We start from the raw sequence: 57671 nt of genomic DNA, 5'->3' as shown, positions 1-57671 counted from the left end.
GGTCAAATTGCTTTTGTACAAGGGCCTTTAATGGGACTTCTTCCCATGAAGGGATGTTCTGTACATCATACACAACACCTGAATCCGGGTCTACCACGGCAGGAACCCCAATACCAATAGCTTCAACCTCGTCGGTCAGGACCGCATCAATGGCATGAAATAATTTCGAGAGGGTGGTATCTGCTGCATCTCCCCGATTTACTTTGGAAAGACGGCTTTGTACCACCTCCTTGCCCAATACCCTTCCCGCTTTGATCTTGGTTCCTCCTACATCAACCCCTAAAACTACCCTATTTGCTTTTTCCACTAGTCCTTTTTTAAGCTTATGGTCTTGTTGTTCACCAAAGGCTTGGCCCAAAATCCTATCGATAGGATAAACATCAATGGGACAATCAAAAAGAACATGCCGGACTTTAAGGACATAAGTTCCCCCAAGCCCCCGACAATAAATGGAATTACGGCTCCCCCGGCAATGCCGGTACAAAGAATACCGGACAATGACCCGTGGTGTTCTTTAACGGAATTGAGGGCCAAAGAAAATATGATGGAGTACATCACCGAAATGGAGCACCCTACCATCGGGAAACCTATCAATGCCATTTGTGCCGAGCCTGTAAGTGCCACAACGAGACCAATAATTGTTATGGATGTGGCATAAATCAATAATCTTCGACTATCCATAAATTTTAAGAGCAACAATCCCAATAGGCAACCTAGGGTCAACATGGCCCAAAAATAGGATACGGTATCCGCTCCGACGGTTTGTGGGTCAAGCCCGTGATATTGGCTCAAAAACTGCGAAATCCAGTTTCCCACACCCTGCTCCGTACCTACATAGCAAAAGATTCCCAAAAAATATAGAACGGTCCATTTGTTCTTCAATAAATCCCAGTACGAACTGGTATCACCGGCTTTTTCTTTATCGGTTTTCTCAAACTTGGGATAGGTGGTAAAAAGGACATAGATAAACAAAACCAAACAAATTAATGCGAACACAAGGTATAGGGATGCCCAAGGCAAATCCGGTGGCACCCATCCGCGTAATAGTTCGGCAAAGGTATCCCCTCGGTTATCCTTGCTAACCAAATATTTGTACAGGTAAGGGCTTAAGAAGGAGGCGGATCCAAAAACCAGTTGCGCCAGTACGGAGTTGAAAGCGAAATGCTCTTCCCCACCGGCTACCCGCAACATGGGATTTATAATGACCTGAAGTACGGCCATGCAGCAACCCAATACGAAGAGGGTGATGCTAAAAACACCATATTGCGGAAATAAGGCAAAACCCAGGGAAGCAAGCGCCATGACCAAAAATGAAACAGATAGCAATATCCTTTCACTATACTTTTCGGACAGGAAGCCTGCCGGTATGGACATAATGCCATATGCAATAAAGAACGTGAAGGGCAAAAAGCCCGTTAAGGTAAGGCTCAGGTCAAAGCTCTCCTTGACATCCACTATAATGGAATTAAGGATATTGGTAATGAAGGATATCACAAAAAATACGATCATTACCAAGGCAATAATGTGGATGTATTTTTTGGTCGTGGGCTTGCTGGTCTCCATAGTTAATGGGTTGGTTGTTTGATTTTGGATACTCCCTGGGGGTTATTTTCCTATTTGGCTCCCAACATGGGGAACATTTCCTTAATTTCCTCTTCGGTGGGTTGCTTGCCATATTCACATATCTCAAAGTATTCCACATGCTTTACCTTTGAAACATCGAGGTTTGGATACCATCTTTTGACAGCTTCCAAGGTATGGGCATCGGCAGTTCGGTTCATCCACTTATCCTTGAGCCAAGCCAATCGTTCCCGTTCCCCCTTGGGTATGGTCGAAACATCCACGCCATTGGTCCATGGCAACCATTCGAACATCTGTGATTCGTGGGCGGCCAATCCCTTTACCTTGGTATCGATTACATCATCGATCACAACGGCGATATCCTTTTGGAACGGATATGGTTTTTTAAAGTGATCGCTCATATAGAGAAAGACAGGATTCTTTTTTAAAGGTGGGGTATCGGGAGCTACATTGGGTACAATGTTCATGTAGGCCGCATCCTGTACTACGGACCCGGCATTCCTATGGTCCGGGTGATAGTCATTTGGACGAAGGCCCAAAACAATATCGGCGTCCCAGTCCCTGATCCTACGGATCACTTCCAACCTAACGTTCAAGGTGGGGAAGAGCTCTCCGTCATGGTTGTCCAACACCTCATATTCGGCGATTCCCAAAGCTTTGGCGGCATCTTTGGCCTCTTGTCTGCGTTTTTTGGCCAAAACGCCCCCTCCCATGGCATAATGACCGGCATCACCATTGGTAAGGGCCAAAAATTTTACCTTGTGCCCCATTTGGGCAAATAGCGCAGCAGTGCCACCAAATTTCGAATCGCAATCATCGGGATGTGCCCCAATGGCCAAAATGTTCAAGACTTTTTTTTGTTGGGCCTGAAGGCTTGTAAATGCAACGCATAAACAAAGGGCCATAATTAATTTTTTCATTATTTTATTGGGTATTTGATTTGTTAAAATTTTACAATTGTAGTGCCTATCATCACAAGGACAAGCTTTTGGTCCATTGTTTCAAACAAGCATCAGATCGATTGGCGCATAGTACTAAGTAGGTAATCCATGGTAGGGGGCTCGATCAAACTAACTTAATGAATGAAAACATGCACTTTCTTTCTGGTTTAACGCTTTTAGTTTTGCACAAAATTTGGATTGATATCCATTTCCCTTTGTGGAATAAAGAAATACGGCCGGGTACTTGTAATGAAGGCTTCGGCATCGGGGACCAGGCCTGTTGCACCAAAGCGTTTTAGGTCGGGCCACCTATGGTTTTCAAAGGCCAGTTCCACTCTTCGTTCATGCAAGAGTTTTTGTTCAAACGTGCCCGGTGTCGATGCATCGATATCCGCAAGACCGGCCCTGTTCCTGACCGTATTGATCAGATCATAACTTTCAGGTGTTTCCCCGAGGGCCTCTGCCAACATCAACAATACATCGGCATAGCGAAAGACCACAAAATTGGTATCGGAATCGTTCTCCACGGCCAAATCGGATTGGTACTTTCTGATATGCCTGGCCTCCACGGTTTCCCCGTCCAAATTCACATAGGTAGCTCCCATGGAAACCTCGTACCTCAAATCTCCTTCTTCATAAGCTTCCTGCATGGAAACAGTTGGTCGGTTTCGGCCAAATCCAGAACCAGTTTGCAAATCGGTACTAGGGGAAAAGTCATTGGTAAAAAGGCTGCCCTGTCCGATGCCCCCGCTGATATACTGTACCTCGAAAATCGATTCCGGGTTGTTTTCATTGGGAACTCCCCATAAATCGGCGTAATCGGGCAATAACTCGTACCCATAATCAGCTATGATCCGTCGCAGGACCGTTTCCGCTGCCGCATTGTTCCCCAGGGTCAAGTGAACCTTGGCCAACAAGGTGGCCGCCGCTCCTTTGGTCGCCTTGCCCACCTCGCTACCTGAGTAGGAAACGGGCAGGTTTTCCTCGGCCGTGGCCAAATCGGTCACCAACTGTTCCAAAACGGTAATTTCATCGACCTGCACCAGTTGATCCCCACTGATATATGGGGTAAGTTGCAATGGGATATTTCCAAAGCCGATGGCCAAATGGTAATAGATCAAGGAACGGATGAACAAAGCTTCCCCTGTAATCCTGTTTTGGAGCGGTGCATCCATTGCTATGGAGGGGATACGGTCCAAAATAACATTGCAATTCGCGATTACCCTATAGGACTCGCTCCAGGCAGAGGTAATCTGTTCATTGAGCGCATCCTCGGTAAAGGAATTGATCTCGGTATATTGCCGGGCAAGCCCAGTGGCATCAGGGCCCTGGTCGGTATTGTCGCTGCGCATCTCGAACATGGTCCAATAACCGCGACCATAAACCCCTGTGCTCTGCAGTCCGGCATAGCTGGCATTGATAGCTACCTCGAAGTCTTCGGGGGCATTGTAAAAATCAGCCTCGTTTCTATTGGATATGGGGGCGAGATCGGTAAAGTCTTCACTACATCCGGCAAAAAGGGCCGTACATAGCATGATATATAGAATTCGTTTCATTTTTTCCGTGTTTAGATTAAAACTTTAGGTTTACACCCATGGTAAAGGACTTGGTCAAAGGGAATGCTCCGTAGTCTTCTCCCGGTGTCAAACTATTCGTCGTAATACTACTGACCTCAGGGTTATAGCCCAGATAATCGGTCATGGTAAAGAGGTTGGTAGCGGTAACATAAAACCTAAGTCTTTGAATCTTGCTCCCGAAAAACTTTTCGGTCGGCAATGTATAGCCCAAGGTCACATTTCTCAGGCGGACATAGGAACCATCCTCTACCTGGAATGAAGAAGGGCGGTTATTGTTCCCGTGGTTACCGGACACCCTGTCCGCCCGCGGAATCGATCCATTGCCGGGGTCGGATGCAGACCTCCAACGTTCATTGAATATGGCATAGGAGTTAAAATTGGCCTCTCCATTCTTCATGTGCCTAGAGGTTAGGTTCAAGATTTCATTTCCTTCAACCCCTTGGATCAAAAAGCTGAAATCGATATTTTTAAAGGTCAACCGGTTATTGATGCCCCAAGTGAAATCCGGAAAATAACTTCCGGTCACCGTTCTATCGTCCGGGGTTATCTCCCCATCACCATCAATGTCCTTGAACTTAAAGTCGCCCGGTGCCGGGTCTGGTGCCTGGGTATCAAAAGGTGCACTATCGATATCCCCTTGGGATTGGTAAATGCCGTCCACCACATAACCATAGTAGCTGCCAATGGGATCGCCGACACGGGTAACGTGCCTCACACCGGCACTTCCGGAGGAATAGATGGGTTCATTGCCCTCGTTCAAAGCCAGTACCTCATTGGCATTGGCAGCAAAATTAACATCGGTGTTCCATGTAAAGTCACCTACAAAGTTTTTAGTACTCAAGGCAACTTCAAAACCCCTGTTCTGCACTTCTCCAAGATTTCTCAAAGTGGTCTCAAAGCCTGAAACCGAGGATATGGCCACATTCAATAGAAGGTCCCTTGTCTTGGTATCATAATAATCCGCCAATAGAAAGACCCTATTATTGAACAAACCCAATTCAATACCTACATCAAACTGTTCGGATTTCTCCCAGGTAAGGTTCGGGTTGGGAATGGTGCTTTGCACCAATCCGTTGATCTCATTTCCCCCTAGGTTGTAGTTTTGGGGCGACAATAGACCAACGGCCCCATAGTTGGGAATCTCAAAGTTTCCCGTTTGACCCCAGCTTGCCCTTAGTTTTAGTTCGGAAATGGTCTCGGAGTCCTTCAGAAACGATTCCTCGTTCAACCTCCACCCCATTGAAAAGGAAGGGAAATAGCCCGTTTGGTTGTTTTTGCCAAACCTTGAGGATTTATCGGAACGGAATGTTCCGGTAAATAGGTATTTGTCCTTGTAACTATAATTTACCCTAAAGAGGGAGGACAACAAAGACCACTGTTCCTTTACCGATGTCCCTCCAAAAACCTGTCCTCCGCTTACCGTCGGCACCAAGTCATCGGGATAGTTATTGGCCAGTACTTGTTTCAAGGTCAAATTATCTTTCTGGGCGGTATATCCCAAAACCGCATCAAAATAATGGTCTCCAAATTCCTTTTTCCAATTAAGGGTGTTCTCCCACAACCAATTGGTTTCGGTAGAGGAAGATGCCTGCCCGTAAGGATTGCCGTCCGCCGAATTTCGATATAATAGGGTGTTGGCACGATAAAAGTCCTGGTTGAACAGGTTGATATACACCCCTCCAAAGGTCTTAAAACTTAGTTCAGGGAGAATATCATAGGTAAGCCCAAGGGTTCCCCGGGTCTGGAATTGGAAAATTTGATCGTCCACTGCCTCGATTATGGCCAAAGGATTACTTGCAGTGGTGGTCCCACTGCCCAAATAAGATTGGTTGTTCAACTGGTTGATGGTACCATCGGGGTTATAGGGACTCACCGTGGGCGAGTGCACGATTCCCGAATAAACAATACCCGGAGGTGTGGCAAAATAGGGGGATGAAGCGGGAACCCTTTGGTTTTCGGTCACCGTTGGCGCCAACCTGAGATCCAAATTCAACTTTTCCGATAGTTGGGAATTCAAATTAAGCAAGACGGAATAACGCTCAAATTTTGCCTTTTCAATAATACCGGTCTGGGAAAAGTATCCCGTGGAGGCATAAAAGCTGGTCTTGTTTTTAACTGGTGAGGCATATGAAAAATTATAGCTTTGAACTACCCCTGTTTTAAATAAAAGATCTTGCCAATCCGTATCGGTCCCATCCCAGTTCAAAAAGGATTCGGGCATCTCATAATTTCCATTGCCCCGTTCCCCCGGACCTATCGGGTCGTCGATGGAGGCTCCCTCAACCGATTGCAGATATGCATTGTTTCTTGCATCCCTGGTAAAATCTATCAATTCCTCCGCATTCATCAAATCCAGCTTGTTGGCAACGGACTGCATGCTTAGATAGGAATCGAACGAATAGACTCCCTCATCCCCGTTCGATCCTTTTTTCGTTGTTATGAGCAACACTCCATTACCGCCACGTGAGCCATAGATGGCCGCGGCACTGGCATCCTTCAATACTTGGATCGATTCAATGTCGTTGGGATTCAAGGTAGCCAAGGGATTGATGGTGGGAGGCTGAAAAGTGGACCGTCTATTGGCCACGCCCCCTAGTTGGCTTGAAGAGGTCAGGTTGCGCGAAATAGGTATTCCATCAACAACGAACAAGGGGTCATTTCCGGCCGAAATGGACCCTGAGCCCCTTACCCTAATATTGGGGGCCGCCCCAGGCTCACCGGAAACCTCTTGAACCTGCACTCCCGATACTTGGCCGATAAGCGCTGCTTCCGGTGTAAGTGCAGGTACTTCCGTAATGGTTTCCGAGGATACGGACACCACGGAACCTGTCACCTTCTTTTTGGCCAAGGTACCGTAGCCGACCACGACCACCTCTTCCAAAGCAGCCGCATCCTCTTCCATGGTCACTGTTACGGAAGTTTGTCCCGATACGTTCACTTCCTTTGATCTGTACCCTATATAGGATACTTGGATGATTGTGGTCCCCATGGGCATGGCTATCTCAAAGTTACCGTCAAAATCCGTGGTAGTCCCTACACTGGTCCCCTTTGCCACAACACTGGCGCCGGCAAGGGGAATCCCGGATTCGTCCAACACAAGACCTGTAAGATTGGTTTGAGGTTTTTCATTTCCAGTCCTTTGTTGGGGAACCAAATTCTTAAGGGCGGCACTGTTCCTTTTCTTAATGACAATTTGCCTTGCAATAATTTCGAAGGTCAGATCGGTATCCTTAAAGACTTCCTTAAAAAAGTCTTCCACACATAGGTTCTCGCCAACGATGGAAATTTTTCTGTCAAGATCGACTTCGGAAGCTTCGAAAAAGAACTTGTACCCGGTGGTTTTGGTAATGGTTTCGAAAACATCACCCAGTTTGGTGTCATCAAAACTTTTGGCAACCTTATCGTACTGTGCGCAGGAAGCTGCACTGACCTGTCCAAACATGAACAGCAAAAAAAGGCAGTACATCATGTTTTTGCCCAAATTGGGCACCAACGCACGCATTGTTTTGGTTTTTTTCATAATTAAATTTGTAGTTAGTTAGTAATTGTTTTTTGGACTATTGGTTTTTACTTCATGGGCACTATAGTTTATCAGGGTTTTTCAATTATTATTAAATCATCTTTTTTCGTGTAACTAAAATGGGTGTGGGCCTGAATTGTCCTTAGTACATGGTCGATGGTTTCCTCATCGAACATACCGGTAAACCGTCTTTCATCCAGCTCGCTATAGGTATTGTCGATTTTGACATTGTACTGGCGTTCCAATCTTTTGATGATATTGTTCATGGCTTCGTTTTGAAAGGTCAAAACCCCTTTGGTCCAGGAGATATAGGGGGATACGTCGACATCCTCAACCGTAAACTGCCCTGTTTCCTCCAAACTTGAGGCTTTTTGTGAAGGTTCGAGCATCTGAAGTGCCCCACCCCCTTTTTGGAGAGGCTTTCCAACCCCCACGGAACCTTCTACCAGGACCACTTCATTGCGTTCATCACCTTCATAAGCGGAAACATTGAACACCGTCCCATAGACCCGGGCAACCATTTTTTTGGTATTTACTATAAAGGGGCGGTCCGGGTTCTTGGCAATTTCAAAAAATGCCTCGCCACTAAGGGCAACCTCTCTGTTCTGCAATCCCTCAAAACTGGAAGGATATATCAAACTTGAACCCGAGTTGAGCATTACCCTCGACCCATCCTCAAGGGTCATGGTCAGCGTTTTGCCAAAGGGTACCCTTATGGTGTTCTTCGTGCTCTTCCCTATGGATTTTTCATCTTCTTGGGTCAGTCCACCTTTCACGAGGGACTTCAAGCTAGATCCACTATGGCTTTGTAGGCTTTTATCGGTTCCCGGGTCTATGGTAAATACTTTCCCGTTGTCCAATTGCAAGGTAATCTGATCGGTATCCAGTTGTATGCCATCGGAAAGAGGATCTGGTGAGGTCTGGGTCAATAGAAAAAACAGGGAAGAACCTAACATTATGGTAATGATGGCGGCATACTTCCAAAGCTCTTCTGGTAAATTCAAGGTCCTTGCCCCCTTAGGCGCTTTCTTTTGTATAGCATCGAGGAAATGCTCAAAAGCATCCTCGGTCTGCCACGGTCTATCCTCATAATTGACCAGAAAATCGGCTTGCACCAATTTTTTAAAGACCTCCCTATTGTTTCCTTTTTGGACCCATTCGTACAAAATGGCCAATTCTTCCGAAGAAGCTTCTTGGTTGATATATCTTGTAATTATTCTTCTAATATCAAGTTTGGTCATCTGAAATATTTTGTCACTTTATTAAGAGACGGGATATTTTCAAAAAACCCTTACAAAAATTTATTTTTTTAACATTTTTATTGAGAAGTAAACAGCTATTTAGCTTGGATGTTATATGGAAGAATTGTGAAAAGGATATTGAACAATGTTAAAGAAAGCTGGTAAGTTCCGCTCTAAGACGTTTCATGGCCCTGGCCATGTGCACTTCGACAGTCTTGATGGATATGTGCAGCTGTTCGGAAATTTCCTTGTATTTCAATCCTTCTTTTTTACTCAGGATAAAAACCTTTTTACATTGTTCGGGGAGATTGTCTATTTCCTTTTCCACCCGTTTGAGCCGTTCCTCAAAAAGGGAACTGTCCACTTCAGCAATTTCCAAATAGGCTTGCTGCCTTAAGCTTTCCAATAATTGGAACTCCTTCTTCTTTCTACGTTGGGTATCTATGAACACATTATAGGCTATCTTAAAAACATAGCGCTTCAATTTGCCTTTGCCTACTTGGAGTTTGGAGCGATTTTCCCAAATTTTTATAAAAGTTTGCTGGGCTATTTCCTCGGACGCCCCGGAATCTCCTGAAATCGCAGTAAGATAATTACAGAGTTCCTTGTGGTATGAGAGGAAGAGGTGGCCATAAGCTTCTTTGCGGCCTTTTTTTAACTGCTCAACAAGGTACGGTTCATGGTTAAAGCTATTTCGATCCATTTTTTCGCCATTATTTTACAGGATTTGATATTCGTAAAAGCAATAAACCGTGGTTTTGTTCAATACCTTTTAAGACCAAATCCTTTCATCCCTAATACAAAGCCGCTCCAATGGTACATAAGAGCGAAATCTGTATAAACGAAAAAGTGCCCTAAACGGGAAAAATTGAACCAAGGAGTTGGACAATTTCCCAAAAAGAAAAGTAATCATTGATCCTTTTACCTTAAAAAACCAATAGTAATAATTCCCAAAAAACGTTAACAAATTATAAAAAAATCTTTAAACCTCTACATTTTTTTATTTTTTCTCCACTTATTTCCTATAAAGTAGAATATTTCCATTAATTCTCTTGGAGATACGAGGAAGGTTTGGTGGCCCTATCCAATGATAAGCAACTTTAAACCTTATTTTGAAAAACGTTTGGAGCCCAAATACCATTCAATTGGGGCATAGCGATCCAGACCGACCCTCATACTATTTTGTACACTTGATAAAGATGTCCCATTGCTCGTGATTATTGGCAAGTGCATTACATTTTCAACAAGGGTAAAATATCCTCTGGGAAGGAATTTCAAGTATTTCCGCTACCAAATATTTCTACAGCTTCCTTAATATCCTTCTTGATAAACTCCCAATACTTTCTCTTGAGGCAAATGGGATCAAAGTCCTCATCCGCCCTTTTAAAATTGGTTAGGTTATGTAATATCAAATTCCTATCATGGCCATAGGGGTATCGCTGTTAGTGCAATTGCAGCATAGTTCCTATCCCAGAGTCGGTAAGCAGTTCATGGAGGTCCCAAAAATCTTTTTTAAGTCCCTCTCGTTGAACCACTTCCAATTTCATGGCAATGATTTCTTCAACAGTGGCCATATGGATTCCGTCCTCGATCTTAATGGGCATGATAAAAGCATCGGTATGGAATACATCCAAACTTTATGGCGCTGTTCTTATCCTTGCCTATGAGATAGGATTTTCCCATTTCTGGGAACAATTCCCGAATATCGTCCACGTAAGCAAATTCATTGTTCAAATGCAACAAAAAGAATACTCTTTTCATGAAAGAACTTTTAACACGCCAAAGCTACTCCATAAACAAAAGCTTGTAAATACTTCATTTTAGGTATTCTTAACATCATTTTTTATTTTGCCAGACCAAAGCAACCACTGGATGAAAAATAACATTACTGCCGTTGAACAAGTATGGAAAGTATGGGAAAAAGGGTGGTTAGACCAAGTACAAATCCCCTCACGTTATGAAATGCCCGGGCACCTGGCCCGGTTAGCCGCATTGTTTTCACCAGGTCAATTCTATTTTTATGTCGTGGATATGTACAATCTCAGAATACAACATATGCCCCCCAGTGTAAAAGAGCTGATAGGCATAATACCTGAAGAAAGCGATATGAAAAAGCTTTTGGCAGTGGTTGTCCCGGAGGTCTTACCGCAGATTGCCACAAAAGAAGCTATGGGGGTTGATTTTTTGAACCGCTTCCTGCCGGAAGAAGACCGCTTACACTACAAATATGTTTACACATACCCTTATGTCAACCACCGTGGGGAACGGCGTGATATGATGATACAGGTTTCGGTACTGAGCCTTTCCAACAAGGGCAAAGCACAACAAATTTTAGGGATACATACCGATATTACCCATCTTAATGTAAAGCATAACGATACCGTGTCGTTCATTAGCCTTAACGGAAAGGAAAATTATATGCATGTACCGATGGGGGAAGGTATTTTCGACCCCAGACATACAGATAGGGAACAAGAAACCATAGCACAAAAATTGACCGAAAGGGAAAAAGACATAGTAGGGCTTTTAGCCAAAGGCCTGGGGGATGCGCAAATAGCCAATATTTATGATATTTCCGTTTATACCGTGCGCACTCACAGAAGGAACATGCTCAAAAAAACAGGCTGCAAAAACAGTATTGAGTTGGTGACAGAATGTTTGATGTGCGGGCTAATATAAAAGTATAATTTAAAAACTACTGCCGACATCATTCCAGACAAAGGAGAACCTGTGTTGATTATTGACGATGTGCAGATTGACCACAGAGAATGTTATGAGAGGTTTAATGAAATAAAACTTAAACAAATAATCGGAATCCAATATATTTAAAGACCTGTGAATTCAGAGATTTATGGAGCAAATGCAATTAATGGATTAATAAAGATTAAGACAAAATGATTAAGAACAAGTGGCGTTTGGCATTTTGGATTTCCATCCTGACTCTTTTGATTGTCATAATAATCGGATTATATTCGATTTTTGACCAAGGAGTGACAATTACCTACATGAGAGATGGATATACTAATACGGAGAATGATTTAAATTCTCTGGTTGAAATAATTAACGAAACTAATTTGACCAAATCCGAGATTGAAACCAAATTGAAAACTCATAGATTCTTTGAGTTTATGGACTTTGGACAAGATACTATTCCACTTGAGCGCGTAAGTTTAATTTTTGAAAGGGATACTTTAAGAAAGATAGAAAAGCAATGGTAAAAAATGTCAGTTGCCAACACGCAATATACGTAAGCCGGGGATGTGGGGAATTTAAACTTTTGTACATTGACCCAAATTCGCAAGGGTTTGACAAGTTGGAGCTTCGAAATCCCAGAACTATCTCATAAAGTGTGCAATTGGAAAAAGACGAAAATCAATGATAAAAACAATTAGAATTACGACCTTACTGCTTTCATTTTCTTTAATTGGGTTTGGACAAGAATTACCAAAAGAAAAGTCAGTAAACCATATTCAAATTAAAGGAACAAATATCTTTATGGTTCCACCGGCTTCATTTGAATCTTCCAGCAACTTTAAGGGTTTCCAAAATCCCAATGACCAAACTTCCATGATCGTGGCGATGGAAATTCCCGGACCTTATTTTGAAGTTTCAAAAGGGTTTGATTCCGAAGTGCTGCAAAAACAAGGAATGGAATTAAACACAAAAAAGGAAATCAATGTAGCTGGGTTTGATGGATTGCTTATTGAATTGGACCAATCTGCAAACGGAATGATTTTTTCAAAACAAATACTTATCTACGGAAATGAAAAATCGAGTACTTTAATAAATGGGGTTTACTTAAAGGATTCGCTGCAATTGGGCGAAAAAATAAAGCAAAGCGTGTTAACGACATTTGTTGATTCGGAAGTGGAAAGCAATCCAAGAGAAGCCCTAAATTATTCACTTAATGAAAATGTCGGCTCTCTAAAATTCAAAACGGTCATTGGAAATGGAATGCTGTTCAACAGAGATTTGAAAACACCGACAGAAAGTGTCGATAAAGCAACCTTGTTGACTGACAAATCATTTGCAAAAGTTGAGATTAAAAACGAAAAATCGTTTTGTATCGCAAGATTAAAGAAATATCCAGCCGATTATGCTATAATTCAGGATAAAGGGGTTAACGAGGTAAAGATTGACAATCTGAAAGGATTTGAACTTTTCGCCAAAAACAATGATGACGAAAGTGAGGAAATGTATCAAGTTATCTTGTTTGACAAAAAGGGAGGTTATTATCTTTTTGTTGGCACTTACGTCACTGGAAGCGATAAAGCAATTTCAGATATCAAGAATGTAATACAAACATTTAAAAGGAAAAAATAACTGCACACGGCGGGATACGTCCCTCCTTCGGCAGAAAGCTGCACAAGCCCTTGACCTGCGGAAACCATGCTTTGCTTTTTAGTGTAAAAATGGGCGTATTCGACTCAATTGGAGGTACTTGCCCAACAAAGTTCAGTATTTATACAGGTGTAAATTAGAATTCAATGTGACATCATTGTAAAACAATCGTCCTTAGGGTAAAAATTATAAAAATGAAAGCGTTTATACTTTTTATCCTTATTTCATTACAGGCGGCATCTTTGTTGGCACAGGACACGAATTATTCAGAGTGGTACCTACAAAGGGAAGATGTTGAAATTTATGTAAAAGAAATTGGAGCAGAAAAGGACACTGTAATTGTCATCCACGGCGGGTTTGGCGCAAATCATGATTATATGATGGACGCTATAAAGGGTTTGGAAAGCAGGTTCCATTTTGTTCTGTATGACCAAAGGGGCTCTTTATTGTCACCTACTGATAAGGAAAATCTTAGCTTTCAAAAAAATGTGGATGACTTATACGAATTGACCAAGGCATTGGAATTGAAAAAGGTCAAACTTTTTTGCCACTCCATGGGGACTTTGGTCGGAATGGAGTTTACAAAACAACATCCTGATTTAGTGACAAATTTAGTTCTTGCGGGAGCACTTATTCCAAAATCCGATAGTATCCAAAGTGTTTTTTCCGAACGGCACAAAAGCCAAGTAAATTTTCTATTGAATAGAAGGGAAGTTGAGGAACTCGCCCAGCCCTATAAGGAGAAAGGGTTGGATAGTCTAAAATCCGTTCAGGACATTGGAAAATCAAGGTTGTCCCACAAAGACCTGACCGAGCATTGGAGATTAAGATTTGCTGCTGTCAATATCTTTGACTTAAAGAAATACAATCTGGTAAAAGGTGGCAGAGCCTATTATAAGAAAGACGCTTCCGTTATGACGCAGACGGTAAACTGGGATTATGACTATAGAAAAGTTATGAACGACAAGGCCAAAACAACCGTTGTCAACGGAGCGTACGATTTCTTTGATTTTGATGGCAAAACATTTAAAACGCTGCTAAAACAATATCCAAAAGTTCAACTGAATATTATACCGGAAGCAGGTCACAATGCTTGGATAGACAAACCAAAGTTATTTGAAAGATATTTGCTAGAAGGGTTGGAATGAGGAAGGCCAACAAGTAACGTTGGCAGCCATTCCTACTTTGGCTAGCAGGTGTGCAAGTCCCTAATTTACTGCCTGGCAGTTTTTCCTTCGAAAAACTACGCAGGCGTGAGCGGTTTGTTTATTTATTAACTTTAATCATTAGCCAACGCAGCAAACCAAAGCCAAGGAACGTTGACCACAATATAAAACAACGACTATGAAACATAAGACCAAATATTTAGGACTAATAATTCTTTTGACATTTTTCGGTTGTGCGCAAAACACTGACAATGCAAAAATGAAAATGGCCGACGAGGAAATGGTCGCACCGACAACTGAACAAAAAACCAATGAAACGGTAGAACGGAAATTGATCAAAGAAGGACACGTAGAGTTTGAAACAAACAACGTAAGCTCTACAAGAAAAAACATTTTTGAAGCAGTAGAGAAATATAACGGTTACGTTTCTTCAGATCAGGAATTTAAATCACCGGGACGAAAAAGTAACACAGTTGTAATCCGTATTCCAGCCGACAATTTCGACAACTTGCTGAAAGACGCCACTCAAGGAGTTGAAAAGTTTGAGAGTAAAGAAATTAATGTAAAAGACGTGACAGAAGAGTTTCTCGACATTCAAGCGAGATTGAAAACTAAAAAAGAACTCGAAAATAGATTTTTAGACCTTTTAAAACAAGCTAAGAATGTGACCGAAATTTTGGAGATTGAAAAACACATTGGACAACTTAGATCTGAAATCGAATCAGTTGAGGGTCGTTTAAAATACTTACAGGACAGGGTTTCATTTTCGACTTTAACAATGACTTTCTATGAAAGTATCCCAAACTGGACTGAGTTCGGACAGAAGTTCAAAAATGGTTTTAGAAACGGGTGGGACAACTTGATTTGGTTTTTTGTCGTGCTGACCAATATTTGGCCATTTATCCTAATCGGACTAGGACTAATAATTGGAATAAGGCTTTATAGAAGAAAAAAGTAACAATACTGTGGCCGACAGCGGTAGCCGCTCCTCCTTCGGCGGATATGTATGCAAGCCCTTGACCTGCGGAAACAATGCTTTGCATAAAAAGGCAAGGCTAGGGCATAATCAACCTATTTGGTGGTATATGCACAAGCAAGTGGTAATTTAAATTTCTTCATGGGACTTTGGTTTTATTTTTTTAATCTTTAGGTAGTCCGAAATTACATGGAATACCAGATACTAACTTACGTTTTTCCGTAATAGCCCTTTGTCCATTTATTCCTATTTTCCAAATCCAAAATCCAATCAGCCCCATGTTAAAAAAGATATCTTTCCTTGTATTGATATGCTTCCAATGTGTCCTTTTCGCTCAAACTGAAGAAATTCAACTAATATCCTGGAACATCAAGGATTTTGGGCGGACAAAAAACACCGACGAACTAAATCAAATCGCTGAGATCGTTAGGGATTTGGATATCCTTGCCGTCCAAGAAGTGGTCTCGGGAAATGGTGGGGCACAGGCCGTTGCCAAATTAACCGATCTGCTCAATAGAAAAGGGGCCAAATGGGACTATGTTATCAACGACCCCTACTAACAGCCCAAAATATGTTACCGAGCGTTATGCCATTGTTTGGAAGACCAAAAACATAAAGATAAAAAATAGAAGTTGGGTGAGCACCCCATTATTTGTAACTTTCATCCCTATTGGTATAGTGTACTTATCATGCCCTTGATTCCCTTTTCATGAATTATTCCTTGCTTATCCATTGTAAATCAAGATATTTAAATTACATTTGCTGCTGCTCTATGCTTTAGAGCTCTCAAAATAGTAATATCAGCTGCCGATGGCAGTCCTTCGTTAAGCAATTCTAATACGGTCTTACTTCACGTTTTTTACCCATTTTGAAGTAAGTCATTGTTTAACAAAATCTACATTGTATTAAAAATCCATCCTTTCAATCATCGGTAGGCTCCGATTTTTCCAGAACATTGAAAAAACGTGTTTCGGAATATTTCAAAACCACAAAGAAAACCCGGCACGGCAACCGTCAAATGCTTTTTAAGAGCATATGTATGTTACTGTTGTTTTTCGGTCCCTTGGCCATCATCATTTTTTCAACCCTTACAAGTGTCCCATTGTTGTTTGGATTGTACATTTTGAGTGGATTTGGTATGGCAGGTATTGGTATGGGCGTAATGCACGACGCCATTCATGGTTCTTTTTCAAGGAACAAAATGGTCAACAAACTCATGGGGTACACGATCAATCTGATCGGTGCCAATGACAAGGTATGGAGGCTGCAACACAATGTCTTGCACCATAGCTATACCAATATAGAAGACCATGACGATGATATAAACGCGCCCTTTTTCTTGAGGTTCTCACCACACGCCAAAAAGAACAAGCTCCATAAATACCAGCATTACTATGCTTGGTTCTTTTATGGTCTGTCCACGGTTTCATGGGTTACGTCCAAAGATTTTGTCCGCTACGCCAGGTATTACAAAATGGGCCTAGTGAAAAATAGAAGGACCTACATCGAAGGAAACTTTAAGATGGTCGCCTGGAAGATATTATATTTTTCCTATGCGCTGGTCTTGCCGATCCTGTTGACCGCTATTTCACCATGGCTGGTGATCCTTGCCTTTTTGGCCATGCACTTTGTGACCGGATTGAGCATCACCTTGGTCTTCCAAACGGCCCACATTACCCCCAATGCCTCATTCCCCTTACCGGACACCCATGGGAATTTGGAGTCCGAACGTTTGGCGCATCAACTGGAGACCACATGTAACTTTGCGCCGAAGAGTGCATGTTTATCGTGGATGGTAGGAGGCCTGACCCATCAGATAGAACATCATCTTTTCCCAAATATATCGCACATACATTACCGTAACATAGCACCGATAGTAAAACGTACGGCGGAGGAATTTGGCTTGCCCTATCACTCCAACGGATCTTTCGCATCGGCGATTTTCAAACACTTTAAAATGCTCCGCGATCTGGGGCAAATGGAATTGCAGACAATTCCAACACATCAAAACTAAAATACTATGCATTATCATAAAAAGCACCGGACAGGTACGTCCGGCAAACGGCCCGTGTCCAGATTAAATCCTGAGCTACTGGTCAAAAAATCAACATCGACAAATACCGAACCCTATGTTTCAGATAGAAATTTTGAACAATTCCATTTACATGGGGAACTTCGTAAAAACATTGCCCATAAGGGCTATCGATCGCCCTCTGAAATTCAGGACAGGTGTTTCGACCACCTGCTGAAAGGAAAAAACCTAGTGGGCATTGCGGCCACAGGTACAGGTAAAACCGGAGCATTCCTTATCCCCATGGTACAGCAGATGCTAACCGTAAACCATGTTTCCGGTCTAGTGGTAGTGCCCACCCGGGAATTGGCACAACAGGTACAATCCGAATTCAGGTCATTGACCAAAGGCACCCGGCTCACCTCTGCGTGCTTTATCGGAGGAACAAATGTGGGCAGGGACATATCCTCGGCAAGGGGGAAATTGAATCTTATTGTGGGTACTCCGGGGAGGCTGAACGATTTGATTGACCGAGGGGCATTGAGAATTGATACGAGATCGACCTTGGTTTTGGATGAGTTTGACAGAATGCTGGACATGGGGTTCATTAAGGATATACAGAAGCTTGTTTCAGGCATGCGAAACCGAAATCAGACCATGTTGTTCTCGGCGACCTTGGACCCAAACCAGGAAAAACTGATCCAGCAGATCACTGGGGTGGCAACACGTGTAAATGTGTCAAGCGGAACCAGATCGAGCGATAACGTCGATCAACATATCATCCGTGTGAAGAACAGTGAAAACAAATTTGATGTATTGTTCAAGCTGGTAAACGAATCTTCCTTTGAAAAAGTACTGTTGTTCGCAGAAACGAAAAGAGGGGTGGATAAATTAAGCAAGCAATTGAAGAATTCCGGGATCAGATCGGATGTCATTCATGGGAACAAGTCACAGAACTATCGCTCAAGGGCAATAGAGCTGTTCAAGTCGGGAAGCACAAAAATATTGGTGGCAACGGATGTTGCTGCCAGGGGAATTGATATCAAGGGGGTCACCCATGTGATCAACTATCAGTTGCCCCAAACAATGGATAGCTATATCCATAGGATAGGTAGGACCGGCCGTGCATCTGCCACCGGAGTGGCCTACACGTTCGTCAATTAAATAACAAAACGTTTAACAAATACAATTATGCAAGAAGGAACAGTAAAGTTTTTCAACACCGAAAAAGGGTATGGTTTTATTACCCCAGCAAATTCAAAAGCTGACATCTTTGTCCACAACAGTGGACTCATCCATGAGATTATGGAAAACGATGGGGTCTCATTTGAGACCCAGCAAGGCCAGAAAGGACTCAATGCGGTCAACGTAAGGCGAATCGATTAATTATTGAACAAAACATTTAACAAATAGAATTATGCAAGAAGGAACAGTAAAGTTTTTCAACAACGATAAGGGATATGGGTTTATCACCCCCACCAATTCCAATGAGGATATTTTTGTGCACTCATCGGGATTGATCGATGATGTAAGGGAAAATGATGAAGTGCGTTATGAAACAGAGCAGGGTCAGAAAGGACTCAATGCAGTCAAAGTTGAAGTAATCGATTAACAATAATGCTATTACCTCTCTTTTTGAGAGGTTTTTTTTTACCGGACCATAAAAGACCGTTTGTGCAAACGGTCTTTTTTTTTGGCCATCAAGTTGGATGGGGCCGATAACCAGGTCCTTTGTCATATTCGGGGAAGCATTAACCGCTTTGGGATAAAATCACCTTTTTACGCAATAGGTTAAAGCAAGCTCTACCATACATTTGTCTTTTTATGCTCTAAATCTGGTTTACGTGGCCTTTTACAGCGCCATTGGAAAGCATAAAATTAATCTGGAAGACCAGTAAAACAATCTTAAGCTAGTCATGAAAGACGGAAAAATAGTCAAAACACACTGGATAAATAAAATCCGTCCCAGCAATATTGACATATCTTGCCTCTGCCTGTACAATTCCCAATAAGTCGATAATATTGTCGACTGTTTTTGAGGGAAAAAGCCAGTACTACCATACCGACCCATTACAATCGAATTGAATAATTTTCCGACCTTCCGTTGCAGGTTTTGAAAAAGCGACCCACCATTTCAATGGAACCGATCTTGTATTCTTCGACCGGGCCTTTTGGATGCCCTTTGCTACGCCGCCCTAAAAGACACGTCCATTGACCTGGAAATAAAGACATTATCGGAAACCAACAGGTACAACGGCAAGGTTTTCATTTTGCCCCCATGGCAGGATATCTACCAAACCGATGCACAACGAAAACGGGATTGGAACCAAGTGGTGTTCACCTGTGACAAAATGGTACAGGCCTATCACGGATACCAATATGACCTGATCGAGCTTCCCAAGGCAGCTGTGGAGAAAAGAGCGGATTTCATTCTTGACCATATCAAGAGCAACTGACAGGTCAAGCACTACTTTTCCCTTTGTTGATCAAATATGACCTGACTTCCCGATGGACCTTTAAATAATGCCGCTCCAAATCCCCTCCTTGATTTCAAGGGGTTTGGCAATTACTGGCCTTGGAAACCGTACTTTTCGGTCCCTCCCATCGGCAAAGACCACACCCCCCTGTTTTAACCGAAAGAAGACCTCTGCCCTGCGTTTGGACACCTCCTTATTGGAGGGTTGTTTTTCAAATAACCATTGGTATGTCAAGATGCTGGATTTTCTCTGGCCAAGATGGTATTTACCTCCCTCGTTTCGCCAGTATCACACAAACCCATCCCAAAGAAAATCGCCGGTATATTCAGGTATCCCGTGAAAATAGAATGTATGGGATATTACTAACCTTTGTGTCCCAGTATGAGCATCATATCATCAATTTCCAACGGCTTGGTAAAATATCCCTTGATAATGATCGGCCATTGCCCAGCTTTTTCTTTGTCCATGGGATCTATAGAGGAGGAAATGATATTTATCCCAATGTTTTTTTCCTTGCTGTTGCGAAAAAAACCTGCTCGATTCAGGCCCTCGACAAACTCCCACCCATTCAAGACAGGCATATTGATATCGAGTAATAATGTATACCCGCCCTTCGGGGAGTAACCCTCCTGCAAAAAAAGGAACGCGTCATGGCCATTGGCGAAGGTTTTTATAGTCCGCCGATCATCCAACTTTTTGATCATTTTATAGGTTAGCCAATTAAATATGGGGTCGTCATCGATCAATAGTATCAAATCAGTGTTTTTCTCCATGCTTTCCATCTATTTGAGCAGTCCTTTCAACTATATCCTGGATAACCATATCCATTTCCTTACCTGACTTCTTTAGCTGTTCGAGTAAATATTTGAGATCTTGCGAGTAGCCTTCCTCTATTTCCAATAAATTGATGATGCCCAAGATCCGGGACAGGGGCGCCCGTACGATATGGGATTGGGTCCAAGCAATCTCCCTTAAACGCGCGTTCTGTGCTTCAATGGTCTGGATATGGTTATATTTTTCCGTAACATCGTTTGCGAGCACCAAACGGGCATCACTACCTTGAAACATGATGTCATTACTGTAAATTTCCACCTGTATCAAGTCTCCCGATTTCAGGGTGTGGACGAATATGCCCGCAAAGGGCGTATCCCTGTTTTCTTTCCTTTCAGTTATACTATCATTGAGCGCCCTGTAATGTTCCTTTGGCCTTATGTCCCTTATGGTCATGGCCATAAACTCTTCCTTATCATAACCATAAGTTGCCATGGCCGACTTGTTGACGTTCAAAAACGCCAGGCTGACGGGGTCAAACACCCACATGGGCTGTGGACTGAAATCGAAAAGTTCCTGATACATCTTGGTACTGCGCTGCAATAAGCTGACATAGCTATTCCTCTCCTTGGCATATATCAAGGCCCGGTATAGGATTTCAGGGTTCAAATCATCCTTGATCAAATAATCGGAAACGCCCAATTTCAAACTTTCTTGTGCTGTCCTTAAATCCGCATAGCCCGATAATATGATAATAGGGACGTTATTGGACATTCCCAATATGTCCTTGACCAATTCCATGCCGCGTGCATCCGGCAGATGTAGATCCAACAATATAACAGCAATATCAGGGTTCTCTCCGTTCAAATAATCGACGGTGTCCCCAAAATTACCACACCTTACAATGGCTGCGCCCCTGAGCTTCTCCAACAAAAAATCTTCCACCAAGAAAAAATCGCCATCATTATCCTCAACGACCAGTATCGTGCCTTCCCCTATATGTCCATTATAGATTGGCCCCATTCCCTTATCTGGAGAGTGTTGTCAATTGAAGCCAAAATTCCTCAATCTTTAAAATAGCCCTTAAGAAATCCTCCATTTCAATGGGTTTGGTCACGTAACTGTTGGCGTGGTTGACATAGGCTGTATCCACATCTCTTTGTAGGGAAGATGTGGTGAGCATCACAACTGGAATCTTTTTCAAAGTATCGTCCGCTTTGATTTTTTTCAAAACCTCTATCCCACTATAAATCGGGATATTGATATCCAAGAGAATGAGGTCTGGACGGGCCACTCCCTCAAACTGCCCTTGCTTGTAGAGGAAGTCTATGGCTTCCTCGCCATTTCTTGCCACGCTTATTTTTGTTTTGATCTTGCTTTCCTCGAAGGCGTCCAAGGTAAGGACAATATCCCCCTCGTTATCCTCAATCAATAGAATGTGTGCTGGTTTCATATCCATTTTTTCAATGCTTGGGCAGTTCCACAAAAAAAGTTGTTCCCTTTTCCGGTTCGGAGATTAAGCGGATTGTACCGTTGTGCAATTCTGCAATTTTTTTGCAAACTGATAGGCCGATACCATTACTATCACTGTTTGGGGATACCACTTTGAAGATTTTAAAAATATCATCAAAATATTTCTCGGCTATGCCTACCCCGTTATCCGATACTTCAAATATAATCATTTCATCTGTTGGCCTTGCTTTAACGGCGACCTTCAAGGGTTTGTCGCCTCGATACTTAACGGCGTTGCCGATTAAATTGGTCATCAATCGATTGAAAAGGGTAGGATACACCTCAATATGATCAACTTCAGTTTCCAGATGCAGCTCCCCGCCGATTTTTTGTAGCTCTAATTCAAAGGTACGCTTGATCCCCTGCAAAGTTTCCATAATATCGATTCTCTTCTTATCCTCCTTTACCGTTCCCGACCTGGAATACTCCAACAGACTATCGATAAGGCGATTGATCTCATTGGACGAATCCTTGATGATTTCAAAATATCGATGACGGCGCTCTTCTTGCAAATTTTTGCCCTTGCGCTCTATGAGTTCCAGCATCCCCTTGATGTTCCTTACAGGGGCCTTAAGGTCATGGGAGGCAATATAGGCAAACTCTTCAAGGGAACGGTTGATTTCCTTCAGCTTGATATTCTGGTTTTGGATAATCTCATTGAGCCTGTGTACTTGACGTAGATGCTCCTGTTGCCCCGTAATGTCGTTCTGGATGGAAAAGAAACCCAGAAAATTGTTTTCCCTATCGTACAGTGGTTCGGCCTTTATATTTACATCATATTTGTTGCCGGTTTTGTCATAATTGATCAGATTGACATCAAACCCCTTTTTAAGCTTGATCGCCTCGGACATCTCCTTGATTGTCTTGGGGTCACTGTCCTCCCCCTGCAGCAAACTTCCCGGGGTTTTGCCCAGGGCCTCTCTTTCGGTAAAGCCCGTCATTTTCTCAAAAGCCCTATTGGCGTAGGTAATTTCGCCCCTTGTATCGGTAATGATCACAGCACTGTTGGTCTGCTCTGCGATAAGTGACATTTTTTGCAGGGAAATCTCGTCCAATTTTTTAAAATGGACATCTCGAACGGTCATCAAATACTTCATCGCACCAGAAGACCCGCAGGTTATTCCCTTAATAGTCGCTTCCATCCAACGTGGTCCAAAACCCTTCTTTTTGATTCGAAATGAGTATAGGCCCGATTTATTATCATTTGTGGAACGAGCGATAATATTTTGAATCTGGTCCCTTGTTTTCTTGTCTATAATCTTGTCAAAAAAATTGATTTGATTGACTTCATCAAAAGATAGCCCCATAATTTCGGTAACTGTCGAGTTACAATATTCAATGGTACCTTCTTTATCGATAATGCACACCATATCCCTGAGGTTGTCCAATATCGGTTCGAGCACCTGATTTGTGTCTTTATCCCTCGACCTTAATGATTCAAGGGATAGCTTGGATAATTCCAATGCCTTTCTTTTCCCCAATGCCTTGGTCAACTCCAGGAATATCAATACTACCCCTTTAATCTCATTGGACTTGGTTCGAAATGGGGATATCTTCAATAAATACTTTTTGTTTTTGATATCCTCGATGCGCGACTCGAACACCTCTGAGGTCAATAGTACAGCTTCTATATGGCCCATAAGGTTCTCAAGTCTGATTTTGCCCCTGAAATGGGTGATATTTCGACCTATATCATGTGGCAAGAGCTCCAAAATCTCTTTGATTGCTGGAGTGAACCTCCTGATGTTCAGCTCATGGTCCAAGAAAAGCATGGCCACATTTGTACTCTCAATAAGGTTTTCAAGATCCTCTTTGGCACTTGACAATTCCAAGTTTCTCTCCTGATATTCTGCATTGACCGTATAAAGCTCCTCATTGACCGATTCCAACTCTTCATTGGAACTCTGAAGTTCCTCATTGGCGGATTGCAACTCTTCATTACTGGACTCCAGTTCCTCGATGGTCGTTTGCAAGGTTTCTTGGTTGACACGCAATTCTCGCTCCAAAATATTGATTTTTTCCTGGGTCGCAGTGGCCAAATCAATGGAATCATAGTGTACTTCGGTATCATCAAGTTTATCCTGTTCGAAGGCAATTAGCAAAATAGGTTCCCCATCGAGAAGCATTTTTTGCCTGACACGAATGGCTATCGATTTTTGTCCCTCGACAAAAGGGCGAATTTGTTTCGGTACACGAATCGAAGAAATCTCCATGGGTTTGCCTTTCTGCAGCACTTGACGCCCTACAACCTCCAAAGAAAGCCTTAATTCTTCGGGCAGCATTTTTATCAGATTGGAGCTGATTTCACCTACGGGGACCGTTAACCAACGATGTGCATTTCCCGAACTGTGCAATAAATTGAATTGGTCGTCCACGATCAGGGTATCCGGTGCATACTCTTGGATGATGGCTTGTTGTATTTCATTAATTCGTTTTCCCGTTCCCCACAAACCATTCTTGGCAGTCTCTTCCGTAAAAGCTCCAAAAGTAGCGGCTTTTTTGCTCCCTCTAATGTTCATGGAAATAGGGTGTTTGGGAACAAATCGCTTACTCTCCTTGTTCATGTAAATTTTATATCGTTTGTTCAACTCCAAAAAATTATCTTGCGCCCTTCCCAAGGATTCACTAGTGCCCAAAAACAAAATGCCCTGGTCCCTTAAGGCATACTGGAAAACTGAAAAAACCTGCTGTTGCAATGAGTCATTGATATAGATCAAAAAGTTTCTGCAGCTGACAAGATCAATTTTATTGAAGGGGGGGTCTTGTATCAAATTGTGTACGGAGAACACTACCATATCACGGATTTCCTTGGTTACCGTGAATCCGGATGGCATTGAATAAAAATAGGTTTCCAAATATTCCGTTGGAACATCACTGACTATACTCTCCGGGAATATTGTGTTGCCGGCAAATTTAATGGCCTCACCATTAAGATCGGTTGCAAAAATACTTACATCATAACGTAACTTGTGCTTCCACAAATAATCCTTGATAAGGATGGCAATGGAATATGCTTCTTCCCCCGTTGAGCAGGCCGGAACCCAAACACGGATTTTCTTCGTATCCCTGTTTTGCTCCACTATTCTGGGTATTGCCTTTTCCTTAAGTGCCATAAAGGCTTCCTCGTCCCTGAAAAAACGGGTCACCCCAATGAGCAGCTCTCGGGCCAGCTTGTTGGCCTCGGTAGGGGTATCTTTCATAAATTCACGGTATTCTTCAATATTGGTATACCCTAAAAGGCTGGTTCTCCTGTGTATTCTCCTATGGACCGTTGATGGCTTATAGGCGCTAAAGTCCATGCCTGTTCGTTCAAAAAGCAAGCGTAATACAGCCTGTGTATTTGGTTCATCCTCACTTTTGGGCGGCCCCATTGGGTCTATTTTGATCAGGTTGTCGAAGAATGCGGTGATTTCAACACCCATTTCCTCTACGCGACAGACCTTATCGACCATTCCGCTTGCAATCGCGCTGTTGGGCATACCATTGAACTTGGCCTGTGCCGGGTCCTGTGCCAAAATAAGTCCCCCGTATTCCTTTACATCCTTTATACCATTGGTCCCATCGCTTCCCGTGCCCGAGAGGACAATGGCACAACATTTGCCCTCGCTGTATTCCGCCAAGGAGCTAAAAAATGAGCTTATGGGAAAACTGAGTTTTTTGTTCGGCTTTTCCACGAGTACAAAGACCCCTTTATCCAAAAGCACTGTTTTCCTTGGTGGATTCAAATATATGCAACCGGATTTTGGCACCATGGCATCTTCGATGATTTCAATCGGCAAGTTGGTATGTCTGGCCAAAAGCTCATCCATGAGACTTTTATGGTCCGGGGCAAGATGCTGTATCACTACAAAGCAGAGGTTTGTACTGGAGGGCACCAACTCAAAAAAGTCTTCCAATGGCTCCAGCCCGCCTGCAGATGCCCCTATACCTATAATACAAAGCCTGTCATTCATGTTTTTCCTTTTTTAAGGCAATCTTCTATAAAAGGCTCGAAGCCACCCTATCGATGGAATGCACCAATAAGCTACCGACGCCCAATGATTTTTCAACTGTGGGCATACCAAATCTAGCATACCCCATTACCCTGCAATCTACTGAAAGTTTTGAAGATTTTATCAACGTGACCATTTGATATTCCTATGCCTTTATCAATGGCCTTTATCCAGTGGTGCCTTGGGTATGGAACAAGGGGCGTGTGTAACGTTAATAATCGGGTCTTCCCCATAATAGCGATACTCAAGGGCGTTGTCGGTCAAGTCTTGAAGAAGTGCCCATATCGCCGTATGTTGGCACAAACCTTTAAAAATTGACTTTTTATTATGGCCAATACATTTTTTCCAGAACCCCAATGTCCCACAAACTTTCCACCTCCTTGCACATCTTGTTTTTATCCACCCAGTGAACATGGAAGGGGCCTGATTCCGATCTGGCAAATTCAATCAAATCAGGGGCGGCCCTATTATTCGGGAATACACATCCCTATACCTGAAATACCCATCTCACGGTGAATATCCTGAAATTCATCATTTGCTTATTTTCCATAAATGAGTCCGTTCAGTATAAAAAATATGCTCAAAGCACGAATATTTTATAAAACAAGTTGCATCTAAATCCAGAAATGGTATTCATTCTACCCGGGACAACAACGATCCATCGCACTATTTGGGAACGGTAAAATAGAATGTGGAACCTTTTCCCGGTTCCGACTCCAACCAAATCTCGCCCCCTAAATGCTCCACTTGTTTTTTCACGATCGACAACCCCATACCAGTTCCCTCGTAGGCTTCATCGTTGTGGAGCCTTTGGAAAATCAAAAATATTTTATTGAAGAACTGGGGCTTGATCCCTATGCCGTTATCGTCAACACAAAATTCCCAATGTTCTGTCCGATCTCGGACCGTTAGGGAGATTTCGGGACGACGGCCCTCCTCAACATACTTGATCGCATTATCCAAAAGGTTATATAGAATCTGGGTAAGGCTGGATGGGTTCGCCATAACGATTGGCAGTTGTTCAAAGGTAATTACCGCGGAAGTCTCGTTAAGTGTCTTTCGGCGTAAATGTCCATAATCCTCCATAAGCAGGTTCAAATCCACAGCCTCCTTTTCTGAGGATGGGGAGTTGGCCCTCGAATACTCCAAAAGATCCAAAATGATCCTTTTCATACGCTTTGCACCGTCAATGGCATAATGAATATATTGATGCGCCTTCTCATCCAACTGATCGCCATATTTTCGTTTTAGCTGATCCATAAAACTGGAAACCATGCGCAGGGGTTCCTGCAGGTCATGCGAAGTCACAAAGGCAAATTGTTCAAGTTCTTCGTTGGAACGTTCCAATTCCTTGGTATAATTTTCCAAAGATCGGTTTAGTTCAAATAGTTGCTGCTCGTTTTCTTTACGTTCGGTAATATCTGTTATGGCACCTACCATTCGGATAGGATCGCCATTTACATTTCGGATGACAATGCCACGGTCGACCACAAAGGCAAAATCACCGTTGCTTTTTTGATATCGGTACTCCCCTGTCCAAGTCGACCGCTGGCTTTTTAAGGCATCGTCAAGGCTTTCCAGAACCCGCTCCTTGTCATCAGGATGGATGTGGTCCGTCCAGGATTTCAAGCTGGGCGTGATTTTTTCCACTTCATAGCCAAACAGTTTTTCAAAACCGTCGCCCCAAAAAAGGGTGTTTTCCTTGATATCGAAATCCCAAATGGCATCATTGGTTGCTTGGGCCACTTTTTCAAATCGTTCATTTGCACGTTTCAATCGAATATCCGCCTTTTTGCGAAGTGTGACATCCTTAAAATAAACGGATATTCCATCCTCCGATGGATAGGCCGATACCTCAAACCAACTGTCCAATGCTGGGTAATACTCTTCAAAACTTACCGATTTGCCGGTATCTTTGGCTTTATGGTATTGACTGTAAAAGTCCGAATCAATGGCGTCATCATATTCTTCCCATAGATTTTTCCCAATGATTTCCTCGCGTTTTTTACCCAGCACCTTCTCGGCTTCCCTGTTCCAATATTTTACAACCCAGTCCGTATCTACCGAGAAAAAGGCATCTCCGATACTTTCCAAGATCGTTTCTTTCTCCAAGTAGGCCTTTTCAAGTTCCCTCTTGGCCTTTCGGCGATCATCAATATTTTTAAAGTAGGCGGAAATCCCATTGTTGCCTGAATAGACGTTGATCTCATACCAGCAGTTATCTCCGGGATATAGGTATTCAAAACTCTCCGGTTTACCGGACCGTGACACCCTTTTAAAGACTGTTTCCAATTCGGTGTTTTTGGCCGGTGAAAATACCTTCCAAATATTCTTTCCGAGCACTTCCCGACTCGACTTTTCCAGTAGAAGTTCAGCTTGTTTGTTGAAGTATCGAAAATTCCAATGTTCATCAAGGGCATAGAAAGCGTCAGAAATACTTTCCAGCACTTCCACACGTTCTGCTTGTTCGCGAAGATAATTTTGTTCAAATATTTTTTGATCGGTAATGTCCAAAATCAGGGAATTCCAAAGGATGGCTCCATCCGGCAATTCCTGGGGCGTACCAATGCCTTGATAATAGCGTCTATCGCCTTGAGGGGATTGGTTCCACCAACTAGCGTTCCAGGTGGAAAGGTTTTTTGCGGATTCATCGATGGACTCAACTACTTTATCCATGTCTCCACCCGCCGCAATCTGAGACCATATTTTCTCAGGATGTTCGCGACATTCATCTGGAGTCATCCCCCATATCCGGCGACTTCCCTCACTTATGTACAAAATACGGTCCATACCTTCGCCCAAACGTAAATATTGAAATACAACGCCAGGCATATTATCGGTCATGGTCTTCAACTGTATCTCCGCGGTCTTTCTTTCATCGATGTCCTGATAGCTTCCAAATATACGCTCGCACCGGCCATTGACAAACTCGGCTTTTCCTATACAGCGCACCCATTTTACATGGTTTTGGGCGGTCTTGACCTGCAGTTCTAAATCAAAGACTTCCCCTGTCTCGATCAAATTGGACACTGCCTCTTGGATTTGCATTTTGCTATTTTCTTCATAGAACTCAAAACCACCGGTCAAACTGGGGTTGTAATCCTCATCGACCTCTAGGATCTCCCTAAGCATGGGGGACCAAAACATTTCATCGGTGCCCCCTTGATCAAGGACCAATTCCCAACTGCCGATCTTGGCCAAGTTGGAGGCCTCATTGTATAGGTTGACGGCCTTTCGCTTTTCGGTCACATCGAAAACCATGGAATTGAACACAACTGTCCCATCGGGCAAAAAACTCGGGGTCCCATATCCTTCGTGCCATCGTTGCTCCCCATTGGGCAAAATATTGCGCCATACACTGTGCCACTTGGATTTTCCTGCAATGGATTCATTGATGTCCTTGACCACAGTATCAAAATCCCCGCCATTCCTTATCTGATCCCATACAAGGTCGATATTCTGTTCACAGTGCTCAGGGGAAATATGCCAAATATCATTGGCGCTCTCCGAAACCGATAGCAATCGATCACTGCCGTCCGGATACAAGTGGTATTGGAAGACAACCCCCGGCAGGTCATTGGTAATGGATTGCAGGCGAAGCTCCGTCAATTTGCGCTTGTGAATATCTTGGATACTGCCAAATATCCTGATGGGGACACCTTCGACTTTTTCCACTTGACCTATCGCCTTTATCCATCGCTCGTTCCCTTTAAGGGTAATTATGGGCGCCTCGATTTCCCAAGGATTATCGGATGCTATTCCCCTTGCTATCTCATTTTTGACAAAGTCGCGATGATCTTGATGGTAGAAATCGACCGCCTGATCCAATTCGAGCTGAACCGCCTTGTCCATTTCATGTATTTCCCTGGTAATCTTTGAAAAGAACACTTTTTTATCGGAAAGATTTACTTCCCAACTGCCCATACGCGCCAGCTGGGCAGTTTCCTCATAGAGTAAGGTCGCCCTTTTCTCTTCGGTGATATCAAAAATCAAACTGTTAAAGACCACTGAACCGTCCGCCATGGCATTGGGGGTACCAAAACCTTCATGCCAACGTAGCTCCCCGGATGGAAGTACATTTCTCCATCTGAAGTTCCACTTTTCACCGGTTTCAATGGACTGGGCAATCGAATTATTCACCTCTTCCCAATCACCTCCCTTTTTGATCTGTTCCCAAACCAGTTCATTGTCGGCCTCGCACTCGGATGGCTTGAGTTTCCAGATGCGACTTGATGCCCTGCTTACACTCTGCATGGAGTCCGTGCCGTCAGGTCGGATGACGTACTGAAATGCAACTCCCGGCAAATCATCGGTTATGGACTGCAAACGCTGCTCCGCAATCTTGCGTTCATGGATATCTTGAAAGCTACCATACATTAAGACGGCCCTGCCATTGCCCATATTTACATTTCCGATGACCCTTACCCATCGTTCCTTTTGCTTGGTCGTGATCAATATGGCCTCAAAATCAAATCCCTCACCGGTGCGTATAGATCGATCTACATAATCCTTGACCATGCCCCTATATTCGGGATGATAAAAATCGATTGCTGTTTCCAAATCCGGCCGAAAGCTTTCGGGATCGGTTTCATGCAATCGATGTACAATCTCCGACCAATATACCTCCCCATTTATCAGGTCCACCTCCCATCCCCCAATTTTGGCCAATTTACCAGCCATTTGGTTGAGCTCACGGAGTTTCTTCTGTTCGGTAATGTTCTTGGCCGTTGCATAAACAATCTGTTCCCTTACCGAAGCCCTGCTGGTCCAACTCAGCCATAAAACATCACCTGATTTGGTAATGTAGCGATTCTCAAACCCTAAGGTACGATGACCTTTGGTAAGACTTTCCAAATCGGCGTTGGAAGCCGCAACATCGTCAGGGTGGACAAATCTATGGTAGGAAACATTGAGTATCTCTTCCTCTTCATACCCTGTAAGTTCACAAAACGCTTTGTTGATTTTGAGAAATCTACCTTCCAAATCGGTAATACAGACAATATCCGGCAAGGTATCCAGCATTTGGCCCAGATCGCTCTCCAGTTGCTTTCGGTAAAGCTCAGAACCCAATTGGGCCTTTAGATGGTCAAGTATCTCCACATACCTCCTTAAACTCGTCCGTTCCAGTTGACTCCCGATGACCAGAACACCTACAACTGTATTGCCATGCATCAAAGGAAGGCCCAATATCGATTTTAACCCTATGGTCTTGGCAGCGGCTTGTCGGACAAAATGCCGATCCACTTCCCGCCCGGACCAAAGAATTCGCTTCTCGCCCGCCCAGACCATACCGGGCAATCCCTCCCCCTTATTAAGGGTATCCCTGGTTGGGGTCCCGTTGTAGAACCCTTCCACGGAATCGTCCTTGGTTTGATGTCCAAGCTGTCTTAAAAGACTGTTTTCAAGGTTCAGTGCCCATAGTTCGACAAAGAGGAAATCACCAAATTGTTTGATTGAGCTACATAGCCTATTTACGGTAGCTGGGATATCGGGCGTTGTATTGAAGCTTCTGGAAACCTCCGCAATGAGTTCTTGCTCCAACGCTTTGTTTTTTTGGGTCGTGACATCACGTTCAATGGCTATCCAATGGGTATACCACCCTTTCTCATTGGCCACCGGGGTAATGGATAGGTGTATCCAAAACTCCTCCCCATTCTTTTTGTAGTTGATCATGGTGGCTTCACAAGATTCCCAATTTCTCAGTGATCTGCCCAACTTCCCAAGTTCTTCCCTATCTGTTTTGGGGCCTTGCAGGATTCGAGGTGTTTTCCCAATAACCTCTTCTGCCCCGTACCCGGTCAACTTGGTAAAAGCTTCATTGACATATAGGATTCTAGGGCCAGGCTCATCAAAAGGTTCCGCTTCGGTAATCAAAACTGCATCATTGGTATTGGTCACTACACTTTCAAGTAGTTTATGCTGCTGCTCATGTTCTTTGATAGCCGTAATATCCTGTACCGTTCCCTCAAAAACAATCGGATTACCCTTCTCATCCTTTATCAACCTACCCAATTCATGTACCCAACGAACACTTTTGTCCGGACAAATGATACGATGGACAAAATCATGGGGCCTTTCTCCTGAAGATGAAATACGTTGCTCTTCCTCAAAAACTTCCTGATCGTCCGGGTGTATGCTATTGAAAAAGTTCTGGTACGTTAGTTCGAATGTTTCCTTGTTCACGCCCCATATGACATATACCTCATCCGACCAAGAAAGTGTCCCATCCTCCATATCCAGACTCCAGTAGCCCAATTTGGCTATGGAAGATGCCGTTTTGAGCCTGGCTTCGGACTCCTGCAACCTTATTAACTGATTTTCTTTCTCTGTAATATCATGACAAACCACCAAAATACAGGGCTTATCATCAAAGTCGAGGATATGTCCATTGATTTCCATTCGCACCAATTCCCCGGATTTTTTTTGGTGGGTGAAGATCCCGAAATAGAAATTTCCTTCAGATTGGCCAATACGCTCATTTGCTTCAAGCAGATGGGGAATTTCTTGTTTGGGCTGGAGTTCCTTTAGGGTAAGCCCCATAAACTCCTTTTGAGTGTACCCATAATGATCCATAGCGGCTTGGTTGACCTCCAAAATCTGAAATGTTTTGCGATCATAAATCCAACTTGGCAGGGGATTTAAATAAAATAGATTACTGAGGTTTTTCTCTGAGCCCATGATTTTTTATTAATTGACCATTACATACTATAAACAAACGTGCCCGAGCACAAATGTGAACAGTACCGGGTCTTGTTTTTTTCCGGCCCAATGGTCCGATGGCCGTTGACCCGAGCAACAAACCTGTTGCTCTGGAACATGTTTGCATATCCCTCATCGACCAAAATAATTCAGTGCCAAGGTTAAAGGTTTTTAACCAGTGGCATTGTAAGCCATCCTATGCTTCCACCTCGACCGAGCATTAATCTTAAGTCGGGTAGGTCAACAAAAGATTTCCTATTATCATTACCGTTAGCAATAGTTCCAAAAGTGAACGACTTTCTTGATCGTTTCCAAAAAATCGTCTATTTCCGAAGGCTTGGTCACAAATGCATTCACCTGATGCCGGTAGGCAAAGTCAATATCCCTTTCATCGTTACTCGTGGTCAATATGACTACTGGAATGGAAGCATGGATACTGTCCCCCTTAAGCTGCTTAAGGATTTCACGGCCATTTGGGGCAGGAATATTAATATCCAGCAAAATCAGTTCATACCGCTTCGAAGTCTTAGTTCCCACAGAATCTTTGACCCTATCCAATACACTGCTACCTTCCTTTACAAAATCCAATTGATAACCACTTCCCAATTCCTCAAATGCTTCTTGGACAATAATAATGTCCGCGATATTGTCCTCTACGAGCAGAACCCTCATTCTTAACTTTTTTTTAAGGGAAATTTAAGGAATGAAAATAGATTACAAAAAGAAAGTACCTGAAAATCCATTCAACAATGCAAAAAAAAGAATCCGCTTCTCCCCAACCGGATATTCCACGCTCCCGGCTCCCCTGATGGCAGTTGTGTGGCCACCGTGAAGATCGACACCGGAGAGATCGAACATCTCCCTCTACCTTTTTAAAATGGTGGTCCGACAATCCAGAAATGTGCCGAACGGCAGCATTTGCGATAATGGTAGCAGACCCATGGCCAGCTCTGTACCTTTTGGCCTTGGTCAGGTACTTCCATTGTAGGGCCATCTCCAACTTGTATCATATCGCATTGACAATCTTGCACAAGGGTGCCGTTGGGGCAAAACCTCTTTTTTTGGTCAAAGGCAGGGGGGTAATAATTTCCCCTTTGATTTCCTTGATACTTGCTTCCTAAATTTTAAGGGGGCTGTTTGGTTCTTTTATTGGGGACCCATAAAATTTGATGGGCGCCCGAACGGATCTAAGGTCTTCCAGAGCAAGGCCCCAAGAAGGGATTGCAAAGGAAGGACGCCCCAAAAATACGTTTGGACGAACCTAGAGTTTGGCACAGCTTTTGAAACCTCTAATATGAACCCAAAATGAAAGCTTATGAAAACGTATATATTGTTTATAGTGTCCCTGCTTTTCATTTCTGGAGATGCCTTGGCACAGCATCGGGGCAAAGAAGATTGGAAAGCCCATAAAAAAATGCAGAAGCAAGAAAGGAAATGGCAAAAGGAACAGGACAAAAGAAAGGCCGAGTACCTTAGGGAAATGCGAAAGAACGAGCAGGAATACCATCGTGAACTTGCCAAGGATCAAAGGGAATATTACAGGGAACTGAGGAAGCGTGAACTGGAGCACCTTAACGAGTGTCATCACTGTGACCATGGTTTTTACCACAATGACGGCCATTATTACCGGGACGGGGTCTATTATTCCACAAGGACCCGTGCCCCGTTGACCGTGGATGCCGAGCTTGTGCTCCCCAACGGTTCCATACGGGTAAGGCTATAGTGGGCCACCGGCCATGATCCACATAAAATTACAGTGCACAACCCCGATCAGGCAAGCTTGGCCGGGGTTTTCCCCTCTTGTCTCGGGTCGGGTTTCAAGGGTTGTTTGAGGGTCATGACCACCTCCAGACTGTAATGCCCGAACTCTTCGGTCACCGTACCATGGCACAGATAGATACCCTTACCATGGATGGGAGTGGCCGCCATGGTTTGCGGAAAATGCACACAGTCAAAGAAGTGCCCCTTCAGGTCGAGCATGGTGGTAAAACGCATGGTATCCCCTTTGGAGGTGGTATTCAAGCGGGTATGCACCATCGAGCCGTAGATCCATATCTTTTGGTCGGCATGGGCCCCAAAATCATTGGCGTTCAACCGACTCTTTATTTTTGTATCCATCAATTCATAATATCCAAATAGCGGAAAGCCCAAGAGTTCCAATTGGTCATAGGCATCCTCAATGGGATGGGATGGAAGTTGCGGTAATGTAAAATGCCTGTGGTTGGGTTTAAACAGCAGTTTCTGGACAGTATCCTTTCGATGCGACTTGGTCTTGAACAAGACCTGCCAGAGCAGCTGCTTCTTGGGCACCCCAAAGCCCCGAAAGGCATCGATGCGAACCAAGATCGTCAACTGTTCGATGGCAATAGGGACACGGTCTATAAAATCATCAAAATCCCTGAACTTCCCATAGAGCTGCCTTTCGTTCAAAATGCGTTGGATGACCAAACGTTCCAAACTCCGGAGTTGTCCCAGTCCCAAATAGATGTGCTTGCCATAGATGGTATTGACATGGTTACTTCGGTTGATGCAGGGCGGATGGATGACCCCGCCCCACATCTTGGCTTCATGGACATAGAGTTCCGTATCGTAAAACCCTCCCCCATTGTTGAGCACGGCCACCATAAACTCCAAGGGGAAGTAGCATTTCAGGTAAAGGCTCTGGTAGCTTTCCACTGCATAGGAAGCGGAATGCCCTTTGGCAAAGGCATAGCCCGCAAAGCTCTCGATCTGTTCCCAGACCATCTGGGTCAGGGTGGCATCATGTCCCCTTTGTTTGCAGTTATCAAAAAACTTCAACTTTACTACCTGGAATTCCTCCCGGGAACGGAACTTTCCGCTCATCCCCCGTCTCAGCACATCGGCCTCCCCAAGGTCCAGTCCCGCAAAGAGGTGGGCCACTTTCAGTACATCCTCTTGATAGACCATGATCCCATGGGTCTCGGGCATAATCTCCAGTAAAGCGGGATTGGCCTCTTTACGGCGTTCCGGTTCCCGTTCCCTACGGATGTATTCATCCTTCATTCCCGAAGAGGATACCCCGGGACGGATCACGGAGCTGGCCGCCACCAGTCCGAGATAGTCATCGGTCCGCAGTTTCTTCATCAGCCCCCGCATGGCAGGGGATTCCACATAGTAGGCCCCAATAGTCCTCCCCTCGCTCAACAGTCGGTTGATGTTGGCATCCTGCTTCATGACCTCCACGCTCTTGATGTCCAAAAGGGGGGCATCCGGTTGATTTTTCTTAATGACCTCCACCGCCTCTTTGATCTTCGCTAATCCCCGTTGTCCCAAAATGTCGAACTTGAACAGCCCCACATCCTCGGCAATGATCATATCGAACTGCACCGTCGGGAACCCTTTGGGCGGCAGGTTCGTGGCCGAGTAATAGTGTTGTGACCGGTCCAAGATCAATATCCCCGAGGAATGCACACTGATATAATTGGGCATCCCATGGATATAGGTGGCGTATTTCAACACCAAACGGGCCAGCTCGTCCAAGCTTCCCTGCTCGTACCGACCTGCACTGAGCTTATCGATTTCCTCGGTGGGCAGACCGAACACCTTGCCCAGTTCCCGTACAGCGGCCCGGTACTTAAAGGTGTTGTAGGTCCCCAAGAGGGCCACATGCTCGAAACGTTCAAAAATATAGGCCGTGACATCATCCCGGTCCCATGTGGAGAAATCAATGTCAAAATCGGGGGGCGAGGCCCTAAAGGGATTGATGAACCGCTCAAAGTACAGATCCAGTTCCATGGGATCCACATCGGTGATCCCAATCAGGTAGGCCACCAGACTGTTGGCCCCGCTGCCCCTGCCCACATAGGGATAGCCCTTGAATCTTGCATAGGAGACGATATCATGATTGATCAAAAAGTAGGACACAAAATCCAACTCTTCGATAATCCCCAATTCCCGTAACATACGCTCTTTGACCTGCTCCGTGGGATGGGCATAGCGCCGGGGCAACCCTTCCAGGGCCAGTTCCCGCAACCGTTCCACATCGGTCTGCTTAGATTCCAAAAAACGGGACTGGTTCTGGGAGACCCTTTCCGTTCCAAACCCAAAGGCAATGGTACAGGAATCCATCAACCGCCGTGTATTCTCCCAGATATGTGGAACATCGGCCAAAGTCTTTTTCAAGGTATCCATATAACGCATGGTATCGGTGGCCCTCCCCTCCTCGGACTGGGGCAGCTTGCTCAGCAGGGTATTGAGTCCAATGGCCCTAAGCAACCGGTGCGTATTGAAATCTTTTTTGTTACGGAAGGTAACGGGCTGCAAAAGCACCAGCTTGTCGGTATAATCCCGATACCTAGAGAAGCGCAGTTTTCGGAGCTCCTCCACCGATACCCCGATATATTCATAAGCCCGGAAGTCCGTCCGTTCCTCTTCCTGTACCTTCTCGAAGGGATAGATGACATGGACATTCTCAAATACTGGGGCCATGGAGGGAATCAGCGTTCCCTTGTGCAGATGCTGGGAAAGAAAGGCGTTGAGCTCCCGAAACCCCTCATTGTTCTGGGCCAGGCCCACAAATTCCTGCACGTTCCCATTGCGAAAATCGATCCCCAAGATGGAGCGTATCCCCTGTTCCTTGGCCAGGCGCACAAAGTTCATCCCCGCCGAGCTGTTGTTGATGTCGGTCAGGGCCAAAGCATCCACACCGCACTTGACGGCCAGTTCCAAGAGTTCCATTTCGGAGAGTACCCCGTAGTTCAGGGAGTAATATGTATGGCTGTTCAGGTACATTATTGCTGTCTATGGGCCAATAAAATGGGCGGTTGTCCATCAAAAGGGTTTCCACCCCTTCCTATGCTGTGGGCACCCATGGCCGAGGCCCGCATCAGACTGGATTCCCCAAAGCGGCTGCGCACGCGGTCCATGGCCTGATAGAGGTTCAGCAGTTTTTCATCATCGGCGAAGAGGTCGATCTGATAATGTCCCCCCACGATATGACTGTAGTTGATCCCAACGAGTCGGATGAGCATCCTTCGGTCATAGAGGGAGGCAAAGAGTTCCTTTACCAAGGGTACCAACACATGGTCCGCGGAAGTATAGGGAATCCGTTTCTGCTTCGTATAGGTCTTAAAGTCGCTGTACCGGATCTTGACACTGACACAGCCCGTCATCTTGTTGGCCCGTCTGAGTTGATAGGCCAAGTTTTCCGCCATGGCGAACAGGGTGGTCTCCAGTTTGACCATGTCCGTGGTATCCTTTCCATAGGTCCGTTCCGAGGAGATGGACTTCCGCTCATGAAAAGGCACCAAAGGGGTATTGTCCAGTCCTTGTGCACGCATCCAAATGGTCCGTCCATGTCGGCCAAAGCAACTTTCCAGCATTTCCAAGGGCAGTTCCTGTACCGTCCGGATGGTGGTCACCCCCATATTGGACAGCAGCCCGTAGGTCTTCTCCCCCACCGAAGGCAGTTTACGGATGTGCAAAGGGGCCAGAAATTCCCTTTCAAGGCCAAGGTCTATCTTCATCTGGTTGTTGGGCTTGGCCTCCCCCGTGGCCACCTTGGAGACCACCTTGTTCTGGGACAGTCCAAAGGAAATGGGCAATCCGGTCTCTTTCAAGATCCGTTGCCGCATTTCCGAGGCGTACTTATAGCAGCCAAAAAAGCGGTCCATCCCCGATAGGTCGGCATAGAACTCATCCACACTGGCCTTTTCAAAGACCGGGACACTCTCCTTGATGACCTCGGTCACAGTATCGGAAAACTTCATATAGGTCCCCGCATTGCCCTTGATGACCGTGGCCTCCGGACACAATCTTCGGGCCACCTTCATGGACATCCCCGAGTGCACCCCAAAGCGCCGGGTCTCATAGCTACATGCCGCCACCACCCCACGGTCCCCCAACCCACCGACCAAGAGGGGCCGCTTCATCAGACGACTGTCCAGCAGCCGCTCACAAGAGACAAAAAAAGTGTCAAGATCGAGATGGAGAATGGTGGGCTTCATAATTACATTATGGATTTATTCCAATTTATGGGAAAAAATCCAAATGTATAAAAAGGGATGGTCCATTTCAAAACTTTAACAATTATGACTATCTTATAGCTATAAAAATCCAACCTCAAGATGTGCTACTCGCCACTGAAGCTGTTTCCTCATTGACAATAATCCCCAATGGCACATTCATTAATTTGTGTCCCTTTACCTCTCCACGGGTAGTATAATCAAAACCTTTTTCGATAGATGTCACATAAAGGCCATCATAGACGGTCTTGTTCTCAACGAAACAACCCAAACGGAAAGTTCAAGATAACCTATGTTGCCCTCCAGAACATCTACTTTAAGAATTGATGATTTACTCCAAGGTAATTTCTTTGAAGGTGAATTGGTCATCACATGCAAATGCCTGTCATTCACTATTGAACGAATACCCTTATTCACCCTTGCGACAAATATATTATTATCCAACCCTTCATTTTTTTTGGAATTTTTATTTTCCTTCAACATCAGGGATAGTTAACTTGCAATTCCCTTGTCCACATAATTTTCTTCAAAGACATTCGTGATTGAGCTAATAACACCTTGTTTCTCTATATTTACTTTCTGATCAGTTGTGGTAAGGCATGACAAAAAAAAGTATACCAAGACCACCGGCATATGAAACAAATAGGGCCGATTTAATTGATTATGAACTTTTGATTATAATGACGGGTTTATTTTGATTGATATTGAATTAATAAATGATACGAGGATAATTATTAAATCTCAACTCATACAACAGAATGCTATCAACGACCCTATTTAGATTTGAATGACTCTAATTTTGATGCGGGTGCATTCGATCAATTAATTTCTTTACCAGAAATGTTAAAACCCAATCGAATCATTGAAGAATTAAAAGATTTACTGGCGAGGACAAAATCAAGTAAAACAATAAACATTTTATGGTAAGCTATTCGGTGAGCATACGCCACCGAAAAGTTGAAAATCCTCATTTTATAGAACTTTCCAGAAGCAGGTTCCAGTGCCTCCCTCAATTGCATGTGTAGGAAAACACTGCGTAGGTAAACATATCAGTACGACTTTAAGATATTTCGAAATGGATCATTGAAACATTTTCAACCGATGTTCCAGTATTTTGGAATACTTTTCTTTCATGTCATTGGAAAGAAAAGAAACCGATATTAAATCCTTCCATTTCTGTTTTGCCCGGAACATGTCCTGAAGTATGGTTTCTATAGTTTTTTCGTTCAATTGCAATCGCTCCTTCGCATAGTAATCCGTAAAGTCTGAGGCTTTCAAATTACTTTTTTTCCTTTCAGGGTCAATGCGATTTCTTCTTCAGGATTTTTGATCGCAATGGAGGAGTTCAACAAATCGTAAGCAGGTGCCAACGTCGTTTTGCCATTCTTTGTAATTAGGGAAAATTTTTTAAGGTGCATATCCTCGTTTCCAGTCACAAAACAATAAACTATCCTTTTGAAAAATTCTAGTTTCTCAACCACTGGAAACGTACAAAATTCTTCGATAACGGGCACCAATTTCTCCATACAGAAACGATACTTGGTATCTCTGGAATTTCCTGTCAATTGGGCAAAATCTTCCGTTGCATATTTTTTTCCCTTACCATATCTGTCAAAACGCTTGATAAAATAGGACAGACTACCGTCTTTGCCATAAACCATACCATGAAAGGGCACATTGATACCAATGACCTTGGCCATTCGCATGGTGAGGTCCTCATTCTCGGGCAATTGGGGGATAATATCATTTTGGGGTTTTATGATATAAGTCCCAAATTGGTCCACAACTTTAAATTCCTGGTCGACTACGGAAATACTCGCACTCAATTTAGGCTGCACGCCCTGTATGGATAATTTCTTAGCCCTGTTTACCGCCTCTCTCCTCAGTTCCGAAGCTGTATAAGGCAAATCATGTAAGCCGGTCAACTTGGCGGTAATCATTTTGAGCCCTTTCCCACTATATTTTGCCGTACCGCACTGTTCATATGTTATAGGGCACCTATTCATCTTCCATAGGTTCTACAGTTACTGCACCTACCAAATCAGCACCAGTGGCCATCAATTGGGAGAAATAATCCTTGTGGTCAATTTTGGAAATCCTAAGTAGACCTTCCAACATGATACCTTCGGGCAACAAACCTTCAAAAAAGGGAGGGAACCCATCAAAACTGAACTTCTTTTGACCAACGGGCATGGTCAATGAAATTGCCTGACCATTGTAATCATCATCATAAGTAAACCTATACTCCCTTGGAGAGACTTCTGTTAAAACTCCTGCCCTTTTCCCATGGGTATATACCACTGCCTTTCTCATACATTTTCAGTCAATGGGCTTTTAAATTCCACTTCTATATTCAATACCTGAAGCACGGCAAGAATGTTGCTCCAACGAACAGTTTCCTTATTTTTTTCAATATCAAAAACGGTTGTCTTGCCTATACCGGCCAAATTAGCCAGTTCAAGCTGTGTCAGCCCGGCTTTCTTGCGATGTTTTTTTACCATCAAACCTAAATCAATCATATATTACCGTTTTAGCAGTAAATGCACGTGTTTAATTGGTTAAATAGTTTTAGAAGCAAAGATTTATGTATTTTTTACCGTTATAACAGTAAATTTAACGATACTTTACTATTTCTACATCTATACAAAAACAATATTCAAGTATTACCGCTAAAACGGTAATATAATTGGATACTTATCTTTCCAAATATCCATTTGTAAACATTGACCAGAGGCAATACACTGTATAATCGTACTTCCCGCTAAAGATCACTGTTGAACCATTTGTCTATACCTGTTGAACTTGACTAAACTTAGAGGCACTTATGTTTTATACAATATAAATGAAGCCAAAAAATAATATTTCTAATTGATATTCCAATATTTAAGAATGAGGTGGCCTATTCGGTGAGCATAAATTTATGGAAGGCTGGAAAGTTCTTATTTACTGGGATTTCCAGAGGAAGGCTCTAGTGCCTCCAGATTTGCTGATGTCGGGCACGAGTCGCAATCCCTCTTTCAAGGCCTTCTTCAGTAGTTGCATAAAGGTCTTTGTCTTTTTGTTCTCAAAACAGGCGGTCCAGGTACAGCCCATCTAACCATTTCCAAACAGATTGCCCTGATTGGCGGCGTTAAAAGCACATACATCACAGGCACCTGCCTTGGGTACCAAGGTCTTGTCAGCCAAATTAAATGGCCCCCTATTTAGATCAAATACCCTACTGTCTATCATTAGCTCTTAATTGTTCTCTATATCGATCCTTTTCAGGATCCACGTCAAGATAGAAGTAAAAAACCCAATACTTACCTTAATGAACTTTAAACAGCTCATGGAAAAATTGCCCGACAATCAATTTCTCCGGGGGCACCCGTCCTTTGTCGTGAAACTTGTATGCATAACGGCCGTCCAGCGGAATAAGATTCATCATCGGCGACATCCGAATATCCATTGGGAAGCGTTATAAAGAAACCTGCCTTAAAAGATTGGGGATCGACTAAGCAAGTATTCGTCTCCAAAATATTTCAACAACTTATTTTTCAATGCATTGTAAAATATTTGATAACTATTTTTTTTAATATTAACCATTTGGTTAAATTTGATGGTTAATTCAATTGAAATGATACATACCGAAACTGAAAAATCAATTTTAAAGGCTGCAAAGCTGGTATTTTATAAGAAGGGACTGGCTGCAGCACGTATGCAAGAGATTGCGGACGAGGCCAACATCAACAAGGCCATGCTCCATTATTATTTCAGGAGCAAGCAGAAATTGTTCGAAGCGGTTTTTCTACAAGCGTTCGGGGAACTGGCCCCCCACTTGAATACCATTTTCAATTCAGATAAACCGGTGTTTGAAAAAATCAGGGATTTTGTGGATGGATATATCACATTTGTGGCCGACAACCCTTATTTACCAACGTTTATCATTCAAGAGATGAACATCAACCCCCAATTTGGAGAGACATTCTTTGCCAATCATATCACGCCAGACCCCTCAGTATTTGAAAAACAAATAGGCAAAGAGATCAAACAAGGCATTATCAGGCCCATAGACCCTAAGCAACTGGTACTAAACTTGATCTCATTGACCGCATTTCCCTTCATTGGGAAAGAATTGGTGACAGGTATTTTAGGACTTGACGAAGTTGCTTTCAAAACCTATATGGAAGAACGAAAAAAATTGATTCCCGAAATGATCATAAATACTATCAAAGCATCATGAACAGTTTAAGTAACACCCTTTATGTATTACCATCAATGGATGCAAAACCAATCCAAAGAAAGCGGCTCTTTTTTTTATTGATTTTCCTGATAATCCCACTTTTATCGCAAGCCCAACTGACCATTTCATTGGATGAATGTCTACGACTGGTCAAAGTCAATTATCCTCTGGCAAAGCAGTCCACCATGTTGGCCGACCAAGCAAGACTTGATATTGAAGCCATCAAGAAAGATCGGCTGCCCACATTGGATCTCAATGGGCAGGCCACTTATCAATCTGAAGTGACAAGTCTTGGAGGTCAATTGCCCAATAGTACCATTGTCCCGCCCAACAAGGACCAATACCGTACGACTTTGGATATCAATCAACTGATTTACCACGGAGGTATGATTGATGCTTCGGTCAAGGCCAAGGAGACCAAGTCGGCCATTGAACAACAGGAGCTTGAGATTATTTTATATGGTTTAAAAAAACGTGTAAACCAGCTGTATTTTTCCCTATTGTTACTTCAAGAAAACCAAGATTTGTTGCAGGCAAAGGAATCCCAGTTGACCGTAAGACTTGAAGAGGTCAAGGCCGGGGTCAAATATGGCACCCTACTTTCATCATCGGCGGACGCGCTTGAAGTTGAACTCCTCAAAATCCAGCAGAACAATACTGAACTTGCCCTATCTAAAACAGAATTGCTCCAACAACTTTCCCTATTGATAGGTACCGACCTGCAGCAACAGGTTGTGTTACAGCGACCAGAGATTTATTCAGAGGTTCCCGAACAGCTTTCCAGAAGACCGGAACTTTTACTTTTTGAGCTACAAAAATCCCAAGTCGATCTGTCGTCGGACCTTTTGGAAAGGTCCAAACTTCCCAAAATCAGTGCTTTTGCACAGGGCGGATATGGGAATCCGGGGCTCAATATGCTGGACAATACCTTCAACTCCTTTTTCATGACCGGTGTAAAACTCAACTGGAATGTTTTTGATTGGAACAAAAACCGAAAGGAACGACAGTCTTTACAAATCAACCGGGACCTTGTCGGTTCGCAAAAGGAAACCTTTGAACTCAACAATAATTTGGAGTTAGTCAAGCTACAATCCGAAATAGACAAAATGGAGGGGCTGATCCAATATGATGAACAGATCATTCCCAGGTTTGAAAAAATGGTCAAGACAGCAGAATCCCAACTGAAGAACGGGGTGATCACCTCCTCGGCCTATATCACCGAGTTTACAAATTTATATGAGGCCAAGAGCAATCTTGCCTTGCACAAAACACAAAAACTAATGAACCAGATTCAATATCAAATTACACAAGGCACCTATGAAAAGAGCAGTAACTAGGGTCCAAAAGACCAAAAAAGCCCTGACAATATTGTCCATTTCCGCTCTGGTCGTTTCCCTTACATCCTGTAATGGTGGAGGGGACCTCGCCGATGGCTATGGAAATTTTGAAGCAACAGAAACTACGGTTTCCGCTGAGGCCAATGGCAAAATTCTATCTCTAAATATTGAAGAAGGAAGCTTACTTCAAAACAATGATGTTGTCGGGGTCATCGACACCACCCAATTATCGTTGAAACGCGACCAATTGAAAGCCGCAAAACAAACCATTTACTCAAAATCAACAAACGTGCTTTCCCAGCGAGAGATACTTCAGGAGGAATTGAAGGTGGCCCAAAATGACAAAGAACGTATCGAAAGCTTGATCAAGGAAAATGCGGCCACCCAAAAGCAATTGGACGACATCCAAGGTAAGGTCCGTATCCTTCAACAACAGATCAAGAGTGTAGAGACCCAGAACGCCCCCATCATCAACGAAGTCAAGGGCATTGAGGTCCAGATCGAGCAGATTGAGGACCAAATTGCAAAAAGTATCGTGAAAAGCCCGTTGGACGGTACGGTATTGGTCAAATATGCCGAACCTGGTGAAGTTGCTGTCTTCGGAAGGCCCTTGTTCAAAATGGCCAACCTTGATGAAATGGAACTCCGGGTATATATCAGTGAAACACAACTTCCCAACATCAAGATTGGTCAACAGGTCACGGTCAAGATTGATGATGCGGATTCAATGAGATCGTATGAAGGCACAGTATCCTGGATATCCACATCTGCGGAGTTCACACCCAAAATCATACAGACCAAGGAGGAGCGCGTGAACTTGGTATACGCCGTGAAGGTAAAGGTCAAAAATGATGGAAGCCTCAAAATAGGCATGCCCGCCGAAATGTGGATTTCGAACTAATGCATTTAAACCTTATAAGACATCCTATGACAACCTACATGTATGGTTTTATACATTGATAAAAAAATAAAGCCCTGCAAAACGTGGCGCATGAAAAATCACGCAGGCAATTGACCCAAAATATAGCACAGCACCTCAAAACGTATGATGACTTTTTTAAACTAATAATATGGAACAAGCATTTTCCAAAAATTATAAGCCACGCCTATGTCCATTGTAATCGAACACATAAGCAAATCTTACGGAAAGGTCAACGCCTTGGATGACATCTCCATTCAGGTCGGCCAAGGGGAGCTATATGGTCTTATCGGACCTGATGGTGCAGGAAAGACGACCCTATTCCGAATCCTGACTACCCTGCTCCTTCCCGACCAAGGGTCTGCATCCGTTGCAGGGTACGATATCATTGCCGATTTTAAGGCCATCAGAAAACAGGTGGGGTATATGCCGGGACGCTTTTCCCTGTACCATGACCTAACGGTTGAAGAAAACCTCAATTTTTTTGCCACCATTTTTGGCACGACCATTACCGAGAATTATGACCTAATCAAGGATATTTATGTCCAAATAGAGCCTTTCAAAGACCGTAGAGCCGGTAAATTATCCGGTGGGATGAAACAAAAATTGGCGCTTTCCTGTGCTTTGATCCATAAGCCCAAAGTGCTGTTCCTTGATGAACCCACCACGGGTGTTGACCCCGTTTCAAGAAAGGAATTCTGGGAAATGCTCAAAAGATTACAGGACAAGGGAATTACCATTCTCGTGTCGACCCCCTATATGGACGAGGCCGCCCTATGTGATCGAATCGCACTCATCCAAGATGGAAGGATCCTTGAAATCGACACTCCAAAGGCCATTGTGGAACACTATTCCAAGCCCATTTTCGACGTTGGGGCCCACAACACGTACCTATTGATCGAAAAATTGAATGCCTACACCCATAAACACAGTGTATTTCCCTTTGGTGAATACATTCACTATACGGACCAACGGGATGGGTTCGACCCTATGGAGCTCAGGGCGTATTTAAAAAAAGAAGGCCTGCAAAACATACATATCGAAAGGACCAAGGCAACGATTGAGGATACATTTATGGAATTGGCAAAACAATGAAGGAAGAAACAGTAATAAAAGTAGAGGGGCTCACCAAGGTTTTTGGTGCTTTCACCGCGGTGAACAAGATTAGTTTCCATGTCAGGAAAGGGGAAATCTTTGGTTTTTTGGGGGCCAATGGCGCCGGGAAAACCACTGCCATGAAAATGCTGATAGGCATTTCCACACCCAGTTCCGGTTCGGCCCATGTGGCAGGGTTCGATGTATACTCCCAAACGGAAAACATCAAGAAGAGCATCGGGTACATGAGTCAAAAATTTGCCCTGTACGATGATCTTACCGTCAAGGAGAATATCCGCTTTTTTGGCGGTATCTATGGGTTGTCCAAGGATAGGATCTCCCAAAAATCAAACCACCTCATTGAAGAACTGGGCTTGGAGAAAGTAGCCAAAAGTCTCGTCGGCTCATTGCCGTTGGGCTGGAAACAGAAAATTGCATTTTCGGTATCCCTATTGCACGACCCAAAAATTGTTTTCTTGGACGAACCCACAGGGGGGGTAGATCCCATTACCCGAAGGCAGTTTTGGGAAATGATCTATAAGGCGGCACACAACGGCACCACCATTTTTGTGACAACACACTATATGGATGAAGCTGAGTACTGCGACAGGGTATCCATCATGGTAGATGGTACCATAGAGGCCCTCGACACTCCAAAAAACCTAAAGTCCCATTTTGGTGCGGATTCCATGAACGATGTGTTCTTAAAATTGGCAAGAAGTTAAAGAGCTTACCTTATGAAACGTTTTATCGGGTTTGTACAAAAAGAGTTTTACCATATTTTCAGGGACAGAAGATCCCTGTTCATCCTATTTGGCATGCCCGTGGCACAGATCATGCTTTTCGGCTTTGCCATTACCAATGAGATCAACAATGTCGATATTGCCATTTTAGATCGGTCCCAGGATGCCTCTACCAAGGAGATCATCTCAAAAATCTCCGCATCGGAGTATTTCAGTATCCTCCAATACATAAAGGAGGAAGCGGAGATTGAGGATGCCTTTAAAAAGGGGAAGGTTAAGGCCGTGCTCTATTTTGAAAAAGATTTTAGTAAAAAATTGATCAAAGAAAACACCGCAAAGGTTCAAATTGTGACGGATGCGACCGATCCCAATGTGGCCAACACCATCAGCAATTATATCAATTCCATCCTTTCCCATTACCAAGAGGAACAGAACAGGGCCATAACACAGGACTATCAGATCATACCCCAATCCCGTATGGTCTACAATGCGGAACTGAAAAGTGTTTATATGTTCGTACCGGGCGTTATGACCGTCATCCTCATGTTGGTATCGGCCATGATGACCTCTATTTCGATCACCAGGGAAAAGGAATTGGGCACCATGGAAATTTTATTGGTATCCCCTTTGAACCCTGTTCAGGTAATCATTGGAAAGGTGTTTCCCTATATCTTTCTATCCTTAATCAATGCTGCCGCCATTGTCATACTGAGTATTTTTGTCTTCCATGTCCCCGTCAAAGGGAGTCTGTTCCTGTTGGGCCTGGAAAGTGTGCTGTTCATTGTCACCTCCTTGGCACTGGGGATATTGATTTCCACTATTTCGGCCACCCAACAAACAGCCATGATGATCTCCTTGATGGGACTGATGTTACCGGTGATCCTTTTGTCGGGCTTTATTTTTCCGATTTCCAGCATGCCAGTTCCCCTTCAGGTCATCAGTAATATCGTCCCTGCAAAATGGTTCATCATCATCGTCAAGGGAATCATGCTCAAAGGTGTGGGTATCCACATTGTTTGGAAAGAGACCATGGTCCTCTTGGGGATGACCCTTCTTTTCATTGGACTTAGCGTAAAAAAATATAAAATAAGATTGGAATAACATGCGGGTAATTCTATATATCATCAACAAAGAATTCAGGCAGATCTTTCGGAACAAGGGTATGCTGCCCATCATATTCATACTGCCGTTGTTGCAATTGGTCATTCTTTCCAATGCGGCCACCTATGAGATCAACAACATTTCCTTTGGATACGTTGACAATGACCACACCCAAACCTCCCGTGCCCTAATAGACAAGTTCCATGCCTCCACCTTTTTTGATGTTTCCCAGGTATTCCCCCATCCAAAAGAAAGTGATCTGGCCATGTTACAAGGTAAGGTCGATGTGGTGTTGACCATCCCCGAACATTTTGAACGGGATTTGTGGAAGGATAAAAATATCGATTTGGGGGTGACCATTAATGCCATTGACGGAGCTGCCGCAGGGGTTGAAAATGTCTATATCACCCAGATCATCAAAACATTCAACAAGAACCTGGAAGTTGATTTGGTTCAGCTGTCCAATAACAAGGCTCAACCTGTCCAAATTGAAGGTATCCCACTTTTTTGGTATAACAAGACCTTGAACTATAAAACCTTTATGGTTCCGGGAATCCTGGTATTGTTGGTGACCATGATCACCCTGTTCCTTTCAGGCATGAACATTGTCCGGGAAAAAGAAATGGGCACCTTGGAACAGATCAATGTCACGCCTATCAAAAAACACCACTTCATCATTGGGAAGCTTTTTCCTTTTTGGGTCATTGGCATGGGGCTGTTGACCATTGGCCTGGTATTGGCCAAGCTCATTTTCGCTGTCCCCATGCTGGGAAGCCTGGCCCTCATGTACTTTTACACCTCCATTTACATACTGGTGATTTTGGGCATGGGTCTGTTCATCTCCAATTTTACGGATACCCAACAGCAGGCGATGTTCATCGCATGGTTCTTTGTGGTCATATTTATTTTGATGAGCGGTCTTTTCACGCCCATCGAGAGCATGCCCAAATGGGCACAGTTCCTGACCGAATTCAATCCTATCAAATACTTTGTGGAGATCATGCGCATGGTCATGCTAAAGGGTTCAGGGTTTTATGATATTCTCCCTCAACTTATCAAAACAACCCTCTATGCCGTGGTCATGAATGCCATGGCCGTATGGAGCTATAAAAAAATCAGTTGATGAACACACAAAACCATCCATTGAGACAATCGGAATACAAATTTCCTCGAGAACCTTTGTCACGGTTCAAGGAACTTGCCTTTACCTTTCGGGTACAATGGGGCTTTATCAAGAAATTGCAGGAAATGGAGCATATTTTGTAGCAATCAAAATCTTTATTATAATATAAATGATTAAAAGGTCATTTTATTGTTAATAAGTCTCTTTATAACTTTTGAAGCCACACCGCTGTCCAAAAAAACCCTGCCTTAATTTTATAAAGGACAAAAAAACAATGAGTTCTTTATGTTTTATCATGACTTTCAGGTAGTGTTTCAAGAAGTTCCCGGGGAGATCAGTCTCTGTTTTTCAATTTCTGGATGTCCCCTCCGATGTGAGGGCTGTCATTCCCCTTTTTTATGGAAGGAAGGAAATGGAAATGAGCTTACCTCTGAATATTTTCAAGCACTTTTGAACCAATATTCCGGTTTTGCCACCTGTGTTGTCTTTATGGGAGGCGAATGGCATCGGGAAGAACTTGTGGCACACCTAAAATATGCCCGACAGCAAGGATACAGTACTTGTCTTTACACGGGCGAAGACCATATACCATTCAACATACTTGAACACCTGACCTGGATAAAGACCGGAAGGTGGAACAAAGACCTTGGCGGCCTTGATAGCCATACCACCAACCAAATGTTCAAGGAAGTCAAGACCAATAGGATGCTCAACCATTTATTCACCTCTAAATAGTTTTAATATGATACGACTCACCGATAAACAAATCGCCAAAAAGATTGCGTTCATAGACCATTACCTACACTCCGGCAATGCTGCAGACGGTTCCAAGGTCGATGCCAACGCCAATGTCACTTCCAAGAATATTGCGACCATGGAAGCAGAGCTCAACAAGGACATCAACATACAGATAAATAGAGCTTTGGTCAAACAGAAAATCGCCGCTTTATACGGGAATGACCTGGCAGAAGAATATATAAGGCAAATAGAGTCCCATGAAATTTATGTCCATGACGAGACCTCTTTAAAACCCTATTGTGCCTCCATAAGTATGTACCCCTTTCTATTGGACGGCCTTACCAAACTGGGGGGCGAAAGTTTGGCTCCAAAACACTTGGAAAGTTTTTGCGGGGAATTTGTCAACTTGGTCTTTGCCGTAAGTTCCCAATTTGCCGGAGCCTTGGCCACCGTGGAATTCTTGATGTATTTTGACCATTTTGCGGCCAAGGATTATGGGCCGGATTATCTCGACACCCATACGGACACTATCGCCAACCACCTCCAACATGTCGTTTATGCCATTAACCAACCGGCTGCGGCAAGGGGGTACCAATCGGTGTTCTGGAACATTTCCCTCTATGACAAACCCTATTTTGACAGTATGTTCGGGGATTTTGTCTTTCCAGATATGGGAAGACCCCAATGGGAAAGTGTCAAAAAGCTACAGGCCTTTTTTATGGACTGGTTCAACAAAGAGCGTACTAGGGCCATTCTGACCTTTCCCGTAGTGACCGCTGCGATGTTGACCAAGGAAGGAATCCCTGTAGATACGGAGTTCACCGATATGTGCGCACATGAGTTGAGCGAGGGAAACTCCTTTTTTATCTATCAATCCGAAAATGCGGACAGCCTTGCGTCCTGCTGCCGATTGCGCAATGAAATCAGTGACCACACTTTTAGTTATTCCCTCGGAGCTGGCGGGGTAGCCACTGGTTCGGTGAATGTCATCACCCTCAACATGAACCGTTTGGTACAGCAAGGGGCCGATATTGTAGCGGAAGTCCGCAAGGTCCATAAGTACCAAGTCGCCTTTCGCAAGCTTATTGATGACTATGAAAAAGCTGGCATGTTGCCCGTCTATAACGCTGGTCTGATATCCTTGGACAAGCAATTCCTGACCGTGGGCATCAACGGGATGGTAGAGGCCGCAGAAAGCCAAGGCATCCAAGTGGGCAACAATGATGGTTATAAGGAGTTTGTTAACCACTACCTCAAGGCCATCTACCATGAAAATAGAAAGGCCAGAGAGACCTACGGGTGCATGTTCAACACGGAGTTCGTTCCAGCCGAAAATTTGGGGGTCAAAAATGCCAAATGGGACCGGGAGGACGGACTTTTTGTCCCTAGGGACTGCTATAATTCCTACTTTTATGTTGTTGAGGACGAACGTATCAACGCTTTGGACAAGATCATGCTTCATGGCAAGGAAACCATCCAATATTTGGACGGTGGGTCTGCCCTACATCTCAACCTGGAAGAAACCCCGAACAAGGAAGGGTTTAAAAAGTTGATCCATGCCACAGCCAAGGCCGGGTGCAATTATTTTTGTTTCAATATCCGTATCACCATCTGCAACGAGTGCGCTCATATTGACAAACGTACCTTGTATGAATGCAGTGCATGCAATTCGCAGAATGTGGACCATGCCACCCGGGTCATCGGATACCTCAAACGGGTCTCCAACTTCAGTTCCGGGAGGCAAAAAGAACATGGTCTGCGACATTATCACTTACAAGGCGGGTACAATCCCTTGGCAAACAGAAGGGCAGAAATCCTGTCCAACAAACTAAAACCAAATGAATTTACATATCGGTAATTTGAGACAATTTTCACTGAGTAGTACGCTACATTTCATCAAAAGGAGAGTTCTCGTTTTATTTTGGTTGAAATGTGGCCTCTCACTGGGCTCGCTATCTTCTGTGATTTCCCGTCCAGGGTGACCCAACCATCTTTGGAATTACCGAATCAACTTTTAAAAATTGCCCTAATCGGGTAAAAAATCCAATTATATGACTCCCCACTCCTTCCATATTCCCGTTATGGGAATTGCATTCACCATTGACACCCCATTGAAAGTTTCCCATTTGGGCATAGATTCGGCAATATCTCTGGTCGATGATATCCTTATGGAAAAACTAAGAAGGATGTATTGTGAAAAATTTGAAATGCCCTACCATGAAATCAATGAGGGAACCGAGGACTTCAGGGCCAAAAGAATCACCTCCTATCTCAATCTCATTAAAGAACTGGCAGAAAAAAGGTTTGAGCAACTAAAGGATGTTACATATGGCCATAGCGATGGTTTAAGACAATACTTTGATTTGTTGCCCAACACTTCGTTACTAAAGCAACGGTTTATCGATTTGACCCAAAAAACCGATTGCACGGCCTCCCTCAAGGAGTTTCTTGATGAGAACCTTTCCATGGGCAATATTGAGGTCAACATCATGACCAAATTGGATAGGGAGAATTATCGACACAAAAAGCCTTTGCCCAACAAGTACAATGATGCCCATGCCGCCCTTAGGGGATATGCCAATAGCCACCTTAGTTCCTCGGTTATTTTTTCGGCGGGCATGAACCCCCGATTGTACGGCTATATTGAGGAATTCGATGATTTTTATCCAGATGAAAACGGAATCATAAAAAAGAGAATCATCCTAAAGGTCAGTGATTACAGATCGGCCTTGATCCAGGGGAAGTTTCTCGCAAAGAAAGGGCTATGGGTATCGGAGTACAGAATCGAATCGGGATTGAACTGTGGTGGGCACGCCTTTGCTACAGATGGTCATCTTATGGGGCCGATATTGGCGCAGTTCCGAGACCGGAAAGAAGCGTTGGTATCAGAAACCAACGCTGTGCTGGTCCGTGCACTTTCACAAAAAAAACGTTATGTTCCCCAATCTGCCTTGCCCGTTAAAATCACTGCCCAAGGTGGGGTGGGCACCTCGGAAGAGCATGATTTTCTATTGGAACACTATCAATTGGATTCCGTGGGTTGGGGAACCCCGTTTCTTCTAGTGCCCGAGGCCACTACGGTGGACGACACTACCTTGAAAAAATTATCGCAGGCCAAAGAAAAAGACCTTTACCTGAGCAACATCTCTCCCTTGGGCGTTCCTTTCAATAGCTTAAGGGGAAATACCAAAGACATGGAAAAGTGGGCCAACATTCAAAAAAACAGGCCCGGAAGTGCCTGTCCCAAAAAATATGTCGCCTTGAACAAGGAATTCACCAGTGAGGGTATTTGTATGGCATCACGACAATACCAACATCTAAAAATACAAGAATTGAACAAAAAGAATCTTTCACCACAAGCCCGCCAAGCGGCCTTTGACAAGATTGTCGAGAAATCATGTGCCTGCGTAGGATTGGGTACTTCTGCCTTGTTAAAATACGGGTTGGATACCAAAACCGAAGGTGATGGTGTCTCCATTTGCCCAGGACCAAATATGGCATACTTTTCAAAGATTGCCAGTCTCAGGGAAATGATGCAACATATTTATGGGGAATCCAATTTGATCAAGAGAACCGACCGCCCCAACATGTTCATCAAGGAGCTTAAAATTTACATTGATTTTCTGAAAGGCAAGATGGAGGAAGTACAAGGTTCCATTACGGATAAGCAAGTAGCATACTTATCCACTTTTATCAATAATTTACATGAAGGGATCTCTTATTATCAAACCATATTTGGTAAGGCAAACAAAGTTTCTAACGACAACAGCTCCCCAATTTCGGGGGCTTTGAAAGATTTAAAAGTTGTTTTGGATAAGCTTTTGGGTGAAATTCGTGATTTAAAAACAACCGCCCAATAACGGGTTGTTCATTGATCCCTTTCTGTATACTCTCTTGAATTACTTCATGTATTTTCTAATATGGAGCTATGCCATATTAGGCTTCTAAATACTGCTGACAGGTTCAAGATCAATATTATAGAATCCACCCTTATTTTCCTTTCTTTTCAAAGATTGTCCAATAATGAGATGGGCCACATTGATCATGTTTCGCAATTCACAAAGTGCCACGTCCACTTTTGTTGTCCGATACAGTTCCTCAATTTCACCATATATCGCATCGAGGTGTTTGACGCCTTTTTGCAAGCGGGCGGTATTTCTTACAATCCCCACATAATCTTGCATAAGTGCCTGTAAGCGATTCATGTTGTGCCTGATAAGAATTTTTTCCTTGGCAATCTGTGTTCCCATATCGTCCCATTGGGGTATGGCAACCGATGCTGGGAATAGTTCCTGGCGTTCCAAATACCCGAAAATAGTATGGGCATATACCAAGGCCTCCAATAAGGAGTTGGATGCTAATCTATTGGCTCCATGAAGACCTGTTCGCGAGCATTCGCCACAGGCAAAAAGGTTTTTTACAGATGTCCTTCCCTGTGTGTCCACAACAATTCCTCCACAGAGGTAATGGGCCGCTGGGACAATAGGGATCCAATCTTTTTCAATAGTGATATGTCTGGTTCGGCATTCTTCATAAATGTTGGGGAAATGCACTTTGAATTCCTTCATATCAAGATGTGTACAGTCCAAAAAAACGCAAGGATCCCCATATTTTTTCAGCTCTTGGTCAATACTTCTGGAGACAATATCACGAGGCGCGAGCTCCGCTCTTGTGTCGTAGTCGGGCATAAATCTATGCCCTTTTTTGTTTCTTAAATAGGCCCCAAAACCCCTTACGGCCTCTGAGATCAAAAATGACCGGCCGGCTTTACCATCGTAAAGAACGGTAGGATGAAATTGGACAAACTCCATATCCCGGATCTGTGCCCCTGCCCTATACGCCATGGCAATGCCATCTCCCGTGGCAATGGCAGGATTTGTGGTATGTCCATAGACCATGCCCACCCCACCTGTGGCCAAAACTGTGTTCTTTGCGCAGAAAGCCTCCACTTTACCCGTTTTTTGGTCAAGGACATAGGCCCCGTAACAAGTCGGTGTGCTTGATTTGGTTCCATAGAGCTGATGCTCTGTTATAAGGTCTATGGCAAAATGGTGTTGACACATTGTGATGTTGTCCCGCTGATGTACTTGACTTAGGAGGGCCAGTTCTATCTCACGCCCCGTACTGTCTTTATGGTGTATAATGCGGTGCTCTGAATGGCCTCCCTCACGCCCCAATGCCAATTTACCATTCTTGCCCTTGTCAAAATGTGCGCCCCAAGACATCAGTTCCCTTACCCGTTCGGGGCCTCCGGTGACAACCATCTCCACTATGTTTACATCGCAAAGTCCATCTCCTGCAATCAAGGTGTCGGATATATGCTTTTGATAAGAGTCTTCCCCTAAATCTGATACGGACGCAACACCACCCTGGGCATATTTGGTGTTGGATTCATCTTCATCAGACTTGGTAGTAATGCAGACGGTACGGTCCGGGAATTTATGCGCCATCTTAAGGGCAAACGACAGTCCGGCAACTCCCGAGCCAATCACAAGGTAATCCGTTGAAACCATTATTGCTCTATTTGGAAAGTTTCAGCATGCGTTCAATGGGAACCAACGCTTTTTTTGCAATGGTTTCCGGCACTTTTATTTCAGGGGTTTCATCCCTGAGACAATGATATGTTTTTTCCAGGGTATTTGTTTTCATGAAAGCGCATTCACTGCAGGCACAACTGTTGTCCTCCACTGCCGGGGCAGGAATCAGTATGGTGCCCGGGACTTCCTTTTGCATTTCATGAAGGATGCCGGCCTCGGTGGCCACAATATATTTTTCCCTGGGATGACGCTTCACATAGGTTATCATAGCGGAGGTGGAACCAACGTAGTTGGCAATTTTCAGTATATGTTCTTCGGATTCGGGATGGGCAATGATCAATGCATCCGGGTGTTTATGATAAAGCTCCAGCAATTTGTCGATACAGAAAGCTTCGTGGACAATACAACTGCCCTCCCAAAGTAACATATCCCTTCCCGTTTGCCCGATCAGGTAACTGCCCAAATTTTTATCCGGAGCAAAAATAATGGGAGCGGTTTTAGGGATGGCGGAAATGATTTTTAGGGCATTGGAGGAGGTGCATACATAATCACTTAAAGCCTTGATTTCGGCCGAACAGTTGATATAGGTCACTACAAGGTGTTCCGGATGGGCCTTCACAAAGGGCCTGAAGGCTTCCGGTGGACAGGAATCGGCCAAGGAACAACCAGCGGACAGATCGGGCAGCAACACCTTTTTTGTTGGATTGAGGATCTTGGCGGTTTCAGCCATGAAATGCACCCCGGCAAATACAATGATATCCGCATCAGTTTTGGCCGCGGCTTGGGAAAGGCCTAAACTATCGCCCACATAATCGGCAACTTCCTGAATTTCGGGACGCTGATAAAAATGGGCTAGCAAGACTGCATTTTTCTTCTTTTTGAGTTCTAGGATTTCCTGATGTAGGTCAATTTCAGGGGTAAAATGATTGACTGATTGTCCTCCTTTCATGGCATAACGATATCTTGATTTGGTATTTTTTTTTGAATCCGTCCCCATTCGATGTATGGTGACGGTTTTTTAAGGTTCGAAACTAGGATACCCGCACCGAGCAAAAAATGATAAATGTCATAATGAAATATAAAATTATCTTTTAATTATCTTTGAGTCATCCAAATGTATTTGAATATGCTGTCCAATGCCTGTAAATATGCCGTACGAGCAGTAGTTTATTTAGCGATCCATAGTACTGTGGACAAAAAACTCGGTGCCAAAAGCATCGCTGAAGCGCTTGAAGTACCCCAGCCTTTTTTGGCCCAGTTGCTCCGAAAACTGACCACGAACAAATTGGTTTCCTCTAGCAAAGGCCCGGGCGGAGGCTTTTTTTTGGACGAAAAAAATTTGAACAATACGCTTTGGGACATTATCTCCAGCATAGATGGAGCGTATAAATTTGATGATTGTTTTTTAGGCCTTTCCAAGTGCAATAATGAAAATCCCTGTCCCGTTCACCATATTGTATCGCCCTTCAAGGAAGAAATCCTCCGCAATTTCAAGGAGAAGTCCATTGCCGTGCTCGCTGCCGAGATGGAACAGAACGGAACGGTCATTTCCCTAAAAGGGGTTGATCTGTAAATCGGTTTTTAGATCAAGTTTCCGACCTATTATCTCTTCTTTTCGGAAGGATTTAAGCTCCTTCATAGACAACACCCGATGTAGGGGTCTCATACAATTTGATCTTGCAGAGTTGTGGGATGTTGACCTTGATCTTGCTCCATAGCCACATGGCGACATGCTCGCATGTCGGGTTTTCAAGTCCCTCAATATCATTTAACAACCTATGGTCAACAAGAGCTATTATGGGGCTGACCACGCTTTTGATATCGGAAAAATCAATGACCCATCCAAGGTCCCTGTCCAATTCCCCCTCGAAATACAATGTCAATCGGTAGGTATGGCCATGTAGGGTCCGGCATTTATGACCATCGGGTGTATATATTAATATAAAACTACCCCACATTTCAATTTAAAAGTATACCACTTATTACCAACTTGAACGTCCAATCAGAGACGTTCGGAAAATGATAAGTATGTATACAAAACAGGAAATAATATTAAAGAGTCATCGT

The 57671-nt window shown here is 43.8% G+C and carries 52 protein-coding genes (1 of these 52 running past the window's edge); 25 read left to right on the top strand and 27 right to left on the bottom strand.

What is annotated here, in order from left to right; genetic code table 11:
* The 9 genes from AC13CC_RS13630 to AC13CC_RS13590 form a co-directional block, all read right to left on the bottom strand.
* On the bottom strand, nt 1–307 hold the 5' portion of the coding sequence (locus AC13CC_RS13630) for an ROK family protein (RefSeq protein WP_482877991.1). The gene continues 548 nt to the left of window position 1, outside the view; only the first 307 of its 855 coding nucleotides appear in the window; its start codon is at nt 305–307; its stop codon lies off the left edge, out of view.
* Complete coding sequence (locus AC13CC_RS13625) at nt 307–1563, bottom strand: MFS transporter (RefSeq protein ID WP_482877990.1); 1257 nt, start codon at nt 1561–1563, stop codon at nt 307–309. The genes AC13CC_RS13630 and AC13CC_RS13625 overlap by 1 nt, the downstream gene beginning before the upstream one ends.
* A 50-nt stretch (nt 1564–1613) precedes the next feature.
* Nucleotides 1614–2501: a PIG-L deacetylase family protein gene (locus AC13CC_RS13620; RefSeq protein ID WP_482877989.1), complete on the bottom strand. Its 888-nt coding sequence runs from the start codon at nt 2499–2501 to the stop codon at nt 1614–1616.
* Nucleotides 2502–2698: 197 nt separating this feature from the next.
* Nucleotides 2699–4078, bottom strand: coding sequence for a RagB/SusD family nutrient uptake outer membrane protein (locus tag AC13CC_RS13615; RefSeq protein WP_326279070.1), 1380 nt, complete (start codon nt 4076–4078; stop codon nt 2699–2701).
* A gap of 16 nt (nt 4079–4094) precedes the next feature.
* Complete coding sequence (locus AC13CC_RS13610; protein ID WP_482877988.1) at nt 4095–7619, bottom strand: TonB-dependent receptor; 3525 nt, start codon at nt 7617–7619, stop codon at nt 4095–4097.
* Between the two features lie 71 nt (nt 7620–7690).
* Nucleotides 7691–8860, bottom strand: a complete 1170-nt coding sequence (locus AC13CC_RS13605; protein ID WP_326279068.1) for a FecR family protein — start codon at nt 8858–8860, stop codon at nt 7691–7693.
* Nucleotides 8861–9008: 148 nt separating this feature from the next.
* Complete coding sequence (locus AC13CC_RS13600; protein WP_326279067.1) at nt 9009–9563, bottom strand: RNA polymerase sigma factor; 555 nt, start codon at nt 9561–9563, stop codon at nt 9009–9011.
* 739 nt (nt 9564–10302) lie between these two features.
* Nucleotides 10303–10464, bottom strand: a complete 162-nt coding sequence (locus AC13CC_RS13595; protein ID WP_482877987.1) for a nucleotidyl transferase AbiEii/AbiGii toxin family protein — start codon at nt 10462–10464, stop codon at nt 10303–10305.
* On the bottom strand, nt 10454–10621 hold the full coding sequence (locus AC13CC_RS13590) for a hypothetical protein (RefSeq protein ID WP_482877986.1): 168 nt from the start codon (nt 10619–10621) through the stop codon (nt 10454–10456). The genes AC13CC_RS13595 and AC13CC_RS13590 overlap by 11 nt, the downstream gene beginning before the upstream one ends.
* A 111-nt stretch (nt 10622–10732) precedes the next feature.
* Between AC13CC_RS13590 and AC13CC_RS13585 the strand changes: the two genes are divergently transcribed.
* The 11 genes from AC13CC_RS13585 (at nt 10733) to AC13CC_RS13535 (ending at nt 19810) form a co-directional block, all read left to right on the top strand.
* Nucleotides 10733–11539: a LuxR C-terminal-related transcriptional regulator gene (locus AC13CC_RS13585; protein WP_482877985.1), complete on the top strand. Its 807-nt coding sequence runs from the start codon at nt 10733–10735 to the stop codon at nt 11537–11539.
* Between the two features lie 215 nt (nt 11540–11754).
* Nucleotides 11755–12078, top strand: coding sequence for a hypothetical protein (locus AC13CC_RS13580; RefSeq protein WP_326279063.1), 324 nt, complete (start codon nt 11755–11757; stop codon nt 12076–12078).
* A gap of 412 nt (nt 12079–12490) precedes the next feature.
* A complete protein-coding gene (locus AC13CC_RS13575; protein WP_482878277.1) occupies nt 12491–13183 on the top strand; it encodes a hypothetical protein in 693 nt (230 codons plus the stop codon).
* Nucleotides 13184–13395: 212 nt separating this feature from the next.
* Nucleotides 13396–14349, top strand: coding sequence for an alpha/beta fold hydrolase (locus AC13CC_RS13570; protein ID WP_326279061.1), 954 nt, complete (start codon nt 13396–13398; stop codon nt 14347–14349).
* Nucleotides 14350–14545: 196 nt separating this feature from the next.
* On the top strand, nt 14546–15325 hold the full coding sequence (locus AC13CC_RS13565; RefSeq protein ID WP_326279060.1) for a DUF4349 domain-containing protein: 780 nt from the start codon (nt 14546–14548) through the stop codon (nt 15323–15325).
* Nucleotides 15326–15621: 296 nt separating this feature from the next.
* Entirely contained in the window at nt 15622–15903 is a 282-nt protein-coding gene (locus AC13CC_RS13560; protein ID WP_482877983.1) for a hypothetical protein, read from the top strand.
* 479 nt (nt 15904–16382) lie between these two features.
* Complete coding sequence (locus AC13CC_RS13555) at nt 16383–17357, top strand: fatty acid desaturase family protein (protein WP_482877982.1); 975 nt, start codon at nt 16383–16385, stop codon at nt 17355–17357.
* A 6-nt stretch (nt 17358–17363) separates the two neighbouring features.
* Nucleotides 17364–18518 carry a DEAD/DEAH box helicase gene (locus tag AC13CC_RS13550; RefSeq protein ID WP_482877981.1) on the top strand — a complete coding sequence of 385 codons (1155 nt, stop codon included), beginning with the start codon at nt 17364–17366 and terminating at the stop codon, nt 18516–18518.
* Between the two features lie 27 nt (nt 18519–18545).
* Entirely contained in the window at nt 18546–18740 is a 195-nt protein-coding gene (locus AC13CC_RS13545) for a cold-shock protein (RefSeq protein WP_482877980.1), read from the top strand.
* A gap of 31 nt (nt 18741–18771) precedes the next feature.
* Nucleotides 18772–18966 carry a cold-shock protein gene (locus tag AC13CC_RS13540; RefSeq protein ID WP_482877979.1) on the top strand — a complete coding sequence of 65 codons (195 nt, stop codon included), beginning with the start codon at nt 18772–18774 and terminating at the stop codon, nt 18964–18966.
* Between the two features lie 559 nt (nt 18967–19525).
* Nucleotides 19526–19810, top strand: coding sequence for an AAA family ATPase (locus tag AC13CC_RS13535; RefSeq protein ID WP_326279058.1), 285 nt, complete (start codon nt 19526–19528; stop codon nt 19808–19810).
* Between the two features lie 60 nt (nt 19811–19870).
* Here the strand turns inward: AC13CC_RS13535 and AC13CC_RS13530 are convergent, their stop codons facing one another.
* The 8 genes from AC13CC_RS13530 to AC13CC_RS13495 all read right to left on the bottom strand — a co-directional run bounded on the left by AC13CC_RS13530 (nt 19871) and on the right by AC13CC_RS13495 (nt 33663).
* The gene (locus AC13CC_RS13530; protein ID WP_326279057.1) at nt 19871–20065 is read right to left on the bottom strand and encodes a hypothetical protein; all 195 of its coding nucleotides are present in this window, start codon (nt 20063–20065) and stop codon (nt 19871–19873) included.
* A 128-nt stretch (nt 20066–20193) separates the two neighbouring features.
* Nucleotides 20194–20604, bottom strand: coding sequence for a response regulator (locus tag AC13CC_RS13525; protein WP_326279056.1), 411 nt, complete (start codon nt 20602–20604; stop codon nt 20194–20196).
* Nucleotides 20588–21625: a response regulator gene (locus tag AC13CC_RS13520; protein ID WP_482877978.1), complete on the bottom strand. Its 1038-nt coding sequence runs from the start codon at nt 21623–21625 to the stop codon at nt 20588–20590. The genes AC13CC_RS13525 and AC13CC_RS13520 overlap by 17 nt, the downstream gene beginning before the upstream one ends.
* Nucleotides 21626–21629: 4 nt before the next feature.
* Nucleotides 21630–22055 carry a response regulator gene (locus tag AC13CC_RS13515; protein WP_326279054.1) on the bottom strand — a complete coding sequence of 142 codons (426 nt, stop codon included), beginning with the start codon at nt 22053–22055 and terminating at the stop codon, nt 21630–21632.
* A 10-nt stretch (nt 22056–22065) separates the two neighbouring features.
* Nucleotides 22066–26067, bottom strand: a complete 4002-nt coding sequence (locus tag AC13CC_RS13510) for a CheR family methyltransferase (RefSeq protein ID WP_482877977.1) — start codon at nt 26065–26067, stop codon at nt 22066–22068.
* Nucleotides 26068–26772: 705 nt separating this feature from the next.
* Nucleotides 26773–32784, bottom strand: coding sequence for a PAS domain S-box protein (locus tag AC13CC_RS13505; protein WP_482877976.1), 6012 nt, complete (start codon nt 32782–32784; stop codon nt 26773–26775).
* A 291-nt stretch (nt 32785–33075) separates the two neighbouring features.
* Complete coding sequence (locus AC13CC_RS13500) at nt 33076–33477, bottom strand: response regulator (protein ID WP_326279049.1); 402 nt, start codon at nt 33475–33477, stop codon at nt 33076–33078.
* A 42-nt stretch (nt 33478–33519) separates the two neighbouring features.
* Nucleotides 33520–33663 (bottom strand): hypothetical protein, encoded by a 144-nt coding sequence (locus tag AC13CC_RS13495; protein WP_326279048.1) that lies wholly within the window; start codon nt 33661–33663, stop codon nt 33520–33522.
* Nucleotides 33664–34120: 457 nt separating this feature from the next.
* On the opposite strand from AC13CC_RS13495, the gene AC13CC_RS13490 reads away from it, so the two are divergent.
* Nucleotides 34121–34528 (top strand): hypothetical protein, encoded by a 408-nt coding sequence (locus AC13CC_RS13490; protein ID WP_326279047.1) that lies wholly within the window; start codon nt 34121–34123, stop codon nt 34526–34528.
* Between the two features lie 47 nt (nt 34529–34575).
* Here AC13CC_RS13490 and AC13CC_RS13485 read toward each other — a convergent pair whose 3' ends face one another.
* The 7 genes from AC13CC_RS13485 to AC13CC_RS13455 form a co-directional block, all read right to left on the bottom strand.
* Complete coding sequence (locus tag AC13CC_RS13485; RefSeq protein WP_482877975.1) at nt 34576–37557, bottom strand: DNA polymerase III subunit alpha; 2982 nt, start codon at nt 37555–37557, stop codon at nt 34576–34578.
* Nucleotides 37557–38771, bottom strand: a complete 1215-nt coding sequence (dinB, locus tag AC13CC_RS13480) for a DNA polymerase IV (RefSeq protein WP_482877974.1) — start codon at nt 38769–38771, stop codon at nt 37557–37559. The genes AC13CC_RS13485 and dinB overlap by 1 nt, the downstream gene beginning before the upstream one ends.
* 240 nt (nt 38772–39011) lie before the next feature.
* Complete coding sequence (locus tag AC13CC_RS13475; protein WP_482877973.1) at nt 39012–39272, bottom strand: hypothetical protein; 261 nt, start codon at nt 39270–39272, stop codon at nt 39012–39014.
* Between the two features lie 597 nt (nt 39273–39869).
* Nucleotides 39870–40067 (bottom strand): hypothetical protein, encoded by a 198-nt coding sequence (locus AC13CC_RS13470; RefSeq protein ID WP_482877972.1) that lies wholly within the window; start codon nt 40065–40067, stop codon nt 39870–39872.
* Entirely contained in the window at nt 40064–40729 is a 666-nt protein-coding gene (locus AC13CC_RS13465; protein WP_482877971.1) for a HipA domain-containing protein, read from the bottom strand. The genes AC13CC_RS13470 and AC13CC_RS13465 overlap by 4 nt, the downstream gene beginning before the upstream one ends.
* Before the next feature lie 58 nt (nt 40730–40787).
* Nucleotides 40788–41102 (bottom strand): HipA N-terminal domain-containing protein, encoded by a 315-nt coding sequence (locus AC13CC_RS13460; protein WP_482877970.1) that lies wholly within the window; start codon nt 41100–41102, stop codon nt 40788–40790.
* Nucleotides 41099–41308 (bottom strand): helix-turn-helix domain-containing protein, encoded by a 210-nt coding sequence (locus tag AC13CC_RS13455; protein ID WP_482877969.1) that lies wholly within the window; start codon nt 41306–41308, stop codon nt 41099–41101. The genes AC13CC_RS13460 and AC13CC_RS13455 overlap by 4 nt, the downstream gene beginning before the upstream one ends.
* A gap of 791 nt (nt 41309–42099) precedes the next feature.
* Between AC13CC_RS13455 and AC13CC_RS13450 the strand changes: the two genes are divergently transcribed.
* The 12 genes from AC13CC_RS13450 (at nt 42100) to AC13CC_RS13395 (ending at nt 53927) form a co-directional block, all read left to right on the top strand.
* Nucleotides 42100–42252, top strand: coding sequence for a hypothetical protein (locus AC13CC_RS13450; protein WP_428979729.1), 153 nt, complete (start codon nt 42100–42102; stop codon nt 42250–42252).
* Between the two features lie 153 nt (nt 42253–42405).
* Nucleotides 42406–43011, top strand: coding sequence for a TetR/AcrR family transcriptional regulator (locus AC13CC_RS13445; protein ID WP_482877968.1), 606 nt, complete (start codon nt 42406–42408; stop codon nt 43009–43011).
* The gene (locus tag AC13CC_RS13440) at nt 43008–44348 is read left to right on the top strand and encodes a TolC family protein (RefSeq protein WP_482877967.1); all 1341 of its coding nucleotides are present in this window, start codon (nt 43008–43010) and stop codon (nt 44346–44348) included. The genes AC13CC_RS13445 and AC13CC_RS13440 overlap by 4 nt, the downstream gene beginning before the upstream one ends.
* A complete protein-coding gene (locus AC13CC_RS13435; RefSeq protein ID WP_482877966.1) occupies nt 44329–45249 on the top strand; it encodes an HlyD family secretion protein in 921 nt (306 codons plus the stop codon). Before AC13CC_RS13440 ends, AC13CC_RS13435 begins: the two co-directional genes overlap by 20 nt.
* A 207-nt stretch (nt 45250–45456) precedes the next feature.
* A complete protein-coding gene (locus AC13CC_RS13430; protein ID WP_482877965.1) occupies nt 45457–46362 on the top strand; it encodes an ABC transporter ATP-binding protein in 906 nt (301 codons plus the stop codon).
* Nucleotides 46359–47087: an ABC transporter ATP-binding protein gene (locus tag AC13CC_RS13425; RefSeq protein ID WP_482877964.1), complete on the top strand. Its 729-nt coding sequence runs from the start codon at nt 46359–46361 to the stop codon at nt 47085–47087. The genes AC13CC_RS13430 and AC13CC_RS13425 overlap by 4 nt, the downstream gene beginning before the upstream one ends.
* A gap of 12 nt (nt 47088–47099) precedes the next feature.
* The gene (locus tag AC13CC_RS13420) at nt 47100–48206 is read left to right on the top strand and encodes an ABC transporter permease (protein WP_482877963.1); all 1107 of its coding nucleotides are present in this window, start codon (nt 47100–47102) and stop codon (nt 48204–48206) included.
* A gap of 1 nt (nt 48207) precedes the next feature.
* Nucleotides 48208–49329 carry an ABC transporter permease gene (locus tag AC13CC_RS13415; RefSeq protein WP_482877962.1) on the top strand — a complete coding sequence of 374 codons (1122 nt, stop codon included), beginning with the start codon at nt 48208–48210 and terminating at the stop codon, nt 49327–49329.
* Nucleotides 49329–49472 (top strand): hypothetical protein, encoded by a 144-nt coding sequence (locus AC13CC_RS13410; protein WP_326278585.1) that lies wholly within the window; start codon nt 49329–49331, stop codon nt 49470–49472. The genes AC13CC_RS13415 and AC13CC_RS13410 overlap by 1 nt, the downstream gene beginning before the upstream one ends.
* Nucleotides 49473–49614: 142 nt before the next feature.
* Entirely contained in the window at nt 49615–50064 is a 450-nt protein-coding gene (gene nrdG, locus AC13CC_RS13405) for an anaerobic ribonucleoside-triphosphate reductase activating protein (RefSeq protein WP_482877961.1), read from the top strand.
* Between the two features lie 7 nt (nt 50065–50071).
* Nucleotides 50072–51925 carry an anaerobic ribonucleoside-triphosphate reductase gene (gene nrdD, locus AC13CC_RS13400; protein ID WP_482877960.1) on the top strand — a complete coding sequence of 618 codons (1854 nt, stop codon included), beginning with the start codon at nt 50072–50074 and terminating at the stop codon, nt 51923–51925.
* Between the two features lie 193 nt (nt 51926–52118).
* The gene (locus AC13CC_RS13395; protein ID WP_326278582.1) at nt 52119–53927 is read left to right on the top strand and encodes a hypothetical protein; all 1809 of its coding nucleotides are present in this window, start codon (nt 52119–52121) and stop codon (nt 53925–53927) included.
* 84 nt (nt 53928–54011) lie between these two features.
* Here the strand turns inward: AC13CC_RS13395 and nadB are convergent, their stop codons facing one another.
* Together nadB and nadA are read right to left on the bottom strand one after the other, a co-directional pair.
* A complete protein-coding gene (gene nadB / locus AC13CC_RS13390) occupies nt 54012–55580 on the bottom strand; it encodes an L-aspartate oxidase (RefSeq protein WP_482877959.1) in 1569 nt (522 codons plus the stop codon).
* Nucleotides 55581–55587: 7 nt separating this feature from the next.
* A complete protein-coding gene (gene nadA, locus AC13CC_RS13385; RefSeq protein WP_482878002.1) occupies nt 55588–56553 on the bottom strand; it encodes a quinolinate synthase NadA in 966 nt (321 codons plus the stop codon).
* Nucleotides 56554–56718: 165 nt separating this feature from the next.
* Between nadA and AC13CC_RS13380 the strand changes: the two genes are divergently transcribed.
* The gene (locus tag AC13CC_RS13380; RefSeq protein WP_482877958.1) at nt 56719–57177 is read left to right on the top strand and encodes an RrF2 family transcriptional regulator; all 459 of its coding nucleotides are present in this window, start codon (nt 56719–56721) and stop codon (nt 57175–57177) included.
* A gap of 52 nt (nt 57178–57229) precedes the next feature.
* Here the strand turns inward: AC13CC_RS13380 and AC13CC_RS13375 are convergent, their stop codons facing one another.
* A complete protein-coding gene (locus tag AC13CC_RS13375; RefSeq protein WP_482877957.1) occupies nt 57230–57562 on the bottom strand; it encodes a 6-pyruvoyl trahydropterin synthase family protein in 333 nt (110 codons plus the stop codon).
* Nucleotides 57563–57671: the final 109 nt, after the last annotated feature.

It is taken from the genome of Flagellimonas sp. L-11 (assembly GCF_056857735.1).
This window is presented reverse-complemented; position numbering and strand designations above follow the sequence as displayed.

Coding starts and splice junctions, on each gene's coding strand:
- AC13CC_RS13525 (WP_326279056.1), bottom strand. CDS start 20,604: ATGGAGAAAAACACTGATTTGATACTATTGATCGATGACGACCCCATA.
- AC13CC_RS13395 (WP_326278582.1), top strand. CDS start 52,119: ATGACTCCCCACTCCTTCCATATTCCCGTTATGGGAATTGCATTCACC.
- AC13CC_RS13445 (WP_482877968.1), top strand. CDS start 42,406: ATGATACATACCGAAACTGAAAAATCAATTTTAAAGGCTGCAAAGCTG.
- AC13CC_RS13585 (WP_482877985.1), top strand. CDS start 10,733: ATGAAAAATAACATTACTGCCGTTGAACAAGTATGGAAAGTATGGGAA.
- AC13CC_RS13595 (WP_482877987.1), bottom strand. CDS start 10,464: ATGCCCATTAAGATCGAGGACGGAATCCATATGGCCACTGTTGAAGAA.
- AC13CC_RS13495 (WP_326279048.1), bottom strand. CDS start 33,663: ATGTTCGATCTCTCCGGTGTCGATCTTCACGGTGGCCACACAACTGCC.
- nrdD (WP_482877960.1), top strand. CDS start 50,072: ATGATACGACTCACCGATAAACAAATCGCCAAAAAGATTGCGTTCATA.
- AC13CC_RS13590 (WP_482877986.1), bottom strand. CDS start 10,621: ATGAAAAGAGTATTCTTTTTGTTGCATTTGAACAATGAATTTGCTTAC.
- AC13CC_RS13465 (WP_482877971.1), bottom strand. CDS start 40,729: ATGATTACCGCCAAGTTGACCGGCTTACATGATTTGCCTTATACAGCT.
- AC13CC_RS13555 (WP_482877982.1), top strand. CDS start 16,383: ATGTTACTGTTGTTTTTCGGTCCCTTGGCCATCATCATTTTTTCAACC.
- AC13CC_RS13505 (WP_482877976.1), bottom strand. CDS start 32,784: ATGGGCTCAGAGAAAAACCTCAGTAATCTATTTTATTTAAATCCCCTG.
- AC13CC_RS13520 (WP_482877978.1), bottom strand. CDS start 21,625: ATGGGGCCAATCTATAATGGACATATAGGGGAAGGCACGATACTGGTC.
- AC13CC_RS13615 (WP_326279070.1), bottom strand. CDS start 4,078: ATGAAACGAATTCTATATATCATGCTATGTACGGCCCTTTTTGCCGGA.
- AC13CC_RS13475 (WP_482877973.1), bottom strand. CDS start 39,272: ATGTTGAAGGAAAATAAAAATTCCAAAAAAAATGAAGGGTTGGATAAT.
- AC13CC_RS13560 (WP_482877983.1), top strand. CDS start 15,622: ATGTTAAAAAAGATATCTTTCCTTGTATTGATATGCTTCCAATGTGTC.
- AC13CC_RS13380 (WP_482877958.1), top strand. CDS start 56,719: ATGTATTTGAATATGCTGTCCAATGCCTGTAAATATGCCGTACGAGCA.
- AC13CC_RS13415 (WP_482877962.1), top strand. CDS start 48,208: ATGCGGGTAATTCTATATATCATCAACAAAGAATTCAGGCAGATCTTT.
- nadA (WP_482878002.1), bottom strand. CDS start 56,553: ATGAAAGGAGGACAATCAGTCAATCATTTTACCCCTGAAATTGACCTA.
- AC13CC_RS13485 (WP_482877975.1), bottom strand. CDS start 37,557: ATGTACCTGAACAGCCATACATATTACTCCCTGAACTACGGGGTACTC.
- dinB (WP_482877974.1), bottom strand. CDS start 38,771: ATGAAGCCCACCATTCTCCATCTCGATCTTGACACTTTTTTTGTCTCT.
- AC13CC_RS13580 (WP_326279063.1), top strand. CDS start 11,755: ATGATTAAGAACAAGTGGCGTTTGGCATTTTGGATTTCCATCCTGACT.
- AC13CC_RS13605 (WP_326279068.1), bottom strand. CDS start 8,860: ATGACCAAACTTGATATTAGAAGAATAATTACAAGATATATCAACCAA.
- AC13CC_RS13545 (WP_482877980.1), top strand. CDS start 18,546: ATGCAAGAAGGAACAGTAAAGTTTTTCAACACCGAAAAAGGGTATGGT.
- AC13CC_RS13375 (WP_482877957.1), bottom strand. CDS start 57,562: ATGTGGGGTAGTTTTATATTAATATATACACCCGATGGTCATAAATGC.
- AC13CC_RS13510 (WP_482877977.1), bottom strand. CDS start 26,067: ATGAATGACAGGCTTTGTATTATAGGTATAGGGGCATCTGCAGGCGGG.
- AC13CC_RS13620 (WP_482877989.1), bottom strand. CDS start 2,501: ATGAAAAAATTAATTATGGCCCTTTGTTTATGCGTTGCATTTACAAGC.
- AC13CC_RS13450 (WP_428979729.1), top strand. CDS start 42,100: ATGAACTTTAAACAGCTCATGGAAAAATTGCCCGACAATCAATTTCTC.
- AC13CC_RS13435 (WP_482877966.1), top strand. CDS start 44,329: ATGAAAAGAGCAGTAACTAGGGTCCAAAAGACCAAAAAAGCCCTGACA.
- AC13CC_RS13440 (WP_482877967.1), top strand. CDS start 43,008: ATGAACAGTTTAAGTAACACCCTTTATGTATTACCATCAATGGATGCA.
- AC13CC_RS13500 (WP_326279049.1), bottom strand. CDS start 33,477: ATGAGGGTTCTGCTCGTAGAGGACAATATCGCGGACATTATTATTGTC.
- AC13CC_RS13610 (WP_482877988.1), bottom strand. CDS start 7,619: ATGAAAAAAACCAAAACAATGCGTGCGTTGGTGCCCAATTTGGGCAAA.
- nadB (WP_482877959.1), bottom strand. CDS start 55,580: ATGGTTTCAACGGATTACCTTGTGATTGGCTCGGGAGTTGCCGGACTG.
- AC13CC_RS13410 (WP_326278585.1), top strand. CDS start 49,329: ATGAACACACAAAACCATCCATTGAGACAATCGGAATACAAATTTCCT.
- AC13CC_RS13515 (WP_326279054.1), bottom strand. CDS start 22,055: ATGAAACCAGCACACATTCTATTGATTGAGGATAACGAGGGGGATATT.
- AC13CC_RS13565 (WP_326279060.1), top strand. CDS start 14,546: ATGAAACATAAGACCAAATATTTAGGACTAATAATTCTTTTGACATTT.
- AC13CC_RS13625 (WP_482877990.1), bottom strand. CDS start 1,563: ATGGAGACCAGCAAGCCCACGACCAAAAAATACATCCACATTATTGCC.
- AC13CC_RS13425 (WP_482877964.1), top strand. CDS start 46,359: ATGAAGGAAGAAACAGTAATAAAAGTAGAGGGGCTCACCAAGGTTTTT.
- AC13CC_RS13540 (WP_482877979.1), top strand. CDS start 18,772: ATGCAAGAAGGAACAGTAAAGTTTTTCAACAACGATAAGGGATATGGG.
- nrdG (WP_482877961.1), top strand. CDS start 49,615: ATGTTTTATCATGACTTTCAGGTAGTGTTTCAAGAAGTTCCCGGGGAG.
- AC13CC_RS13600 (WP_326279067.1), bottom strand. CDS start 9,563: ATGGATCGAAATAGCTTTAACCATGAACCGTACCTTGTTGAGCAGTTA.
- AC13CC_RS13420 (WP_482877963.1), top strand. CDS start 47,100: ATGAAACGTTTTATCGGGTTTGTACAAAAAGAGTTTTACCATATTTTC.
- AC13CC_RS13460 (WP_482877970.1), bottom strand. CDS start 41,102: ATGAGAAAGGCAGTGGTATATACCCATGGGAAAAGGGCAGGAGTTTTA.
- AC13CC_RS13455 (WP_482877969.1), bottom strand. CDS start 41,308: ATGATTGATTTAGGTTTGATGGTAAAAAAACATCGCAAGAAAGCCGGG.
- AC13CC_RS13570 (WP_326279061.1), top strand. CDS start 13,396: ATGAAAGCGTTTATACTTTTTATCCTTATTTCATTACAGGCGGCATCT.
- AC13CC_RS13430 (WP_482877965.1), top strand. CDS start 45,457: ATGTCCATTGTAATCGAACACATAAGCAAATCTTACGGAAAGGTCAAC.
- AC13CC_RS13490 (WP_326279047.1), top strand. CDS start 34,121: ATGAAAACGTATATATTGTTTATAGTGTCCCTGCTTTTCATTTCTGGA.
- AC13CC_RS13550 (WP_482877981.1), top strand. CDS start 17,364: ATGCATTATCATAAAAAGCACCGGACAGGTACGTCCGGCAAACGGCCC.